Origin of the sequence: Pseudomonas sp. Irchel s3f10 (genome assembly GCF_900187515.1) — a bacterium.
Taxonomy (GTDB): Bacteria; Pseudomonadota; Gammaproteobacteria; order Pseudomonadales; family Pseudomonadaceae; genus Aquipseudomonas; species Aquipseudomonas tensinigenes.
On the sequence record NZ_FYDZ01000015.1, the window covers coordinates 1 to 57,671 of the forward strand.

At 59.3% G+C, this 57,671-nt stretch carries 48 protein-coding genes (1 of these 48 running past the window's edge); 23 read left to right on the forward strand and 25 right to left on the reverse strand.

Annotated features, from left to right (window positions below; all coding sequences use genetic code 11):
- Positions 1-316 precede the first annotated feature (316 nt).
- The 4 genes from tauA (at position 317) to tauD (ending at position 3,922) form a co-directional block, all read left to right on the forward strand.
- Positions 317-1,294, forward strand: a complete 978-nt coding sequence (tauA, locus tag CKW17_RS24460; protein ID WP_095122224.1) for a taurine ABC transporter substrate-binding protein — start codon at positions 317-319, stop codon at positions 1,292-1,294.
- Between the two features lie 16 nt (positions 1,295-1,310).
- Positions 1,311-2,105 carry a taurine ABC transporter ATP-binding subunit gene (gene tauB / locus CKW17_RS24465; RefSeq protein ID WP_095122225.1) on the forward strand — a complete coding sequence of 265 codons (795 nt, stop codon included), beginning with the start codon at positions 1,311-1,313 and terminating at the stop codon, positions 2,103-2,105.
- Positions 2,102-2,941 carry a taurine ABC transporter permease TauC gene (tauC, locus tag CKW17_RS24470; protein WP_095122226.1) on the forward strand — a complete coding sequence of 280 codons (840 nt, stop codon included), beginning with the start codon at positions 2,102-2,104 and terminating at the stop codon, positions 2,939-2,941. The genes tauB and tauC overlap by 4 nt, the downstream gene beginning before the upstream one ends.
- A 138-nt stretch (positions 2,942-3,079) precedes the next feature.
- Positions 3,080-3,922, forward strand: coding sequence for a taurine dioxygenase (tauD, locus tag CKW17_RS24475; RefSeq protein WP_095122227.1), 843 nt, complete (start codon positions 3,080-3,082; stop codon positions 3,920-3,922).
- A gap of 209 nt (positions 3,923-4,131) precedes the next feature.
- Here the strand turns inward: tauD and mgrA are convergent, their stop codons facing one another.
- The 3 genes from mgrA to CKW17_RS24490 all read right to left on the reverse strand — a co-directional run bounded on the left by mgrA (position 4,132) and on the right by CKW17_RS24490 (position 8,825).
- Positions 4,132-5,169 carry an L-glyceraldehyde 3-phosphate reductase gene (gene mgrA / locus CKW17_RS24480; RefSeq protein ID WP_007917913.1) on the reverse strand — a complete coding sequence of 346 codons (1,038 nt, stop codon included), beginning with the start codon at positions 5,167-5,169 and terminating at the stop codon, positions 4,132-4,134.
- A 109-nt stretch (positions 5,170-5,278) separates the two neighbouring features.
- On the reverse strand, positions 5,279-6,598 hold the full coding sequence (locus CKW17_RS24485; RefSeq protein ID WP_095122228.1) for an LLM class flavin-dependent oxidoreductase: 1,320 nt from the start codon (positions 6,596-6,598) through the stop codon (positions 5,279-5,281).
- 1 nt (position 6,599) lies between these two features.
- Positions 6,600-8,825, reverse strand: coding sequence for a TonB-dependent receptor (locus CKW17_RS24490; RefSeq protein WP_095122230.1), 2,226 nt, complete (start codon positions 8,823-8,825; stop codon positions 6,600-6,602).
- Positions 8,826-9,030: 205 nt separating this feature from the next.
- On the opposite strand from CKW17_RS24490, the gene CKW17_RS24495 reads away from it, so the two are divergent.
- Both CKW17_RS24495 and CKW17_RS24500 read left to right on the forward strand, forming a co-directional pair.
- The gene (locus CKW17_RS24495; protein WP_095122231.1) at positions 9,031-10,068 is read left to right on the forward strand and encodes a LacI family DNA-binding transcriptional regulator; all 1,038 of its coding nucleotides are present in this window, start codon (positions 9,031-9,033) and stop codon (positions 10,066-10,068) included.
- A 189-nt stretch (positions 10,069-10,257) separates the two neighbouring features.
- On the forward strand, positions 10,258-10,518 hold the full coding sequence (locus CKW17_RS24500; RefSeq protein ID WP_095122232.1) for a hypothetical protein: 261 nt from the start codon (positions 10,258-10,260) through the stop codon (positions 10,516-10,518).
- A 24-nt stretch (positions 10,519-10,542) separates the two neighbouring features.
- Here CKW17_RS24500 and betT read toward each other — a convergent pair whose 3' ends face one another.
- Both betT and epsC read right to left on the reverse strand, forming a co-directional pair.
- Positions 10,543-12,504 carry a choline transporter BetT gene (gene betT / locus CKW17_RS24505; RefSeq protein ID WP_176470116.1) on the reverse strand — a complete coding sequence of 654 codons (1,962 nt, stop codon included), beginning with the start codon at positions 12,502-12,504 and terminating at the stop codon, positions 10,543-10,545.
- A 467-nt stretch (positions 12,505-12,971) separates the two neighbouring features.
- On the reverse strand, positions 12,972-13,898 hold the full coding sequence (gene epsC / locus CKW17_RS24510) for a serine O-acetyltransferase EpsC (RefSeq protein ID WP_095122234.1): 927 nt from the start codon (positions 13,896-13,898) through the stop codon (positions 12,972-12,974).
- A 190-nt stretch (positions 13,899-14,088) separates the two neighbouring features.
- On the opposite strand from epsC, the gene CKW17_RS24515 reads away from it, so the two are divergent.
- The 11 genes from CKW17_RS24515 to CKW17_RS24565 all read left to right on the forward strand — a co-directional run bounded on the left by CKW17_RS24515 (position 14,089) and on the right by CKW17_RS24565 (position 25,597).
- Positions 14,089-15,081, forward strand: a complete 993-nt coding sequence (locus tag CKW17_RS24515) for a D-cysteine desulfhydrase (RefSeq protein ID WP_095122235.1) — start codon at positions 14,089-14,091, stop codon at positions 15,079-15,081.
- A 285-nt stretch (positions 15,082-15,366) separates the two neighbouring features.
- On the forward strand, positions 15,367-16,167 hold the full coding sequence (gene tcyJ, locus CKW17_RS24520; RefSeq protein WP_095122237.1) for a cystine ABC transporter substrate-binding protein: 801 nt from the start codon (positions 15,367-15,369) through the stop codon (positions 16,165-16,167).
- Complete coding sequence (gene tcyL, locus CKW17_RS24525) at positions 16,167-16,832, forward strand: cystine ABC transporter permease (RefSeq protein WP_007918741.1); 666 nt, start codon at positions 16,167-16,169, stop codon at positions 16,830-16,832. The genes tcyJ and tcyL overlap by 1 nt, the downstream gene beginning before the upstream one ends.
- A gap of 4 nt (positions 16,833-16,836) precedes the next feature.
- On the forward strand, positions 16,837-17,586 hold the full coding sequence (tcyN, locus tag CKW17_RS24530; protein ID WP_095122238.1) for an L-cystine ABC transporter ATP-binding protein TcyN: 750 nt from the start codon (positions 16,837-16,839) through the stop codon (positions 17,584-17,586).
- A gap of 473 nt (positions 17,587-18,059) precedes the next feature.
- Positions 18,060-18,824 carry a hypothetical protein gene (locus tag CKW17_RS24535; protein ID WP_095122239.1) on the forward strand — a complete coding sequence of 255 codons (765 nt, stop codon included), beginning with the start codon at positions 18,060-18,062 and terminating at the stop codon, positions 18,822-18,824.
- Positions 18,825-19,092: 268 nt separating this feature from the next.
- On the forward strand, positions 19,093-20,334 hold the full coding sequence (locus CKW17_RS24540; protein WP_007918734.1) for an SfnB family sulfur acquisition oxidoreductase: 1,242 nt from the start codon (positions 19,093-19,095) through the stop codon (positions 20,332-20,334).
- A 23-nt stretch (positions 20,335-20,357) separates the two neighbouring features.
- Entirely contained in the window at positions 20,358-21,551 is a 1,194-nt protein-coding gene (locus CKW17_RS24545) for an SfnB family sulfur acquisition oxidoreductase (protein WP_095122240.1), read from the forward strand.
- Positions 21,551-22,909: an LLM class flavin-dependent oxidoreductase gene (locus CKW17_RS24550; protein WP_095122241.1), complete on the forward strand. Its 1,359-nt coding sequence runs from the start codon at positions 21,551-21,553 to the stop codon at positions 22,907-22,909. The genes CKW17_RS24545 and CKW17_RS24550 overlap by 1 nt, the downstream gene beginning before the upstream one ends.
- A 120-nt stretch (positions 22,910-23,029) precedes the next feature.
- The gene (locus CKW17_RS24555) at positions 23,030-23,839 is read left to right on the forward strand and encodes a MetQ/NlpA family ABC transporter substrate-binding protein (protein ID WP_095122243.1); all 810 of its coding nucleotides are present in this window, start codon (positions 23,030-23,032) and stop codon (positions 23,837-23,839) included.
- 2 nt (positions 23,840-23,841) lie between these two features.
- On the forward strand, positions 23,842-24,963 hold the full coding sequence (locus CKW17_RS24560; protein ID WP_095122244.1) for a methionine ABC transporter ATP-binding protein: 1,122 nt from the start codon (positions 23,842-23,844) through the stop codon (positions 24,961-24,963).
- On the forward strand, positions 24,953-25,597 hold the full coding sequence (locus CKW17_RS24565) for a methionine ABC transporter permease (RefSeq protein ID WP_034151854.1): 645 nt from the start codon (positions 24,953-24,955) through the stop codon (positions 25,595-25,597). Before CKW17_RS24560 ends, CKW17_RS24565 begins: the two co-directional genes overlap by 11 nt.
- Before the next feature lie 264 nt (positions 25,598-25,861).
- On the opposite strand, the gene CKW17_RS24570 is transcribed toward CKW17_RS24565, so the two are convergent.
- Positions 25,862-27,259, reverse strand: coding sequence for a hypothetical protein (locus CKW17_RS24570; protein ID WP_256586293.1), 1,398 nt, complete (start codon positions 27,257-27,259; stop codon positions 25,862-25,864).
- Positions 27,260-27,502: 243 nt separating this feature from the next.
- On the opposite strand from CKW17_RS24570, the gene CKW17_RS24575 reads away from it, so the two are divergent.
- Positions 27,503-28,129: a bifunctional 2-polyprenyl-6-hydroxyphenol methylase/3-demethylubiquinol 3-O-methyltransferase UbiG gene (locus CKW17_RS24575; protein ID WP_095122245.1), complete on the forward strand. Its 627-nt coding sequence runs from the start codon at positions 27,503-27,505 to the stop codon at positions 28,127-28,129.
- Between the two features lies 1 nt (position 28,130).
- Here CKW17_RS24575 and CKW17_RS24580 read toward each other — a convergent pair whose 3' ends face one another.
- The 4 genes from CKW17_RS24580 to CKW17_RS24595 form a co-directional block, all read right to left on the reverse strand.
- A complete protein-coding gene (locus CKW17_RS24580; protein ID WP_095122246.1) occupies positions 28,131-30,383 on the reverse strand; it encodes a glycoside hydrolase in 2,253 nt (750 codons plus the stop codon).
- 90 nt (positions 30,384-30,473) lie between these two features.
- Positions 30,474-33,539, reverse strand: coding sequence for an efflux RND transporter permease subunit (locus CKW17_RS24585; protein WP_095122247.1), 3,066 nt, complete (start codon positions 33,537-33,539; stop codon positions 30,474-30,476).
- Positions 33,536-34,600, reverse strand: a complete 1,065-nt coding sequence (locus CKW17_RS24590; protein ID WP_095122249.1) for an efflux RND transporter periplasmic adaptor subunit — start codon at positions 34,598-34,600, stop codon at positions 33,536-33,538. Before CKW17_RS24590 ends, CKW17_RS24585 begins: the two co-directional genes overlap by 4 nt.
- Positions 34,597-35,700: an efflux RND transporter periplasmic adaptor subunit gene (locus CKW17_RS24595; protein WP_095122250.1), complete on the reverse strand. Its 1,104-nt coding sequence runs from the start codon at positions 35,698-35,700 to the stop codon at positions 34,597-34,599. Before CKW17_RS24595 ends, CKW17_RS24590 begins: the two co-directional genes overlap by 4 nt.
- Positions 35,701-35,900: 200 nt before the next feature.
- Between CKW17_RS24595 and CKW17_RS24600 the strand changes: the two genes are divergently transcribed.
- A complete protein-coding gene (locus CKW17_RS24600) occupies positions 35,901-37,097 on the forward strand; it encodes an AAA family ATPase (RefSeq protein WP_095122251.1) in 1,197 nt (398 codons plus the stop codon).
- A 324-nt stretch (positions 37,098-37,421) separates the two neighbouring features.
- Here the strand turns inward: CKW17_RS24600 and CKW17_RS24605 are convergent, their stop codons facing one another.
- The 10 genes from CKW17_RS24605 to CKW17_RS24650 form a co-directional block, all read right to left on the reverse strand.
- Complete coding sequence (locus CKW17_RS24605; protein WP_095122253.1) at positions 37,422-38,294, reverse strand: transporter substrate-binding domain-containing protein; 873 nt, start codon at positions 38,292-38,294, stop codon at positions 37,422-37,424.
- Entirely contained in the window at positions 38,291-39,073 is a 783-nt protein-coding gene (locus tag CKW17_RS24610; protein WP_095122254.1) for an amino acid ABC transporter ATP-binding protein, read from the reverse strand. The genes CKW17_RS24605 and CKW17_RS24610 overlap by 4 nt, the downstream gene beginning before the upstream one ends.
- Positions 39,070-39,729 carry an amino acid ABC transporter permease gene (locus CKW17_RS24615; RefSeq protein ID WP_007918714.1) on the reverse strand — a complete coding sequence of 220 codons (660 nt, stop codon included), beginning with the start codon at positions 39,727-39,729 and terminating at the stop codon, positions 39,070-39,072. Before CKW17_RS24615 ends, CKW17_RS24610 begins: the two co-directional genes overlap by 4 nt.
- Positions 39,710-40,375: an amino acid ABC transporter permease gene (locus CKW17_RS24620; protein ID WP_008083580.1), complete on the reverse strand. Its 666-nt coding sequence runs from the start codon at positions 40,373-40,375 to the stop codon at positions 39,710-39,712. Before CKW17_RS24620 ends, CKW17_RS24615 begins: the two co-directional genes overlap by 20 nt.
- Before the next feature lie 1,437 nt (positions 40,376-41,812).
- Positions 41,813-42,610 (reverse strand): MetQ/NlpA family ABC transporter substrate-binding protein, encoded by a 798-nt coding sequence (locus CKW17_RS24625; protein WP_095122255.1) that lies wholly within the window; start codon positions 42,608-42,610, stop codon positions 41,813-41,815.
- 166 nt (positions 42,611-42,776) lie between these two features.
- Positions 42,777-43,709: a sigma 54-interacting transcriptional regulator gene (locus CKW17_RS24630; RefSeq protein ID WP_077570158.1), complete on the reverse strand. Its 933-nt coding sequence runs from the start codon at positions 43,707-43,709 to the stop codon at positions 42,777-42,779.
- A gap of 54 nt (positions 43,710-43,763) precedes the next feature.
- The gene (locus CKW17_RS24635) at positions 43,764-44,345 is read right to left on the reverse strand and encodes an alpha/beta hydrolase (RefSeq protein ID WP_077570156.1); all 582 of its coding nucleotides are present in this window, start codon (positions 44,343-44,345) and stop codon (positions 43,764-43,766) included.
- A gap of 368 nt (positions 44,346-44,713) precedes the next feature.
- A complete protein-coding gene (locus CKW17_RS24640) occupies positions 44,714-45,115 on the reverse strand; it encodes a biopolymer transporter ExbD (RefSeq protein ID WP_003220570.1) in 402 nt (133 codons plus the stop codon).
- 1 nt (position 45,116) lies between these two features.
- On the reverse strand, positions 45,117-45,842 hold the full coding sequence (locus CKW17_RS24645) for a MotA/TolQ/ExbB proton channel family protein (RefSeq protein WP_095122256.1): 726 nt from the start codon (positions 45,840-45,842) through the stop codon (positions 45,117-45,119).
- 45 nt (positions 45,843-45,887) lie between these two features.
- Entirely contained in the window at positions 45,888-46,697 is an 810-nt protein-coding gene (locus tag CKW17_RS24650; RefSeq protein WP_095122257.1) for an energy transducer TonB, read from the reverse strand.
- 358 nt (positions 46,698-47,055) lie between these two features.
- Between CKW17_RS24650 and CKW17_RS24655 the strand changes: the two genes are divergently transcribed.
- Positions 47,056-47,367 (forward strand): hypothetical protein, encoded by a 312-nt coding sequence (locus CKW17_RS24655; protein WP_141234593.1) that lies wholly within the window; start codon positions 47,056-47,058, stop codon positions 47,365-47,367.
- A gap of 90 nt (positions 47,368-47,457) precedes the next feature.
- Here the strand turns inward: CKW17_RS24655 and CKW17_RS24660 are convergent, their stop codons facing one another.
- From CKW17_RS24660 to CKW17_RS24670, 3 genes are all read right to left on the reverse strand, one after another.
- Entirely contained in the window at positions 47,458-47,784 is a 327-nt protein-coding gene (locus CKW17_RS24660; protein WP_034151843.1) for a hypothetical protein, read from the reverse strand.
- Between the two features lie 189 nt (positions 47,785-47,973).
- Positions 47,974-49,317, reverse strand: coding sequence for an aryl-sulfate sulfotransferase (locus CKW17_RS24665; protein ID WP_095122258.1), 1,344 nt, complete (start codon positions 49,315-49,317; stop codon positions 47,974-47,976).
- A gap of 23 nt (positions 49,318-49,340) precedes the next feature.
- A complete protein-coding gene (locus CKW17_RS24670; protein ID WP_095122260.1) occupies positions 49,341-51,701 on the reverse strand; it encodes a TonB-dependent receptor in 2,361 nt (786 codons plus the stop codon).
- A gap of 165 nt (positions 51,702-51,866) precedes the next feature.
- On the opposite strand from CKW17_RS24670, the gene CKW17_RS24675 reads away from it, so the two are divergent.
- Entirely contained in the window at positions 51,867-52,811 is a 945-nt protein-coding gene (locus CKW17_RS24675; RefSeq protein ID WP_095122261.1) for a LysR family transcriptional regulator, read from the forward strand.
- Positions 52,812-53,001: 190 nt separating this feature from the next.
- A complete protein-coding gene (locus CKW17_RS24680) occupies positions 53,002-54,618 on the forward strand; it encodes an alkaline phosphatase family protein (RefSeq protein WP_095122262.1) in 1,617 nt (538 codons plus the stop codon).
- A gap of 198 nt (positions 54,619-54,816) precedes the next feature.
- Here CKW17_RS24680 and CKW17_RS24685 read toward each other — a convergent pair whose 3' ends face one another.
- Positions 54,817-55,725 carry a TauD/TfdA family dioxygenase gene (locus tag CKW17_RS24685; RefSeq protein ID WP_095122264.1) on the reverse strand — a complete coding sequence of 303 codons (909 nt, stop codon included), beginning with the start codon at positions 55,723-55,725 and terminating at the stop codon, positions 54,817-54,819.
- 180 nt (positions 55,726-55,905) lie between these two features.
- Here CKW17_RS24685 and CKW17_RS24690 point away from each other — a divergent pair, with 180 nt between their 5' ends.
- Positions 55,906-56,826, forward strand: a complete 921-nt coding sequence (locus CKW17_RS24690; protein WP_064117472.1) for a LysR family transcriptional regulator — start codon at positions 55,906-55,908, stop codon at positions 56,824-56,826.
- Positions 56,827-56,948: 122 nt separating this feature from the next.
- On the opposite strand, the gene CKW17_RS24695 is transcribed toward CKW17_RS24690, so the two are convergent.
- A protein-coding gene (locus CKW17_RS24695; protein ID WP_095122266.1) for an ABC transporter substrate-binding protein crosses the window boundary here: on the reverse strand, positions 56,949-57,671 show its 3' portion. 291 nt of this gene lie beyond the right edge of the window; 723 of the gene's 1,014 nt are visible here — the last part of the coding sequence; its start codon lies beyond the right edge, outside the window; its stop codon occupies positions 56,949-56,951.

Consider the following 57,671-nt stretch of genomic DNA (forward strand, 5'->3'; position numbering starts at 1 on the left):
ATCCAAAACCAGGCAAGCCGCATCCCGTTTGAAATCTGTCGAAAAATATCGTCTGGTCAAATCACACCTCGTCGTTGGGCGTAGATTAACGCCCTTTAGGGGTGTCCAGAATCATTAAGCCAGATCAGTTTCGGGAGGGCTGGGGTGAGGGGGCAAAGATCTAACGTCGAACGCAAGATCCGAAATATCCACAATCCCCCGCGCCTTAGATTTTTCCGCTCATAAGCTCATTCTAAAAAGTTATTTATTTACCGATTCTTAGATCATTTAGTCTCCTTTCACGCCGACGCTCGGTCGCCTGATATGGAGCTCTTCAATGAAACTGAATTTCCCGCTTCGCCTGCTCGCCGTGGCCTCCCTGGCTGCCGCGAGTTTTCTGGCTCAGGCCGCCGACCTCACCGTCGCCTACCAAACCACCGTTGACCCAGCGAAAGTCGCTCAGGCCGACGGCGCTTATGAAAAAGCCACCAAGGCCGACATCAACTGGCGCAAATTCGACAACGGCGCCGACATCATCGCCGCCATCGCCTCCGGTGATGTGCAGATCGGCTACCTCGGTTCGAGCCCGCTGACCGCCGCGATCACCCGCAAAGTCCCGGTCGAAACTTTCCTCATCGCCACGCAGATCGGCGCCGCTGAAGCACTGGTCGCCCGTGACGGTTCCGGCATCAAGACCCCGCAGGATCTGATCGGCAAGAAAATCGCCGTGCCGTTCGTATCGACCGGTCACTACAGCCTGCTCGCGGCGCTGAAGCACTGGAACATCGCCCCATCGAAAGTCACCGTGCTCAACCTCGCGCCGCCAGCGATCATCGCCGCGTGGAAACGCGGTGACATCGACGCCACTTACGTGTGGGATCCGGCACTCGGTGTCGCCAAAGAAAACGGCAAAGTGCTGATCACTTCCGGCGAGCTGGCCAAGTTCGGCGCGCCGACCTTCGATGCGTGGATCGTGCGCAAAGACTTCGCCGAGAAGCACCCGGAAATCGTCACCGCGTTCGCCAAGGTCACCCTCGACGCCTACGCCGATTACCGCAAAGACCCGAAAGCCTGGCTCGCCGATCAGTCCAACGTCGACAAGCTGGTGAAACTCTCCGGTGCCAAGGCCAGCGACATCCCATTGCTGCTGCAGGGCAACGTCTACCCGCTGGCGGCTGATCAGGTCGTCAGCCTCGGCGCGCCGACCACCAAAGCCATCACCGACACCGCCGCGTTCCTCAAGGAGCAAGGCAAGGTCGAAGCCGTTCTGCCGGACTACGCGCCGTACGTCAGCGCCAAATTCATCACCAACTGATCGGGAGTTAACTGCGATGGCCTTGCTACAGCTGGAGCGCATCAGCGCACAGTACCCGGGCAGCCCGGAACCGGTGCTGGCGGATATTTCTCTGACCCTGGGGCCTCAGCAATTGCTGGTCGCCCTCGGCCCGTCCGGCAGTGGCAAGACTTCGCTGTTGAACCTGATTGCCGGTTTCGTCGAACCGAGCGCCGGGCGCATCACCCTCGACGGCGTGCCGGTCAAAGGCCCGAGCGCCGAACGTGGCGTGGTGTTCCAGGATGACGCGTTACTGCCTTGGCAGGATGTGTTGGCCAACGTCGGTTTCGGTCTCGAACTGGCCGGGGTCGCCAAGGACAAACGCGAAAAAATCGCCCGTGAAATGCTCGCGCTGGTCGATCTTTCCGGTTTCGAAAGCCGTCGTATCTGGCAACTCTCCGGTGGTCAGAAGCAGCGTGTCGGCCTCGCCCGCGCCCTCGCCGCTGATCCGCGTGTATTGCTGATGGACGAGCCCTTCGGCGCGCTCGACGCGTTCACCCGCGAACAGATGCAGGAGCTGTTGCTGCAAGTCTGGCAGCGCACGGCCAAGCCGGTTTTCCTGATTACCCACGACATTGAAGAAGCGGTGTTCCTCGCCACTGACCTGATTCTGCTCGCGCCGAATCCGGGGCAGATCGTTGAGCGCCTGCATCTGGACTTCGGTCAGCGTTACGCCGCCGGTGAGTCCGCCCGCGCGATCAAATCCGATCCGCGTTTTATCGAAACCCGCGAACACGTGCTGAGCAAAGTGTTCTCGCAACGCGGTGCAATTCAACGGCAGGAGCGCGCATGAGTAGTTACGACGTTTCTTCGGCTGCGGTAAAACCGGTCAGCGCTTCGGCGGCGATTCCCGTACGCCGCAGCCTCAGCACACGCTGGATCAGCTTGCTGACGCTGCTTGCCTTGTTGGCGATCTGGTGGGCAGTGACCGCCACCGGTTTGATCGAACCGCTGTTCCTGCCGCCACCGTCCGCCGTGCTGCAAAAGGGCTGGTTGCTGGCGACTACCGGGTACATGGATTCGACGCTGTGGCAGCACCTCGGCGCAAGCCTTAGCCGCATCGGTCTGGGCCTCGGTTTTGCGATTCTGACCGCCGTACCGGTGGGCATTGCCATCGGCGCCAACCGCATCGCCCGTGGCGTGCTCGATCCGCTGATCGAGTTCTACCGCCCGATTCCACCGCTGGCTTATCTGCCGTTGATCGTGATCTGGTGCGGCATCGGTGAGTTGTCGAAAGTGCTGCTGATTTATCTGGCGATTTTCGCGCCGATTGCCATCGCTACCGCCACCGGTGTGCGCACGGTTGATCCTGCGAAATTGCGTGCCGCGCAGTCGCTCGGCGCGACTCGCGTGCAGCTGATTCGTCATGTGATTTTGCCGAGCGCGTTGCCGGACATTTTGACGGGCGTGCGCATTGGTCTGGGGGTTGGCTGGTCGACGCTGGTTGCGGCCGAACTGATTGCTGCCACCAGTGGCTTGGGCTTCATGGTGCAGTCGGCCGCGCAATTCCTGGTCACCGATGTGGTGGTGCTGGGGATTCTGGTCATCGCCCTGATCGCCTTCGCCATGGAAATGGGCCTGCGCGCCCTGCAACGCAAACTGGTGCCATGGCACGGCCAGGCCCACTAAAGCATTTTTTGAATCCCCCTGTAGGAGCTGCCGAAGGCTGCGATCTTTTGATCTTGTTTTTAAAAAGATCAAGATCAAAAGATCGCAGCCTTCGGCAGCTCCTACATAGGGTGATGACCGCAATTGAAGAGAAAGACCATGAGCAGCCTCAACATCACCCCATTAAGCTCGGCCCTCGGCGCGCAGATCAGCGGCGTCGACATCAGTCAGCCGCTGAGCCTGGAACACCGCGACGCCATCGAACAGGCGCTGCTCAAGTATCAAGTACTGTTCTTCCGCAACCAGCCAATCGAGCCGTCACAACAGGCACGTTTCGCTGCGTATTTCGGTGATCTGCACATCCACCCGATCTACCCGAACGTACCGGAACAACCGGAAGTGCTGATCCTCGACACCGCCGTCACCGACGTGCGTGACAACGCGATCTGGCACACCGACGTGACCTTCCTGCCGACCCCTGCGATGGGCGCGGTGCTCAGCGCCAAGTTGCTGCCGGAGTTTGGTGGCGACACGCTGTGGGCCAGCGGCATTGCCGCGTATGAAGCGCTGTCGGCGCCGCTGAAAGGTTTGCTTGAAGGGCTGACTGCGACCCACGATTTCACTCGCTCGTTTCCGCTGGAGCGCTATGGCAACACGCCTGAAGCATTGGCGCAGTGGGAAGAGGCACGACGCAAGAATCCACCGCTGTCGCACCCGGTGATTCGTACGCACCCGGTCAGCGGGCGGCGGTCGTTGTTCGTCAATGAAGGCTTCACGTCGAAGATCAATGAGCTGTCGGAAACCGAGAGCGAGGCGATTCTGAAGTTTCTCTTCGCTCATGCGACGCGGCCGGAATTCACCATTCGCTGGCGCTGGCAGCCGGACGATATTGCGTTCTGGGATAACCGCGTGACACAGCATTACGCAGTGGATGATTACCGCCCGGCGCGACGGGTGATGCAGCGGGCGACGGTGTTGGGGGATGTGCCGTTTTTTCGTTGAGCCTTGAACAGCAAAAGCCCCTCACCCTAACCCTCTCCCCGAGGGAGAGGGGACTGACCGAGGTGTTTGTACGAGCTACATCGACCTGAAATGTCGGGTTGAATTCAAGTTTTGAAAAGCATGAAGATCTGCTCCCTTTCCCCCTCGCCCCCCTGGGGGAGAGGGCTGGGGTGAGGGGGTTGGATCTTGCTGACCCAACCCAATCTTCATCACTCCGCCGTCGAGGGCTTCTCCCAAAGATTGATCCCGCCCTCTTGGGCAAACCGGTCAATCTCCGCCAGCTCTTCCGCGCTGAAACTCAAATTTTTCAACGCCCCTACGTTCTCGATAATCTGCTCCGGCCGGCTCGCACCAATCAGCGCCGAAGTCACCCGCGGATCGCGCAGCGTCCACGCCAGCGCCAGTTGCGCCAGGCTCTGACCGCGACGCTTGGCAATTTCATTCAACGCCCGCACATGAGCAATGTTGGCCTCGGACAAGTGCGAAGCCTGCAACGAACCACCGCCAGGACGATTGACCCGCGCATCCGCCGGCACGCCGTTGAGGTATTTGTCGGTGAGCAGACCTTGCGCCAGCGGCGTGAAAGCGATCACGCCAGTACCGAGTTCATCGGTGGTATCGAGCAGGTCTTTTTCCACCCAGCGATTGAGCAAGTTGTAGGCCGGCTGATGAATCAGCAACGGCACTTTCCACTCTTTGAGCAGCGCAGCGATCTCGCGGGTTTTCACCCCGGAATACGACGAGATACCGATGTACAACGCCTTGCCCTGTTGCACCGCAGTGGCGAGGGCGCTGGCGGTTTCTTCCAATGGGGTGTCCGGGTCGAAGCGGTGCGAATAGAAGATATCCACATAGTCGAGACCCAGGCGTTGCAGGCTCTGGTCGAGGCTGGCCAACACGTATTTGCGCGAGCCGCCGCCCTGACCGTAAGGGCCGGGCCACATGTCCCAACCGGCCTTGCTGGAGATGATCAGCTCATCGCGGTATTGCTTGAAGTCTTCGCGCAGCAGACGGCCGAAATTGATCTCGGCACTGCCGTACGGCGGGCCGTAGTTGTTGGCCAGGTCGAAGTGGTTGATGCCCAGATCGAACGCGGTGCGCAGCAAGGCGCGCTGGGTGTCGATCGGCGTGCTGTCGCCGAAGTTGTGCCACAGGCCCAGCGACAGCGCCGGCAGCACCAGACCGCTGCGCCCGACGCGGCGGTAAGGGATGGAGTCGTAGCGGTTTTCGGCAGCGGTGTAAGTCATCGAATCCTCTCTTGTCTGTCTTGAAATGGGTGTCGACTGCTTCGCGAGCAAGCTCGCTCCCACATTGGAATGCAGCCTCCTGTGGGAGCGAGCTTGCTCGCGAAGGGTGTTACGCAAATCGATTGCCGGGTCGAGCCAGGCCCAGGTTCTCACGCAAGGTACGGCCCTCATACTCCGTTCTGAACAACCCACGCCGTTGCAGTTCCGGGACCACGCCATTGGCGAAGTCTTCGAGCCCGCCCGGCAGGTGCGGCACCAGCACGTTGAAGCCGTCAGCCGCGCCCTGTTCGAACCATTCCTGCAAGCGATCAGTGATCTGCTCCGGTGTACCGACCAGGCTGTAATGCCCGCGTCCACCAGCAATCTTGCGACCCAATTGCGCAAGGCTCAGGTTTTCCCGGCCTGCCAATTCAGTCAGCAGTTTCTGCCGGCTCTGCTGGCCGCTTTCGGTTAGCGGCAACTCCGGCAACGGCCCGTCCAGCGGGTACTTCGACAAATCGAAGTTGCCCAGCATACGCCCAAGCAAGGCGACGCCAACCTCGGGTTCGACTAATTGCTGAAACGTTTCATACTTTTCCTGCGCTTCAGCTTCGGTGCCGCCGACGACGACAAAAACCCCGGGCATGATTTTCAACGAATCGGCGCTGCGACCGTGCTGGGGCAAACGCCCTTTGAGGTCGGCGTAAAACGCCTGGGCATTGGCTAAGGAGGTCTGAGCGGTGAACACCACTTCAGCCGTCTGCGCCGCCAACTCACGCCCGGTTTCCGAAGAACCAGCCTGAACGATCACCGGTTGTCCCTGCGGCGAGCGCGCAACGTTCAGCGGGCCTTTGATCCGGAAGTGTTCGCCGACGTGATCCAGCACGTGCAGTTTCGCAGGGTCGTAATACACCCCACTGGCCTTGTCGCGCGCAAACGCATCATCCTCCCAACTGTCCCAAAGCCCGGTGACCACCTGATGAAACTCGCGGGCGCGGCTATAGCGTTCGGCATGGCCAATGTGTTCATCACGACCGAAATTCAGCGCTTCGGCAGCATTGTCCGAGGTCACCAGATTCCACCCCGCACGGCCACCTGACAGGTGATCGAGCGAAGCGAATTTGCGCGCCACGTGATACGGCTCGTTGTAACTGGTGGTCGCCGTGACGATCAGGCCGATGTGCTCGGTCACCGCACTCAGCGCCGAGAGCAGTGTCAGCGGTTCGAAGTGATCAGAGCGCGCCATGCGGCTGGCGATGTCCTGAGTCGGCGCGGCAACACTGTCAGCAACAAACAAGGCATCGAACTTCGCCGCCTCGGCAATCTGCGCCAGCTGTTTGTAATGGGCGAAATCCAGACCCGCATTGGCCGGCACATCAGGATGGCGCCACGCCGCCACGTGGTGCCCGGTGGCCATGAGGAATGCGCCGAGTTTCAACTGTCTGCTCATCTCAGAAGTCCTTGCGCAGTTGCACGCCGAAGTAGCGCTCGTCATCCCGTGGCACGGCGCGATAAATGTAGTTGCCGCCGCTGGCGAGCAATGGCGAATAGGATTTGTCGGTGAGATTCTTGCCCAGCAGCGCCACACGCCAGCCATTGCTGTAATCGGCCAGGGCGACACTGGCGTTCCACAGGCCGTAAGCACCTTGTTTGGTGTCGGGGTTCTGGCTGATGTCGTACTGCACTTCGCTCTGCCAGCTGTAATCGGTGCCCAGTTCGATATCCAGACCGTTATCCAGCGGGATGCTGTAGTCGGCGCGCACGTAGCTTTTCCAGTCAGGGCTGAACGGCAGCGGTTTGCCGTTGACGTTGCACGACGCCGCCGCACCCGCCGGGCAGGCGAATTCGTCGATGCGCGCGCGGGTATAGGCCAGTGCGCCGGACAGTTTCAATTGCTGGGTGGCCTGCAAGGCGTAATCGAGCTCGACACCTTCGGTGCTGACGCTGCCAGCGTTGATCAAACGTGTCACAACCTGGCCGGCGACGGTGTCGAAGAAGTTCGCCTGATAGTTGTCGTACTCGCTGTGGAACACCGCGAGGTTGGTGGTCAGGCGATTGTTCCAGCTCGTCGCTTTGATCCCCGCCTCCCAGGTGTTGGAAGTTTCCGGCTTGAGTGCTTCGGTGTCGCGCGGCTGCATGTTGAAGAACACGTTGTAGGCCGGGCCTTTGTAGCCGCGCGAGTAGGTCAGGTAAGTGGTGACCGTATCACTCAGGTCGTACTGCACGCCGAGGCGACCGGACCAACCGTCTTCGTCCACCGAACCGGAGCTGCTGGTGGCCGGTTGAATGCCGCTGACCGTGGTCGCCGAGGTCGAGACGCGGCGATGATCGTATTCGAGATCATCGTGGGTGTAGCGCAGGCCGGCGATGCCGCGAAAGTCCGAGGTGAAGTTGAGCGTGCTCTCACCGAACACCGCATAGCTGTCGCTGGTGGTGCTGTAATCGGCGACGCCACGGTCGGTGCGCGTGGTGGTGGTCAGCGTGCGCTGATAGGTCTCGTCGTCCTTGCCGTGCATGTAGAACAGGCCGCCGACGTACTCGAGAAATTCACCCTTCGGCGAAGCCAGACGCAGCTCTTGCGAGTATTGATCGAAAGCCAGATCGCCCTTGTCCGCCGTGCCGGGAAACGCTGCGGTCACTGTGCCGAGACGGTCGCCGTCCTGATATTGGGTGTTGTCCCAGCCGCGCCATGCGGTGATCGACGTCAGGGTGTAATCGCCCAGTTGCCAATCGAGTTGGCCGGACAGACCTTTGTTGATGTCCTCGACATGGCTGCGGGTGTCGGTGTTGATATCGCGGTTGTGGCTGCTTGCATTGACCGGACTCAGCGCATTGGTGAAGGCCGGCGTCAGCGACTTGCTGACCACGCCATTGGGGCCGTCGTCGTGGGACTGCATGTAGTCGGCAATCAGGGTGAAAGTGACGTCGTCATTCGGGGTGAATTCGAGTTTGCCGCGCACGCCGCGATGGTTGTAGCCGTTGACCTCCTGACCGTTGTGTTTGTTGTCGACATTGCCGTCGTAGCTGCCGAACAGCGTGCTGATCGAGCCTTTCAACGTGTCCGGAATCAGGCTGCCGCCGATGCCGAATCGGGTGCGACTTTCGTTGCCGCTGTAGTACGACTGATCGATGTAACCGTGGGTCTCGGCGGTGGGTGCCTTGCTGGTGATGTTGAGCACGCCGGCCGAGGCGTTCTTGCCAAACAGCGTGCCTTGCGGCCCGCGCAATACTTCGACGCGTTCCAGATCCAGTAAGTCGAGAGTGGATTGGCCGGGACGCGCGTAGACCACACCATCGATCACCGTCGCCACGGTCGGTTCGACGCCCGGCGAGGTGGAAATCGTGCCGACGCCGCGCACGAACAACGAGGTGTCCTTGTTCGACGCGCCGGTACGGAAATTCAGCGACGGCACTTGCTGCACGATACTGGCCACGCCGTTGCGGTTGTCACGCTCGAGCTGCTCGCCATCGATCACCGAGACCGCCACCGGCACTTTTTGCAGGGACTCTTCGCGGCGTGTGGCAGTGACGGTCACGGATTTGAGTGTTGGCTCCTGATCACTGCTCTCGGCTGCGAATGCGTTAGGCAGCGGCAGTGCCGCCAACCCTGTGAATAACCAGCCCGCCGCACGGATCGATTGCGTCAGTTTGTGTGTCGCCCCAGGAATGTTGTGCATGTTTGCCCGCTCGAAATTGGCCCTTAACCGCTGCCGTTCTGCGACGACAGCGCCTGAATCGGTGTCTTGGGCATTCGCTCGAGCGAGTAGCAGACAGCGCGCTTTGTTAGCGCTACCATCGACAATATTGGCAAGCCGCACATAGAGCGTCCAATACTGAAAAATTACTTTTATATGCGATTTGGTTTTTAAGAAGGATCGAGCCTTGAGCGAAGAAAAACCCCGCAAGCGTCGTGGCGCCGGCCGTGTGACCCTGAATGCCGTGGCGCGTGAGGCCGGGGTTTCGGCGATTACCGTGTCGCGCTATTTCAATCAGCCCGAGCAAGTTTCACCCGAACGCCGCGAGCGGATTGCGGCGGTGGTAGCTGAGTTGGGTTACGTACCGAATCTGGTGGCCGGCGGGCTGGCCTCGGCACGGGGGAAAATCGTCGGGATGGTGATCCCGAACATCTCCGGGCCGATCTTCGCCAATACCATTCAAGGCTTCAGCGACACGCTCAGCCGTCACGGTTATCAACTGTTGCTGGCGTCGAGTTACTTCAGCACCGAGCAGGAAGAAAACGCCGTGCGCGCGTTTCTTGGCTGGTCGCCCGCGGCGCTGGTGCTCACCAGTCACTTTCACAGTGCCGGCACGGAAAAGATGATCGCCGAGGCGGATATTCCAGTGATTGAGACCTGGGATTACCAACCGGATCGTGAGCCGATGCAGATCGGTTTTTCGCATTTTGAAGTGGGCGTGACGGCGGCAAAACATCTGCTGGGAAAAGGCTACCGACGTATCGCCTTCGTGCAGAACAGCGCGCCGGGGGACTTCAGCGCACTGGAGCGCCGCGACGGTTACGCGGCGACCTTGCGCGAATCCGGCCTGGATCCTTGGGTCTATGCCCCTGACGCTGATCGCGCACCATTCGAGGCCGGCAAACAGGCGATGGACGCCCTGATGAACACCACACCGCGCCCCGACGCGATCATCTTCGCCAACGACAACCTCGCCGCCGGCGGCCTGCTCGCCGGGCAACGCGCGGGTTTGAAAATCCCCGAAGACTGCGCCGTTATCGGCTTCGGCGATTACCCGTTCGCCGAGATGCTCCTGCCGAGCCTCAGCACCATCAAACCACCGGCGCTGGAGATCGGTGTACTCGCCGCAACACGCGTGCTGGAAAGCCTTGGCGTGTTGCCGAGCGACGAGGTGCAGCGGCTGAACCTGCTGCAGTGCCAAGTCATCGAACGGGAAAGTACCTGATAAATATGGCGGGGGCTGGATTGGCTATGCTCTAAAGAACACCGAGGTGGCCCCTTCGCGAGCAGGCTCGCTCCCACAAGGATTTCCTGTGTACATGAAATTTATGTCCAGCCGGGATCCATTGTGGGAGCGAGCCTGCTCGCGAAAGCGATCCTTCAGGCAATGCACCTCCACCAGGCAGAACCCGCCATGCACACCGCCATCATCATTTTCTTCGGTCTGATCCTGCTCGCCCTGATGCTCTACATCGGCGAGCGCATCGGCTTTAGCCGCCAGACCATGGCCTACGGCTTCGCCGCGCTGTGGTTGGCGTTAACGGTGATCAATGGTGCGGTGGGGGTGGTGCATGCCGGCCAGTCCGTGGGATCGGAAATAGCCATTGGCAGTGCAGTGTTCGGGGTGCCGGTGGCGGCGATGGTGTTGTTCATGGTGCTGAGCGCCGAGTCGTAAAACGTCCCGGCGCTCAACTGCCAATCAACGCACCAGATGCAGGAACTGCATGTGGCGTTCGTACTGGTCGAGGATGTCGTTGATGATCTGCTCTTTGGTGTAGCCGACCAGATCGTAGTCCTGACTGCCCTCGCTCAGGTGCACTTCGGCGCGGTAGTAGCGACGATTGTTGAGCTGCTTGGAACCCATGCCGCCACGCGCAAACGACGGCGTGAAGTAGCCGCGCATCTGCACCTGATAGATGAACGGATGCGCATCACCATGGCCGATTTCGAGGCTGACGCTGTCATTCGCCGGATCCGGCTGCGTGACCACGTTGAGGCCTTTTTCAACGAACACCGCCGTCACTTCTTCAATTGCCGGGCGTACCGTGGTGTCCATGAAGCGGTACACCTCGTCCCGCGACGGGAAATGCACAGCCTGACTCAAGCGCTGTCGCCAGCCGCCCGTGCCACGCCGCGAACCGGAGACTGGTGCCAGCGAGTGCAGTTGCGCGATCTGCTTCTGCGACTCCAGATAGAACGCCTTGTGCAGGCCCCACATCATCAGCAACAGAATCAGCGAGAACGGCAACGACGTCAGCACCACCGCCGATTTCAGCGCATCAATGCTGCCGGAGAACAACAGCGCACTGGTAATCAGCGCGGTCATCGCGCCCCAGAACACCCGCAGCCATTTCGGCCCGTCTTCGTCCGGGCTACCGCCCTTGGCCGACAACGTCGAGAGCACCACGGTGCCGGAGTCGGCAGACGTGACGAAGAACACAAAGCTGATAAACACCGTCACAGCGATGACGGTTTTGCTCCATGGGTAGGTTTCCAGCAGCAGGTAAATACTCATCGACGGATTGTCGATGGCCGACATGCCCAGCGCGCTCATGCCGTGGTTGAGCACTTGATCGATTGCGCTGTTGCCGAAAATCGACATCCACGCGAGGGTGAAACCGAGCGGAATCAGCAGCACGCCGAAGACGAATTCACGGATGGTCCTGCCACGGGAAATCCGTGCGATGAACAGGCCCACAAACGGCGACCATGCGATCCACCAAGCCCAGTAGAACACTGTCCAGCCACCGAGCCAGTCGCTCGGTTTGTCGTAGGCGTAGAGGTCAAAACTCTTCATCGGCAGGGCGCCGAGGTAGTCGCCAAGGTTCTGGATCAGGGTGTTGAGCAGGTGCTGGGTGGGACCGGCGAACAACACGAACAGCAGCAGCGCACAGGCCAGCAGCATGTTGATGTCGGACATCACCCGCACGCCTTTATCGACGCCGGAGACGGCCACGATGATCGCCGCGCCCATCATCAGCGTAATCAGGCCGACCTGAATCCACTGGGTGTGAGCGATGCCGAACAGGTAGTCGAGACCGGAGTTGAGGTGCAGCACCCCAAAGCCCATGTCGGCACCCAGACCGAACACCGTGGCGATGATCCCGAAGCCGTCCACCGCGTAACCGATCGGGCCGTTGATGCGTTTGCCGATCAGCGGGTACAGCGCCGAGCGCAGGGCCAGTGGCAGATTGTGACGGTAGGCAAAATACGCCAGCGCCATGCCGACGAAAGCGAACACGCCCCAGCCATGCAGGCCCCAGTGCAGAAACAGAATCTGCATCGCCTGACGTGCCGCATCCGCGGTGCCGGCCTCGCCTTGCGGCGGCTGGAGCATATGGGTCAGCGGTTCAGAGACGCAGAAGAAAAACAGCGTGATGCTGATCCCGGCGGCGAACAGCATGCCGGCCCAGGACAGGTAACTGAATTCGGGCTCGTCGTGGTCGGCACCGAGTTTTATCTTGCCGTAGCCGGATAAGGCGGTGACCACCACGAAGACCAGATACAGGGTCATCGCGAGCATGTAGTACCAGCCGACCGTATTGGCCGCCCAGTTTTGCGCTTCCAGCAGCCAGGCACCTGCCTGCTCCGGCATGGCGATGACAACGAGACCAAACAGCAGAATGACCGTCGCGGCGAAGTAGAACACCGGCGGATTCATGCGTACCAGACCGCTGGCGGGGGTAGACGATGCACTCATGAAACGTGCACCTCGAGGGGTTGAAACGTGGCTGAAATGATCGGACTCAGCAAAGGCAAGCCTCCTGTTGTGAGCGGGCAGCGAACCACCGGTTTAACTTGAATGAACGTTCAAGTTAAACATGGATGGGGTGGTAAGGACTAATCGTACGGCTAGGCGGTAGTTTTCCTACGCTAGCTCAAGGATGGGTATGACGCGGGTTTGGGGGGATTCGTTCAACATCCCCTCACCCTAACCCTCTCCCAAAGGGAGAGGGGACTGATTGGGGGATATTTGAGAACTACGCCGACGTGACCCTGCTGTACCGAATCCAGAATCGCCCCGGTGTTTCAGGTCGATGGATAACCCAAAACACCTCGGTCGGCCCCCTCTCCCTCGGGGAGAGGGCTGGGCGGGCGGCGTTCCGATGAGGGTCAGCTTTTAAAGCCCTACTTCTGCGTCCCGTCATCATGCTGCAAATTCGCCTGGGTCAAATTGCACCCCGCCGGCACGCTGCGCGTCAGCCACACATTGCCGCCAATGGTCGAACCCTTGCCAATGGTGATCCGCCCGAGAATCGTCGCCCCGGCATAAATCACCACGTCATCTTCAACGATCGGATGACGCGGATGGCCCTTCTGCAACTGCCCGTCCTCATCCGCCGGGAAGCGTTTGGCACCCAACGTCACCGCCTGATAAATCCGCACGCGCTCACCAATGATCGCGGTCTCGCCGATCACCACGCCCGTGCCGTGATCGATAAAGAAGCTACGGCCGATCTGCGCACCCGGATGGATATCGATACCGGTCGCCGAATGAGCGATTTCCGCGCTGATCCGCGCCAACAACGGCAGCCCGGCGCGATACAAATGGTGCGCCAGGCGATGGTGAATCACCGCCAGAATCCCCGGATAGCACAACAGCACTTCATCAACACTGCGGGCCGCCGGATCACCGTGATAAGCGGCCAGCACATCGGTGTCGAGCAGCGTGCGCAGGCCCGGCAAGGCCAGGGCAAAGTCCTGAATAATCTGAATCGCACGGGCCTCGACTTCGGTGTCAGCCGAAGCGCTGTGGCGGGCGACGTAACGCAGCTCCAGGCGGGTCTGCGCCAACAAGGCATTCAGTGCGACATCAAGGGTATGACCAACGTAGAAATCTTCACTCTCTTCACGCAGATCGACCGGCCCCAAACGCATTGGAAACAGCGCGCCACACAACGCTTCAAGAATCTCCGCCATCGCCGCCCGCGACGGCAACTCGCGACCACCCTGCTCGCCGGACGCCCGGCCGTTCTGTGCCCGCCACTGATCCCGCGCGCTGCGCAGTTGACTGACGATGGTCTGCAATTGCCAATGGCTGGAACGCTCGCTCACGGTAAAGACTCCTCACGGGCGGCCGGACTGTCTGGCCGCGTCAACGGCGACTACTTTACGGCATGGTCACGAGAGCGAATTAAGAACCGATAGTGCTGGCGTCAGTTCATTTGGCTATAAGCGATTGGCGGTTGCCCCTGTAAAAGCGCGTGCCTATAGTCCTTTCATCTTCCTCCGCCAGTACGGACTCATGATCAAACAACAGCTGGACCGCTTTAACCGTCTCGACCTGCTCGGCCACCCGACGCCACTGGAAAAACTCGAACGCCTGTCCGCATGGCTCGGCCGCGAGGTGTACATCAAGCGCGATGACCTGACGCCGCTGGCCATGGGCGGCAACAAACTGCGCAAACTCGAATACCTCGCTGCCGACGCCTTGGCGCAAGGCGCCGACACGCTGATCACCGCCGGTGCGCTGCAGTCGAACCACGTTCGCCAGACCGCCGCACTCGCCGCCAAATTGGGCCTGGGTTGCGTGGCGCTGCTGGAAAACCCATTGGGCACCGACAACAGCAACTACACCGGCAACGGCAACCGCCTGCTGCTGGATCTGTTCGACACCAAAGTCGAACTGGTCGACAACCTCGACAACGCCGACGACCAATTGGCCGCCCTCGCCACACGCCTGCGCAGCAACGGCAAGAAGCCGTATCTGGTGCCGATCGGTGGCTCCAATGCGCTCGGTGCGTTGGGTTATGTGCGCGCCGGTCTGGAGCTGGCCGAGCAGATCAAGGACACCGGCCTGAATTTCGCCGCTGTAGTGTTGGCCTCGGGCAGTGCCGGAACGCACAGCGGTCTGGCATTGGCGTTGAGCGAAGTGTTGCCGCAATTGCCGGTGATTGGCGTGACCGTTTCGCGCAGTGAAGAAGACCAGCGGCCGAAGGTTCAGGGACTTGCCGAGCGTACGGCGGACCTGCTCGGCGTCGAGCTCCCGACCAGTTTCAAGGTTGAGCTGTGGGATGAATATTTTGGCCCGCGTTATGGCGAGCCGAATGCCGGGACGTTGGCGGCAGTGAAATTGCTGGCGAGCCAGGAAGCGCTGTTGCTGGATCCGGTGTACACCGGCAAGGCCATGGCGGGCCTGCTCGATGGCATCGGCCGTCAGCGCTTCAATGAAGGCCCGATCATCTTCCTGCACACCGGTGGGGCGCCAGCGTTGTTCGCCTACAAGGATTTCCTGTAACAGAAGATCAAAAGATCGCAGCCTTCGGCAGCTCCTACAAGTGATCACATGTAGGAGCTGCCGAAGGCTGCGATCTTTTTCCACAGACAATTCATATTCCAATAAAGAATAACATTTCACTTATTAAGTATTTTCAAGTCTAACGCAGACACCTTATAGTCTCGCCGCAGGCGAATTTCGCGAGAGACGCATAAGCTGCTTTAAGGCAGGATAGCGCTGTCGTCGAAATCATAAATTCGCCAACTTTCCTTAAGCGTCTTCCATAAGAAAACACAGGGGCTTGTCATGAATTTTTCCGCACTACGTCGCAATCTGCTGGTGGGTTCGCTGGGCCTGGCGCTGAGCGCCGGTCTGATCGGCCAGGCAGTGGCCGGTGAGCAGTTGCAACAGATCAAGGACAAAGGCGTTATCAACGTCGGCCTGGAAGGCACTTATCCACCGTTCAGCTTCGTCGATGCCGACGGCAAACTGTCCGGTTTCGAAGTCGAGCTTTCCGAAGCCCTGGCACAAAAACTCGGCGTCAAAGCCAAGGTTCAGCCAACCAAGTGGGACGGTATCCTCGCCGCGCTGGAATCCAAGCGTCTGGACGTTGTAGTCAACCAGGTGACCATCTCCGACGAGCGCAAGAAGAAGTATGACTTCTCCGAGCCGTACACCGTTTCCGGGATTCAGGCACTGGTGCTGAAGAGCAAGGAAGCCGCGCTGAACATCAAGACCGCCGCAGACCTGTCCGGCAAGAAAGTCGGCGTAGGCCTGGGCACCAACTACGAACAATGGGTCCGCGCCAACGTGCCGGGTGCCGACGTACGTACTTATGACGATGATCCGACCAAGTTCGCCGACCTGAACAACGGCCGCACCGACGCCATTCTGATCGACCGTCTGGCCGCTCTGGAATACGCCAAGAAAGCGCCGAAAACCGTGGCCGCCGGCGAAGCCTTCTCCCGTCAGGAAGCCGGTATCGCCCTGCGCAAAGGCGAGCCTGAACTGCTGGCTGCCGTGAACAAGGCCCTCGACGAACTGCGTGCCGACGGCACCCTGAAGAAGCTGTCCGAGAAGTACTTCAACGCTGACGTCACTCAATAATGGAAGAAGCTTTCCAACTCGCACTGGACTCCGCGCCCTTCCTGCTCAAGGGCGCGTACTACACGGTAGTCCTCAGCCTCGGCGGCATGTTCTTCGGCTTGCTGCTGGGCTTCGGCCTGGCATTGATGCGCCTGTCGCGTTTCAAATCGGTCAGTTGGCTGGCACGCATCTACGTGTCGTTCTTTCGCGGCACGCCGCTGCTGGTGCAACTGTTCGTGATCTATTACGGCTTGCCGCAATTGGGTCTCGAACTGGATCCGCTGCCAGCGGCGCTGATCGGCTTCTCGCTGAACATGGCTGCTTACGCCTGTGAAATCCTCCGCGCCGCGATCGGCTCGATCGAGCGTGGTCAGTGGGAAGCGGCTGCGAGCATTGGCATGACCCGCGCGCAAACCCTGCGCCGGGCCATCCTGCCGCAAGCGATGCGCACGGCATTGCCGCCGCTGGGCAACAGCTTCATTTCACTGGTCAAAGACACCGCTCTGGCAGCCACCATTCAAGTACCGGAACTGTTCCGTCAGGCGCAGTTGATTACCGCCCGGACTTTCGAAGTCTTCACCATGTATCTTGCCGCCGCGCTGATCTACTGGATTCTGGCCACAGTGCTTTCGCACTTCCAGAACAAGTTGGAAGAGCGGGTCAATCGGCATGACCAGGAGTCCTGACCTGATGATTGTCGTGGAAAAACTGACCAAGCAATTCAAGGGTCAAGTCGTGCTCAACGGCATCGACCTCGAGGTCAAGGAAGGCGAGGTGGTCGCGATCATCGGCCCCAGCGGCTCGGGGAAAACGACGTTCCTGCGTTGCCTGAATTTCCTTGAACAACCCACCAGCGGCCGGATCAAGGTCGGCGATATCGAAATCGATACCAGCCGCCCGCTGAACCAGCAGCAAAGCCTGGTGCGCAATCTGCGCCAGCACGTGGGTTTCGTGTTTCAGAACTTCAACCTGTTCCCGCATCGCACCGCTTTGGAGAACGTCATCGAAGGCCCGATCGTGGTCAAGAAGATGCCGCGCGACGAGGCTGTTGGCCTGGGCAAGAAGCTGCTGGCCAAGGTCGGTCTTGCCGGTAAGGAGGACGCCTATCCGCGTCGCCTGTCCGGAGGTCAGCAACAGCGCGTAGCGATTGCCCGAGCGCTGGCGATGGAGCCGGAAGTGATCCTGTTCGACGAGCCGACTTCGGCTCTCGATCCGGAACTGGTCGGTGAAGTGCTGGCGACCATTCGAGGCCTGGCGGAAGAGAAACGCACCATGGTGATTGTCACTCACGAAATGGGTTTTGCTCGCGATGTGGCCAACCGTGTAGTGTTCTTTGACAAAGGTGTGATCGTCGAACAAGGCGACGCCAAGGCATTGTTTGCCAATCCGAAAGAACAACGCACTAAACAGTTTCTCAGCAAGTTTCTGAATCACGCCTGAAAACTTTCATTGCACCATCGAAAACTTCCACGGATGGAAGTTATCCCTATACAACTTCAGCATCAACCAACACCCTACCTGAACAAAACTTATCAGAAGCGCTACATATATATGTTCTGCAACAGATAATACCCGCCTGTCTTCCTCTCCGACCGACCTGCCCGTGCTCGAATAAACCTTGCGCAAAAACCGGCAAAAAGCCCGAGGCACCGTGGCTTATTTCACTTATAGGTCTAGGCAAGAAGTCATAGTTACGTAGGAAACTTCTGATTAATTCGTAATCCACGAATTAACTAATATCGTCTATTGACAGCTTATCCCGCGCACTCTTATCTAGTCGGCAACCGGCACCACTTAGTTCAAACAACCCGTATTCAACTTGAATAAAAGTTCAAAGCTTTATTGCCAGTTTATTCATGTCTTTTGTTCTTCCAGAAACGGACTTCGCTGCAAGGCTTCAAGGAGAGAAATCGATGACCCGCACTTCGCATACCCCCGAACTGGCAGCGCCGATCCTGGCGCCTGCGCAAAAAACCGGCATCAATCTGAGCGCCGCCGCACATTTTCTGGTCGAGGTCTCGCCCTACCCCGATATGGACAGCGGAGACCTCATCGAGCTGTTCTGGAACAAATGCTATGTCGCCTCCAGGGTGCTGACGGCCGATGACGTCGGCACAGCGGTACGCCTGCGGGTGCCGGAGAGTTTCATCGTCAGCGGCACCGCGCGCATTCACTATCGGGTGATGCAGGTCGGTCAGGGTCCGGCGCTGTCGGCAGCGACGCGCGTGCAGGTCAAACTGGACTGCCCCGGAGGGCAACCCTCGGCGCTGAGCGCAGACGAAAACCAGCAATTGGCCCCCGTGACCATTCCCGACGCTATTCGCCGCCAGGGCGTGAATCCGAACCAGATCAAACGCGGCGTGCCGCTGACTATCGAGCCGTACCTGAACATGGCTGAAGACGACGCCATCACCTTGCGCTGGGGTGATGTGCGCATGGATCTGGCGCCGATCACTGTCGCGGATATCGGCTTGCCGATTCAGGTCTGGGTACCGCCAGCGGTGATTGTCGAAGCGGGTGAGGATCTGCGGCTGGACGTGACTTATTGCGTCATTGACCGAGTCGGCAATAACTCGCGTTGGGCACCGCCCCGCACCTTGAAGATCGGCTGTGTAAATCCTTATCTGAAGGTCCCTCTGAGGCAGGATCTCAAGGCGGCCGAATCGCGCAAAGTCTGATGCGCTTTGGTGGTGGCGGGGGCTCAGCCCCCTCTCCTGAAAATTCTTAACCAGCCCGACCATCACCCCTTCTATACATATTCCTAAAAGTTAGTTTATTTAATATTTATACACGCTTAGGGTATATGAACCGGACCACCGGACATTCTTTCGTTCGCCGCACTCTTGCGGCGTTTTTCATGAGATGTGAGGTAGGTAGTATGGTCCGGAACACAATCACCCCAGTGCAGATCGCCAGGGCATTGCGTGCAGCCAAGGAGCGGCACTGATGTCCAGTCTGGCAGACGCAAACGTCCAGTCGGATCTGGACATCGCCCCACTGTTGTTGCCCGCGCAGGTCTTGCGCAACGACGCCCAAGCCATCAAGGCTGCCCATGAGCTGGCGCAAGTCGCCCGCGTGCAGGCCGCCAAACGCGACCGCCAGCGCAAGTTGCCGTGGTCGGAAATCGAGCAGTTCACCCGCAGCGGATTAGGCAGCATCGCCATCCCGCGCGAATACGGTGGCCCGCAGGTTTCCTTTGTCACTTTGGCCGAAGTGTTCGCGATCATTTCCGCCGCCGACCCGGCGCTGGGGCAGATCCCGCAGAACCAGTTCGGCATCATCAATCTGGTGCTCGGTAGCGCCACCGAGGAGCAGAAAAAGCAGCTGTTCCAAAGTGTTCTGGAAGGCTGGCGCATCGGCAATGCCGGCCCGGAACGTGGCACCAAAAACACGTTGGAGCTGAAAGCGCGAATCACCGCCGACGGCGACGATTACGTGATCAATGGCCAGAAGTTCTACTCCACCGGCGCGCTGTTTGCGCACTGGGTCGCGGTCAAGGCACTCAACGATGACGGCAAGCAAGTGCTGGCCTTCGTTCGTCGCGGCACGCCGGGCCTGCGCATCGTTGATGACTGGTCAGGCTTCGGTCAGCGCACCACCGCCAGCGGCACGATTCTGCTGAACAACGTGCGCGTCGAGTCGAGCCTGGTCGTCGACAACTGGAAGATCAACGAAACCCCGAACACCCAAGGCGCGGTGTCGCAGCTGATTCAAGCCGCGATCGACGCTGGTATCGCCCGTGGCGCCATTGACGACGCCATCGAGTTCGTCAAAACCCGCGCACGGCCATGGATCGACGCCAAGGTTGATCGCGCCAGCGATGACCTCTATGTGATCGCTGACATCGGCAAACTGAAAATCGAACTGCACGCCGCCGAAGCACTGTTGCGCAAGGCCGGCAAGGTGCTCGATCAAGTGCACGCCGCGCCGCTCACCGCCGAGTCCGCCGCCCGCGCTTCGATCGCCGTGGCCGAGGCGAAAGTGCTGACCACCGAGATCTCGCTGCTGGCCAGCGAAAAGCTTTTCGAACTGGCCGGCAGCCGCGCGACCCTCGCCGAATTCAACCTCGACCGTCACTGGCGCAACGCCCGGGTGCATACCCTGCACGACCCGGTGCGCTGGAAGTATCACGCGGTCGGCGCCTATCGCCTCAACGGCACTTTACCTGCTCGCCATTCCTGGATCTGACGACCAGACATCTGGAGAAACCTATGACTTTTTCCCATCACGTCGCGGTCATCACCAGCGATGAGCAAGCGCTGATCGTCGCCAGCGATCTGGCCGAAGATTTCAAACGCGACAGCGCCCTGCGCGACCGTGAACGTCGCTTGCCACTGCCGGAACTCGATGTATTTTCCCGCTCCGGCCTATGGGGCATCAGCGTGCCCAAGGAATACGGCGGCGCTGGCGTGTCCAACGTCACCCTGGCCAAAGTCATTGCGCTGATCGCCCAGGCTGACGGCTCGCTCGGGCAGATTCCGCAGAACCATTTCTACGCACTGGAAGTGCTGCGGGTGAATGGCAGCCAAGCGCAGAAACAACGGCTCTACGCCGAGGTTCTCGCCGGCCAACGGTTCGGCAATGCCTTGGCAGAACTGGGCACCAAAACCGCCCACGACCGCGTCACCAGCCTCAAGCGCGAAGGTGATGGGTATCGCATCAACGGCCGCAAGTTTTATTCAACCGGTGCGATCTACGCGCAACGCATTCCGACTTCGGTTGTCGATGAAAACGGTGTGCAGCAACTGGCCTTCGTCCCGCGTGACAGCAAAGGCCTGACGGTGATCGACGACTGGAGCGGCTTCGGTCAGCGCACCACCGGCAGCGGCTCCGTAGTGTTCGAAGACGTGTATGTAGCCACCGAAGACGTTTTGCCGTTTCAAAGCGCTTTCGAACGCCCGACCACTGTCGGCCCGTTGGCGCAGATACTTCACGCCGCCATCGACACCGGCATCGCCCGCGCCGCCTACGAAGATGCCCTGCACTTTGTGCGCAGCAAGACCCGGCCATGGATCGATTCCGGCAACGACAAAGCCACCGAAGATCCACTGACACTGAAAAGCTTCGGCCACTTGAGTATCCGCCTGCATGCCACCGAAGCCTTGCTTGAACGGGCCGGCGAATTCCTTGATGCCGCGCAGGCTGAAACCAACGCTGACACGGTTGCGGCGGCCTCGATTGCCGTAGCCGAAGCACGGGCGATCAGCACTGAAATTTCCCTCGCCGCCGGTAGCACCTTGTTCGAACTGGCTGGCAGCCAGGCCACGCTGATTGAACATGGCCTCGACCGTCACTGGCGCAACGCGCGCGTGCACACCCTGCACGACCCGGTGCGCTGGAAGTATCACGCGGTGGGCAATTACTACCTCAATGATGAAAACCCTCCGTTGCGAGGGACGATCTGATGAGCGCCGCGAAAAAGAAGATCCTGCTCAACGCGTTCAACATGAACTGCATCGGCCACATCAACCATGGCCTGTGGACGCATCCGCGTGACACCTCGACGCGCTACAACACCCTCGAATACTGGACGGAACTGGCGCAATTGCTGGAGCGCGGGCTGTTCGACGGCTTGTTCATCGCCGACATCGTTGGTGTGTACGACGTCTATCAGAACTCAGTCGACGTCCCGCTGAAAGAGTCGATCCAGTTGCCGGTCAACGATCCGCTGCTGCTGGTTTCAGCGATGGCTGCCGTGACCAAAAATCTTGGTTTCGGTCTGACCGCGAATCTCACTTATGAGCCGCCGTATCTGTTCGCCCGGCGCATGTCCACGCTCGATCATCTGAGCCGTGGTCGCGTCGGCTGGAACATCGTCACTGGTTACCTCGACAGCGCCGCCAAAGCCATGGGCCTGCGCGAACAAGTCGAGCATGACCGTCGTTACGATCAGGCCGATGAATACCTCGAAGTGCTCTACAAACTCTGGGAAGGCAGTTGGGAAAACGGCGCAGTGCTCAATGACCGCGAGCAGCGCATCTACGCCCAACCGGAAAAGGTCCACAAGGTCGAGCACAAAGGCGAGTTCTATCAGGTCGAGGGTTATCACCTCTGCGAGCCGTCGCCGCAGCGCACGCCTGTGCTGTTTCAGGCCGGCAGCTCCGATCGCGGTTTGCTCTTCGCCGGTCGTCATGCCGAGTGTGTGTTCATCAGCGGCCAGAACAAACCGTCGACCAAGGTTCAAGTCGACAAGGTCCGCGCCAGTGCCGTCGAAGCGGGACGCAACCCTGAAGACATCAAGGTGTTCATGGGCCTGAATGTGATTGTCGGCCCGACCGAAGAGGCTGCATGGGCCAAGCACGCCGAATACCTGAGCTACGCCAGCGCCGAAGCCGGTGTGGCGCATTTTTCCGCCTCCACCGGCATCGATTTTTCCCAGTACGAGATCGACGAACCGATCCAGTACGTGAAGAGCAACGCGATTCAGTCAGCGACGAAAAATCTGCAGAACAACGACTGGACCCGACGCAAGTTGCTTGATCAGCACGCCCTCGGTGGTCGCTACATCACTGTGGTCGGCTCACCTGAGCAAGTCGCGGATGAGCTGGAATCATGGATCGCCGAGACCGGTCTTGATGGGTTCAATTTGACGCGGATTGTTACGCCGGAAAGCTATGTCGATTTCATTGAACTGGTGATTCCCGAGTTGCAGCGGCGCGGGTCGTACAAGACCGCGTACGACAGTGGCAGCCTGCGCGAGAAGCTGTTTCACGGTGCGGCGCAATTGCCCGAGCAACACACAGGCTCCGCGTTTCGCCGCTAAAAGCATCGCGAGCAGGCTCACTCCTACAGGGGAACGCATTCCAAATGTAGGAGTGAGCCTGCTCGCGATGAGGCCATAACAAACACCACAAATTTCATGCACTGACTGGAAAAACCCATCATGACCCAGAAAATCCTGTCCCACCCAGTCAAAGCACTGGCCCTGGCCCTCGGCCTGTTCAGCTCGGCCATCTTCGCCGCCGACGCCCCGTTGAAAATCGGCACCACCGCCGCCTTCGCCATCCCGCTGGAAGCTGCTGTCGAAGAAGCCTCCAAACAGGGCCTCAAAGTTGAGTTAGTGGAGTTCACTGACTGGATCGCACCGAACGTCAGCCTCGCCGCCGGCGACATCGACGTGAACTACTTCCAGCACATTCCGTTCCTCGAAAACGCCAAAGCCGCCGCGGGTTTTGATCTGGTGCCGTTCGCCCCGGGGATCATCAACAACGTCGGCCTCTACTCGAAAAAATACAAAAGCTTCGACGAGTTGCCCGAAGGCGCCAGCGTCGCCATCGCCAACGATCCGATCAACAGCGGTCGCGGCCTGCAACTGCTGGCCAAGGCCGGCTTGATCACACTGAAACCGGGCGTCGGCTACAAAGCCACCGAAGATGACATTGTCGCCAACCCGAAGAAGATCAAAATCCTCCAGGTCGAAGCCGTGCAATTGGTACGCGCCTATGACGACGCCGATCTGGTCCAGGGCTACCCGGCCTACATTCGTCTGGCGAAGACTTTCGATGCCGGTTCGGCGCTGCTGTTCGACGGCCTCGACCACAAGGAATACGTGATCCAGTTCGTCATCCAGCCGAAGAGCAAAACCGATCCGCGCCTGGTCAAGTTCGTCGACATCTACCAGCACTCACCAGCCGTTCGCGCGGCACTGGATAAGGCCCACGGCAAGCTGTATCAAGCCGGGTGGGAAAGCTGAGCATGACGGCCGCGATCCAACGGCGACTGGAAATTCCAGAGCCACACAATGCTGAAAAAACCGAGCTGCACCCGGAGCTGAATCGCGCCCACGTACGCTTCATCGGTCTGGGCAAAACCTACAACGGCCGGCAAGGCCCGGTCGCGGCTTTGCAGGGCATTGATCTGGCGATTCAGCGTGGCGAAGTGTTCGGCATCATCGGCCGCAGCGGTGCCGGCAAGTCGTCGCTGATCCGCACGATCAATCGTCTGGAACAACCGACCTCGGGGCGGGTGTTGATCGATCAGGTCGACATTGGCGAGTTCGATGAAGACCGTCTCGTCGCTTTGCGCCGACGCATCGGCATGATCTTTCAGCACTTCAATCTGATGTCGGCCAAGACCGTGTGGCAGAACGTCGAACTGCCGCTGAAAGTCGCCGGCGTGCCGAAAGAACAACGCGAAAAAAAGGTGCGCGAACTGCTCGAACTGGTTGGCCTGCAGGAAAAGCACAAAGCCTATCCGGCGCAACTTTCCGGTGGGCAGAAACAGCGTGTCGGCATCGCCCGCGCGCTGGTGCATGACCCGGATATTCTGCTCTGCGACGAAGCCACTTCGGCGCTCGATCCAGAGACCACCCAATCGATCCTCGGCCTGCTGCGCGAAATCAATAAACGCCTGGGCCTGACCATCGTTCTGATCACTCACGAGATGGCAGTGATCCGCGAAATCTGCGACCGCGTTGTCGTGCTTGAGCACGGGCGGGTTGTCGAACAAGGCCCGGTATGGGAAGTGTTCGGTAATCCGCAGCACGAAGTCAGCCAAACCTTGCTGGCGCCGCTGCAACACGCGTTGCCGGAAGAATTGCAAAGCCGTTTGCAGACGCAGCCGCCCTCCTCCGACGCCGCTGTGGTGCTGCGCTTGCAGTTCACCGGCAGCGCCAGTGATGAACCGGATCTGGCCGCGCTGTTCACAGCGCTCGGCGGTCGGGTGAAGTTGCTTCAGGGCGGCGTTGAGCGGATTCAGGGGCATGCGCTGGGGCAACTGTTGTTGGCCGTCAGCGGTACATCGTTCAGCGCCGAGCAATTGTGTGAGCGCGCCGCGCAATGGGCGCAACGCGTGGAGGTAGTGGGTTATGTGGTTTGATCGCTTGTTGCAGGGTTTTATCGACACCTTCCTGATGGTCGGTGTGTCATCACTGATCGCGCTGCTGGTGGGGATTCCCATGGCGGTGATTCTGGTCACCAGCGACAAGGGCGGGATCTACGAAGCGCCAGTGTTGAACCGTGCGTTGGGGGCGTTCGTGAACCTGTTCCGCTCGATCCCGTTTCTGATTCTGATGGTCGCGCTGATTCCGTTTACCCGCTTGATTGTCGGCACTACGTACGGTGTCTGGGCTGCCGTGGTGCCACTGACGATTGCCGCTACGCCATTCTTTGCGCGGATTGCCGAAGTGAGTTTGCGTGAGGTTGATCATGGCTTGATCGAAGCGGCGCAGGCGATGGGTTGCCGGCGCTGGCACATTGTCTGGCATGTGTTGCTGCCAGAGGCGCTGCCGGGGATTGTCGGCGGTTTCACCATTACGCTGGTGACGATGATCAACTCGTCGGCCATGGCCGGGGCGATTGGCGCGGGCGGGTTGGGGGATATCGCCTATCGCTATGGGTATCAGCGCTTTGACAGCCAGATCATGCTGACGGTGATTGTGTTGCTGGTGGCTCTGGTGGCGGTGATTCAGTTGGGTGGGGACCGGTTGGCGCGGGGTCTCAACAAGCGCTGAAAAAAAGAAGGTTGGTTTTTTGGGAATCGGGATAAATCTGACCGACTGCGGCGGCGCTATTTCTTCAATCAGAGCATCGACATCACTGCGGATCATCAGCGAACGTGGCTCAATGATCCGACAGTGGCGGCGGCATGGTGAACATTCATGGTCACAAGCGTCCTTTCTCACCTTAGCGTGGAGAATGAGCGCTTTGACGGTGTTCCGAAACTGTAAGAACTAGCAGGTACACACTCAAACAACTGAATTGAAGGGGCGCCGGTCTTAATCTTCAATCAGGCTGTCCAGCCACGAATATTCACTTTTGTTTTGATGCAGCACTTGCAGAGCTTTTGCCGCACAAATCAGGCTGTCAGCGTTGTTCACCGCCAACTGCGCACGCAACGGCGGACTGGCGTTGAACGCGTCAACCGCCGCCTGAAGTTGCAGATCGTCGCCGATACCCAGGTAATCACTGACAGCGAACAGGAAGGCATCGTGATCGTGTGAAAACGCGTTCAGATAGTCGACCGTCAAACCGCCACGCATGATTGCCTCGGAGACGCCGCGCTCGGGAACGTCGTACATGGCTAGCGAATCCCAGATCAGCAAACGACCCAGTCGGCCGTCCAGATAGAAATAGTCTGCGGCGTTGGGCCCGATGGCCTGGAACCGGTCGATTCTGTTGGTGTGCAACATTTCATGGCCCAACGACAGGCTCAATGTACCGCGCTGCATGTACTTGCGATTGATGAACAGCCGGCCGTGGAAATCGCTTTTGTACATCCACGCCGCGCTATTGCTGTGCGCATCGACGCCGAGGATTTTCTCGGCGCCCCAAACCCCCTGGTATTCCCTGGAAACCGCCAGACCGCGCGCGACAGAATCGGAGAATCGCTGCGCAACATTGAGGTGCCCGGTGCCGAAGAAGCTGTCGTAAACGGCATCCGCCTCCCGGTATTTCAGACCAATGGCGTGGCTGGCATCAGCGAAGATGTTCTCAACCGCTTTCAGTTCTGAGCGAATGATCGCCACCTGTTCCGGCGAGAACTGCTTCAAGCCGCGGGCGACCAGCGCGCCCTCCTGTGCCGCCGTGTACTCAAACGAGTCATCGCTACCGGTATGAACCCGGTTTTTTTGCGCATGCTCCCTTCTGACCTCGCCAATGAGCTCATCAATGTCGATGTCAATCACTTTGCCTGGACCGGTTAACGGTTGAGGCCGTTCGAGTGTCCAGATCTTGCTGCGCGGATCAAGAAACAAGGCCGGGCCCAACGCCGCCGATTCAGAGACCAGCGATGCCCGATATTCACCGACTGTGCCGGTTTCCCGAACCAGGACGATCTCGCCGGGGGCGATATCAACATATTTTCGGTTCTTGTACACGCGCAGGCCTTGAGCATTGGCGGCAGGCAAGTTGGCTGGCGCGCGCAAGCTGTAGCGTTCAAGGGTTTTGACTTGCGCAGACACCGGCCGGATCTGGGCAGAGTGCAACGGCGCAATCGTAACGGCGGGGAAATGCACCCCCGCCTCCTGGTTAGCTGGATCCGTATCAGAACGGTAAATCTTCACGGGAGTCCCGTCGCCGGATGGCGAACTGCCGGATCTTTTCCGCAGTGGTGTGGCGTTCACCGGGTTACGGTTGGTTGGCGAGGTAGTGCCAGGTTTGCGAACAATGCTCATGAACATCCTTTTCCTGAGTGATTCCCCCCGATAAAAAAACAGGGCAGACATCGCGACAGTGGTCTATCGCGCAGGCGTCATTACATTCCGCAGCGCGCTACTGCGTGCGGTACATATGTATTGCACAGGCGCCGGGGTTTTGTGCTTTCTGGAGAATGAAGATCCAAGGCCCGCAGGCTGCGATCTTTTAAAGCGCGAAAGCGCTTATAGTCTGCCCATCGTCCTTGCCACCACGAACCGACCATGAAGCAGACTCCGACCGACCTGGAACAGATCACCGCCACCACCCTTGGCCACTACAACTCAGTGGCCGAAGACTTCCGTGAGGGCACCCGCGATCACGATGTCAGCCAGAACATCGAGGCGCTGTTGCGGCACATTCAGGGCGTAGCGCCGTTAGCGATTCTTGATTTTGGCTGTGGACCGGGACGGGATCTGCAGACGTTTACACGCATGGGGCACGTCGCGGTCGGTCTCGACGGCTCACCCGAGTTTGCGCGGATGGCCCGTGAGGACAGTGGCTGTGAAGTGTGGTGCCAGGATTTCCTCAAGCTTGATTTACCCGCCGAACGCTTCGACGGAATCTTCGCCAACGCGGTGCTGTTTCATGTGCCATTGCAGGAATTGCCACGGGTTTTGCAAGAGCTGCGCGATACCTTGAAACCGGGCGGTGTGCTGTTCAGCTCTAACCCGCGCGGGGATAACCGCGAGGGCTGGAACGGGCCGCGCTATGGCTCGTATCACGATCTGGAGGCTTGGCGCGGGCTGCTTGCCCGCGCCGGATTCGTCGAACTGGAACACTACTTCCGTCCCGCCGGCCTGCCGCGCGAGCAGCAGCCGTGGTTGGCCAGCGTCTGGCGCAAAGGCTGAGTCAGGGAGTTGCCTGCACCCGGTAGTGGCTGACGGTACCTTCCGGCAGCAGCAGCGTGACGCTCTCGCCGGGCAGGGTCCGACCGTCCACTTCACGCGGGGCTGGAGCGAAGTTGGCCAGCAGCCGAGTGCCGTCTTCAAATGAAGTCTGCTGCACCTGCCGATCTTCGCTCAGCCATTGGAAACCAGTCAGCGCCTGCGTCGCCAGGCGCTCATGCAGCGGACGGAAGAATGCATCCTGGCGGGCCATCAGCGGCAATCGCTGCGCCAGCGTCGCCGCACTCAGGTGGTACAGCGGCGGCACGTTGTAAAGCAATTGCGTCAGTTCGTTTTCCACCCTTGCGTTGCTCAATTTAAGGCTGTCGAACAACCAGTGATGGGTGGTGATGAGCGAGCCGTGGAACACCGCTTGATACAGCGGCAAACGGCTGGCCGGGTCAAAGTGAATGCGCCGCAACGGATCCTTTATTGGCACGGATTTGAAAAACACGGCCGGTTGCTCCGGCGGAAACCACTTACCGACAAAGTATTCGGAATCCGGGTTTTTACTCATGTCGGCATCACCCCAACCGATCACCGGTGTCTGCATGCCATGGGCGAACAGCACGCCTTGAGCCGTGGTCGCATTGCCATCCTCGGAGCCGCTGGGCAATTGCAGCGTTTCGTTGATCCAGCGCGACGCCGCGACGTTGCCCTCGGCATTCTGCGCCTGCGTCATGGGGGCGTCCGCGCGGTAGCTATCGAACAACATGCCAGTGGCGTAGGCATCGAGAAACCAGCTGTTGAAACCGGCGGCGACGCTGACCGCTTTGACTCGTTTCTCCAGCAAAGGGCGCACGCAACGTGGGTCGGTGTAGTGACCTGATTGCTGAAAGCCGCTTTTCAGCGTGCGATTTTCCAGCACGATGGCGCACTCGCGGTAAGCCGTGTCACCCAGATGCGCGGTGGTCCAGTCCGGGTTCTCATCCCGACTCAGCGCCGTCTCGTAAGAATCATACGGTGCCAGCAGATACCCGGCCTGCACGCCTGCTCGAACCGCCTCGGGATGCCAGAGCCCGCCCTCCCAGCCCTCGCCAAGACCCAGCCACAAGCGCGACAGCCCGGCGTTTTGCAATTGCTCAATGGAGTCCAGCGACAGGGTGCTGCCCCATTGCTCGGGCCTGGCTGTCACGGCACCGGCGAATTCGCGGGCCAGTTGGCCACGCAGGGCAGCGTAACCGTTGACCAGTGCTTGCATGTCCGGCACCGCGCGGGCCTGCCAGGTTTTGCGCGCCTGAGTGTTCAGCGCCCGATTGAGGCTGCGCAGCAGAATGCTTTGCTGATAACGATTGAGCACGGTCTGCGTGGCGAGCAGCTGCAAGGCTTCAGTATCCATGCCGTCGCGCAACGCACCGGCAAGGTAGGTCTGGCCGCGCAACTTGCCAAGCAACGCCGGCCAGTCACGCACATCCTTTTGCCCCAGCAGATCGTTACCCCACAGGTAGACATGACTGGCGCCCAACAGCTTTCGCGATGTCGGTGTTTTCTCAAGCTTGCTGCTCAGGCTTTCGTGACGGCCGGTGTCGATCCGCCATTGTCGGTAGCGCTTGGCACCGGCCAGCGGCTCGGCGTCACCCAGAAACAGGCTGAACGTCAGCGCTGTCGACGGTTTGAGTGAGGTGAATTGATGCCGCACCGACAACGCGAGCGCATCGCCCTCAGCGCTGAACAGCAGTTGCTTGTTGTAGGGGTTGGTCAGCAACCAGTTGAGACTGAATCCCTCATGCTCGACGCCCCAGATCGGCAGACTCATATCCTGAGTGGCATTGAGCACCCCTTGACTCACCAGAAACGCCTGCCACACCGGATCGCCGCGCGGCACATAATGGCCCTCGGCCAAGGGCCAGATCAGGCCCTTGCCCATGGCATTGCCGGGCTGGCGCAAGAACTCAAGTTCAGCCGGGGCGCGTGCGGTGATCGAGAAGTTCAGGTCACGTTGATCGAGATCAACGCTGATTGACCAGGCGCCATCGTCCCATTGCCAGTCGACACGATTGTCACGTTGCACCAGGTTGCTGATCCTGTGCGCAGCGACGCCCGTCGATGCCTGCACAGTCGCGCCGTTGGCCGGGGTGACTCGCACGGCGAGGGTTGCGGGGTCGAGCTGTACGCGCCACAGCGGGTTCACCAAAAGGATGTCGGCCAGCGATGAGGGCGACAGGCACAGGCCGGCCACTAACAGCAGTTGGCGCAACCAGCAAGTGACAGTCGACATCAGGCGTCCCTCCTCCAAATGGAGGAAGGACGGTAACGCAAGGCATCACAGTTGTAAGTCAGACCTTTCCCAAAGGTGTAACAAACACACTCAGTGGGTCGATGACGAAGCGTCCTTCTTCGGTTCGCGAATCTTGTACCAGGCCACATACAGCGCCGGCAGGAACAGCAGCGTCAGCAACGTCGCGACCACAATCCCGCCAATCATCGCGTACGCCATCGGCCCCCAGAACACTTCGCGGGCAATCGGGATCATGCCCATGCTTGCCGCAGCGGCGGTCAGCAGGATCGGTCGGCGCCGATGCTCAGTCGCCTCGACTACCGCATCCCACGGCGCATAGCCCTTCTTCTCGAACTCATCGATCTGCGTCACCAGAATCACCGAGTTACGAATGATGATGCCGATCAGCGCCAGAATCCCCAGAATCGCCACGAAGCCCATCGGTGTGCCGGTCGGCACCAGCGCCAGCACCACGCCGATCAGTCCCAGCGGCGCGACACTGGCGACGAGGAACATCTTCTGCACGCTGTGCAACTGGATCATCAGGAAGGTCGCCATCAAAAACAGCATCAACGGCAAGACCTTGGCGATCGGTCCCTGGGCCTTGCCGCTTTCCTCGACCGTACCGCCGGTGGCGACCTTGTAGCCCACTGGCAGTTTGTCAGCGAAGGCGTCAATCGACGGCTTGAGCAGTTTCACCAGATCGGTCGGCTGGATCTCGTCGCGCACCGAGGCCTTGATGGTGATGGTCGGCAAGCGGTCGCGACGCCACACCAGCGGCTGTTCCAGCTCATAGCGCACAGTGGCGAACGCCAGTAACGGAATCGATGTGCCGTTGGGCGTAACGATCTGCAGATTCTGCAGGGTTTCCGGCGTACCACGCTCCGAACTCACCGCCCGGCCGACCACATTGATCAGGTAGATGTCGTCGTTGACCTGGGTCAGAGGCGCGCCGCTGACGATGCTGTTCATCAGGTTCGCCACGTCTTCGGACGACAGCCCGAGCTGCCGCGCCTTGTCTTGGGCGATGTCGATGCGCAGGACTTTGCCCGGCTCGTTCCAGTCGTAAATGATCTCGCCGATGTGCGAGTTCTTGTCCAGTTCGGTGGCCAGATCGATGGCGTGCTTGCGCACCTGATCAATGTCCTTGCCGCTAATCCGGTACTGAATCGGACGCCCGACCGGCGGGCCCATTTCCAGCGCCTGGACGTAACTGCCGATGCCGACGAAGTCCTTGTGCAAGCGCTCGCGCAGACGCTGACTCAATGCCTCGCGGGCCTCGAAGTCTTTGCTGACGATCACCAGTTGTGCGTAGTACGGGTTTTGCAATTGCTGGTCGAGGGGCAGATAGAAACGGATCGCGCCCTGACCGATGTAGGTGCTCCAGCGCACAATGTCCGGGTCGCCTTTAAGGGTTTCTTCCAGCTTGTCGACGGCCTTGCGTGTTTCGTCGATGGAGGCGTTCTGCGGCAGGTTAAGGTCGACGAGAATTTCCGGGCGGTCCGACGCCGGAAAGAACTGGTTCTGCACAAAGCGCATGCAAAAAATCGACAGGACAAACAGCAGCACGGTGATGCCGATCGCCCACCAGCGATTGCGCATCGCCCACAACAGACCGCCATTGAACGCACGCCCGACGCGGCCCGGCTCGGCGTCATGGGGCTTCACGTTGGCGCTGAGAATGTGCACGCCGATCACCGGAGCGAAGAACACCGCGACAATCCACGACACAATCATGGCCACGGCAATCACCGCAAACAGCGTGTAGGTGTACTCACCGGCGGAACTGGCGTTGAGGCCGATGGGCACGAAACCGGCGACCGTCACCAGCGTCCCGGTGAGCATCGGGAACGCCGTCGAGGTGTAGGCGTACGTCGCGGCCTCCTCCTTGCTCTCGCCCATTTCCAGGCGCGTGACCATCATCTCCACGGTGATCATCGCGTCGTCCACCAACAGGCCGAGGGCGATGATCAGTGCACCGAGAGAAATCCGCTGCATGGTGATGCCACTGTATTCCATGAACACAAACACCATCGCCAGCACCAGCGGAATCGAGCACGCCACCACCAGGCCGGCGCGCACGCCGAGGCTGATGAAACTGACCACCAGCACGATGATCACCGCCTCGAACAGGGCACTGGTAAAGCCACCGACCGCTTCTTCCACCACCACCGCCTGATCGGACACAGTGTGCACACCCACGCCAACCGGCAAGTCTGCGGTCAGTTCATCGATGCGCTGGTGCAACGCCTTGCCGAACTCCTGAACGTTGCCGCCCTTCTGCATGGCAATCGCCAGACCGATGGCCGGTTTGCCGTCGAAGCGGAATTCCGGGGTAGCCGGATCGGTGTAACCGCGAGTGATGTCGGCGATGTCAGCCAAACGATAGAAACGGTCGTTGAGCTTGAGATTGACCTCGGCGAGATCTTTTTCCGAGGCGAACTGCCCCGAAGTGCGCACGGAAATCCGCTCGGGGCCGGCCTCGATCACACCGGCCGGGGTTACGGCGTTCTGCGATTGCAGGCTCTGCACAACCTGACGCTGATCGATCCCCAACGCCGCCAGTTTGCGGGTAGAGAAGTTCAGATAAATCACTTCGTCCTGCTGGCCGATCATTTCGATCTTGCCCAGCCCCGGTACATTGCGGATCTCGGCCCGCGCCTGTTCCACGTAATCGCGCAACTGGCGCATGGTCAAGCCGTCGGCGGTGAAGGCGTAGACCGAGCCGAACACATCACCGAACTCGTCGTTGAACCCGGGGCCTTGAATACCTTGGGGGAACTGCCCGCGAATGTCGTCGATCTTCTTGCGCACCTGGTACCAGATTTCCGGGATGTCCTTGGCGCTGGTGGTGTCGCGCAGGTACACGTACACCGTCGATTCGCCGGGGCGCGTGTAGCTTTTCACGTAGTCGAGAGAATCGAGTTCTTCGAGTTTTTTCTCGATGCGGTCGGTGACCTGCGCGAGGGTTTCTTCCTGGGTCGCGCCCGGCCATTTGGTCTGGATCACCATGGTTTTGATGGTGAACGACGGGTCTTCTTCGCGGCCCAGATTGAAATATGAGAACACGCCCATCAGCAACGCGACGAACATCAGGTACCAGACGAATGACTGATGCTTGAGGGCCCATTCGGAGAGGTTGAAAGAGCCTTTCATTGACTGTCCTCGTCAAGTTTTACCGATTGTCCGGGTTTGAGGCTGTTGACGCCGGCGCTGACCACGCGCTCGCCATTCTTCACGCCGCCCGCGAGCACCACGCTGCTGTCGGTGCGGCTGATCACGCTGACGTCGCGGGGGCTGACGGTTTTGCTCTGGGTGTCGATGACCCAGATCCGTGGTTTGCCGTCGACCTCCTGCACAGCGGTAGCCGGCAATTCGATGCGCGGTTTGATCGCCGAACTGAGGGTCACGCTGATCGCCGTGCCGAGGCGGAACCCGTCCGGTGTCTCGGCCAGCGTCAGGCGTGCGCGACGAGTACGCGTGGCGCTTTGCGCCTGCGGTTCGATCTCGCGAAGGGTCGCCGTGGTGTTGATGCTCGGGTCGAGTTGCCCAGCTACCAGAAACACCACGTCGGAGGGAATCTGATCGACCAGGGTGTCCGGCAGATCGATCACCGCTTCCTTGATGTCCGGTTGCGCCAGGGTCACGACCTGCTGGCCCGCCGTCACCACTTGCCCGGCTTCGGCGTTCCACGCGGTGACCACGGCTTTATGATCGGAACGCAGTTCGGTGTAGCCGAGCTGGTCCTTGCTTTGATTGACCGCCGCCCGTGCCTGGTCCAGCGAGGCCTGGGTGGTTTTCAAGTCCGTGGTGGCGATGTCCAGTTGTGCCTGCGCTCCTACGCCACGATCGAACAGCGCCTGCTGACGGCGGGCATTGGCCTGGGCATTGATCAGTTGCGCCTGAACCTTGGCCAGGTCGCCCTGGGCCGAACGCAATTGGTTCTGCTGATCAGACGGATCGAGGGTGGCGAGCAGCGTGCCCTTTTGCACTTCGGTTCCGACATCGACGTTGCGGCTGGCGATGCGGCCACCGACGCGGAAACCGGTGTTGCTTTCATAACGCGCCTGGATGCTGCCGGCGAAACGCCCGAGGCTTTCCTCGCTCAATGTTTGAACCTTGACCGATAACACCGGACGTACCGGCTCCGGAGGTGGCTCGCTTTTCGAGCAGGCCGCCAGCAACACACCCACGGATAACAGCCCCAGACGCTTCATGGCTGTGCTCCCGGTTGCAGACCCTTGTAGGTGTTTTCAGCGATTTCGACTTTCATGCCGGGATGCAGCAACTGCCCACCGGCGACAATGACTTTCTCCCCGCCCTTGAGGCCTTCGCTGATGATGACCTTGCCGATCAGGTAGCGGCCGACGGTCACGTTGTGCAGCTGCGCTTCACCTTTATCGTCGACCATCCACACCGCCGGATCACTGATGTTTTTCGTCAGCGCTGACCATGGCAATTCGACTGCCGACTTGCCGCTGCCCTTGGCGGTGGCGCTGACCACCGAGCCCAGCTGCATCCCTTGTGGCAGGCTGTCGAGACTGACTTTGACTTGCACCGTGCCGGACTGCGCCGACACCGCCGGGGTGATTTCACGCACCGTACCGGTGGTTTTGATGGCAGGGTTATCGAGCAGGCTGACGACGATCGACGGATCCGCAGGACGCTCGGCCAGCAGCGATTCGTAGACGTTGAACACCGCGTCACGGTCGCCGTCGCGGGCCAACGAAAAAATCGGCGCCGTGGCCTGCACGACCTGGCCGACTTCGGCCTGGCGCTCGGTGATCACCCCCGGTGCATCGGCAATCAGCGCGGTGTAGCTGAGCTGGTCCTTGGCGTTGGCCAATTGCGCCTGCGCCGCGCTCAAGGCGCTCTGGCTGCTGCGCAACGCGGCTTGGGCGGAATCGTATTCGCTTTGGCTGGTGTAGCCCTTGGGCAGGAGTTTTTGCTGGCGCACGAACGCCGCGGCACTCTGTTTCACCCGGGCTTGTTCAGCAACGACCTGGGCTTGAGCCGAATCGACGTTGGTCTGCAAATCCTTGGGGTCGAGTTTGGCCAGCACTTGTTTGGCGGTGACGCGATCGCCGACATCGACCATGCGCTGGATGATCTTGCCGCCGACGCGGAACGACAGTTCGGTCTGCACGCGCGCCTGCACGTCCCCGGTCAATGTCACCGAAGCCGCGTAATCCGTGGGCTTGACCTCTTGTACAAAAACCCGTGGCAGGTACTCAGCGGGGGCTTTTTTCTCGCCGCAAGCGGTCACCAAGGTGAGCAGACTCAGCACGACCGCTGTTTTCAAACCGGGACTCGCCATGCAGACTCCTTCCTGTGTACGAACGTGCAAGTGACGATACGACTGTGAGCTTAGAACAGGGTTCAACGTTCGCCCGTTCGTCCCCCATATTTCCTCTAGGAGTTGCCGGAGGCTGCGATCTTTTGATCTTTTAAAAACAACATCAAAAGATCGCAATCTTCGGCAGCTCCTACAATAGGCGCCTGAAGAGAAGGAATTCCATGCTCAACACTCTGGCAGTGGCCAATTACCGCTCAATCAATAAACTGGTGATCCCGCTCGGCCGGCTGAACCTGATCACCGGCCCCAACGGCAGCGGCAAGTCCAACCTCTACCGGGCCTTGCGCCTGCTGGCGGAAACCGCTCAGGGCGGCGTGGTCAATGCGCTGGCCCTTGAGGGTGGGCTGGAGTCGACCTTCTGGGCCGGGCCGGAAACCATCAGCCGGCGTATGCGCAACGGCGAAGTGCCCATTCAGTCGACGGTGCGTCAGGGTGTGAAGCGATTGCGTCTGGGGTTCGCCGGGGAAGATTTCAGTTATTCGATCAGCCTCGGGCTGCCCGATTCCAACGGGCACTTCATGTTGCCCGAACATTCACGGCCGATCCCCTCGCGTTTCAGCCTCGACCCGCAGATCAAGCGCGAATGCATCTGGGCCGGCACGCTTTACCGCCCCGCCAGCCTGCTGGTGGATCGCGACGGCCCGATGATTCGCGCACGCGCCGAGCGCCAATGGGATGTGCTGGCACAGCACACGCCGAACTTTGACAGCCTGTTCGATCAGGTCGGCAGCCTGCGCAGCTCACCGGAAGTGTTCCAGATACGAGAGTTCATTCGTCGCTGGCGCTTTTACGATCACTTTCGCAGCGATGCCGATGCACCGGTGCGCCAACCACAATTGGGCACACGCACGCCGGTGCTGCATCACGACGGCCGGGATCTGGCGGCGGCGTTGCAGACCATCATCGAGATTGGTGACGGCGACGCCATGCGTGCGGCGATTACCGATGCGTTTCCGGGCGCACGGGTGCATATCGAAGCGCAGGCCGGTGGACGGTTTGCCATCGAGTTTTATCAGGAAGGTTTATTGCGGCCGTTGTCGGCGGCGGAACTGTCGGACGGGACGTTGCGCTATCTGCTGCTGGTCGCAGCGCTGCTGACGCCGCGACCGCCGTCGCTGATGGTGCTGAACGAACCGGAAACCAGTCTGCACCCGGATCTGTTGCCGGCGTTGGCGCGGTTGATTATCCGTGCGTCCGAGCAGTGTCAGGTGTGGGTGGTGTCGCATGCGCGGCGGTTGATTTCGGCGTTGCAGGAGGATCCGGAATGCAATTGCATCGTGCTGGAGAAAACCCTGGGGCAGACCGGGATTGTCGGGCAGGGGGTGCTGGATGAGCCGGCGTGGAATTGGCCGGATTGAGTGATTCAGGCAAAAAGCCCCTCACCCTAGCCCTCTCCCAGAGGGAGAGGGGACTGACCGAGTTGTTCTTTCGAACTACGCCGACATGAAAGTCTCGAGTTGAACTCAGGTTTTGAAAAGCCCAGAGATCGGCTCCCTCTCTACGGGGAGAGGGGCCTGACCGCGGATGTTCGGGAATCACGCCGACCTGAAAATGCTGTTGTGAATCCATAATCGACTCGGTTTTTCAGGTCGATGTATGACGCAGGACACCTCGGTCGGCTCCCTCTCCTTCGGGAGAGGGCTGGGGTGAGGGGCAGGCCTCACCACCGATTCAACAGGCAATCACCCCTGCCACTTGCCACCCTCGACAATCACGCTCTCAGGCTTGGTGTCATCGCTCAGCTCTTTACGCACATATTGGTCGTACAGCTTGAGCAGATACTTCTCCTCACCCAGCTTGGCCAGTTCTGTATTCACCCAGTCACGCAGCTCGATATTGCCCTTCTTCACCGCCGGCGCAATCGGCGCTTCGGCACCGAGCTTTTCATCCAGCACGCGATAGCCCGGGTTCTGCTTGGCCCAGCTGAACAGCACCAGGTTGTCCTGCGCATAGGCATCGCCACGGCCATTGGCCAAGGCTTGCAGTGATTCGGAGTTTTTCTCGAACTTGAGCAGTTTCCAGTCCGGATGATTCTTGGTCAGCCAGATATCCGCAGTGGTACCGGTGGTGACGATAGTGGTGCGGGTCGCCAGATCATCAAGGTTTTTCACTGAGCTGCTTTGCGGCACCAACGCCTGCACCGCAACCTTGAGGTTCGGGTTGGTGAATTCCACTGCTTCCTTGCGCTCCGGGGTGACGGTCATGTTGGCGAGGATCAGGTCGACCTTGTCGCTTTGCAGAAATGGAATACGGCTTGCCGGCTCGACGGCAACGAATTCGACCTTGTTTTCATCGCCGAGCAGATCCTTGGCGAAACGCCGGCCGATATCAGTATCGAAGCCGACGTAGCGCCCCGCTTCATCGACAAAACCGAACGGCGGTTTATCGGTAAATACGCCGACGATCAGTTTGTCGCGAGCCTTGATCTTGTCCAGATAACCAGCCGGCGCAGTGCTTTCGCTGGCGACTTTCGGCTTCGGCGGTTCTTCGGTCTTGCTGCAACCGGCAAGCAACGCGAGGCTGAGCAGGGGCAGTAAAAAAGCGGCAGTTTTCATAACAGTTCCAGTTCCTTTGTCGGATTCGTTTTTGGCAGTGTTGCAACGAAGGAGAACTTCTCCAGAAACTGCTGCGCGCGTGCGGTTTGCGGGTTCGTAAAGAAAATCTCGGGCGGGTTCTGTTCAAGGATGCGCCCGGCATCCATGAACACGATGCGGTCGGCCACCGCACGGGCGAAGGCCATTTCGTGGGTGACGATCAGCAGGGTCATGCCTTCGCGGGCGAGGCCCTGAATGACCTGCAAAACTTCCTTGACCATCTCCGGGTCGAGGGCGGCGGTGACTTCGTCGAAGAGCATGACCCGTGGGTTCATGCACAACGAGCGGACGATGGCGATGCGTTGCTGCTGGCCGCCGGAGAGCTGACGCGGGAAGGCGTCGCGCTTGTCGGCCAAGCCAACGCGTTCGAGCAGCGCTTCGGCTTGCTGCTGCGCCTCGCGGTGCTGACGTTTTTGCACCTTCAGCGGCCCAAGCAGCAGGTTGTCGAGCACGCTCATGTGCGGAAACAGGTGATAACTCTGGAACACCATACCGATCTGCTGACGGATCTCGCGCCAGTCAGTGGCCTTGTCCAGCAGCTCACGGCCGACAAATTTCAGGCTGCCGCTGTGGGCTTCTTCCAGGCCATTGAGGCAACGCAACAAGGTGCTTTTGCCGCAGCCGCTGGGGCCGAGGATGACGATCACTTCGCCGCTCTGCACCTGCAGATCGATGCCGTTAAGCACCTGCTGCTCACCATAGAATTTGTTGAAGCCGTGAAACTCGATCAATGCACTCATGCTTGCGTCCAGCGCCGCTCCAGCACGCGCGAAGCGGCCGACAGCGGGTAGCAGATGAAAAAGAAAAACAGAAACAGCGCGCCGTAGATCAGCACCGATTCGTAAGTACGCTCGATGATTTGCTGGCCGACTTTAATCACGTCGACCACACCGATGAGCACCGCCAGCGAGCTGGTCTTGATGATCCGCGTGTAGACGTTGATGGTCGGCGGCGTCATGCGTTTCAGCGCTTGCGGCAGCAGCACGTAGCCGTAGAGTTGCGCGGCGTTCAGACCGATCGACAGCCCCGCTTCACGCTGCCCGCGTGGCAACGAATGCAGCGCACCGCGCGCCACCTCGCCGACCTCGCTGGCGCCCCACAGCGACAGCACCAGCACCGCGCACCAAAAGCTGGGAATGCTCAGGCCGAAGAAAATCGGCAGACCGAAGAACAACAGATACAACCAGACCAGCACCGGGATCGCCCGGAACAGCTCCAGATAGACCCGCAAAATCGCGTTCAGCCACGTCACGTTGAGCGTGCGCAACACGCCGTAAAGCACGCCGCCGACAGTGCTGATGGCAATGCTCAGAAAAGATATCGACAGGGTTTGTCCGGCGCCTTTGGCCAATTGCGGCAACGACACCCAGAGCAGTTCAAGACCCGAACTGGCCATGCTGGAGCCTCCTTTCCAGTCGGCTGAGCAATAGCGACAGCGGCAAGAACAGCAGCACGCAGATCAGCGTCAGCACGGCGAGCATTTCGTAGGTTTTGTAATAGAGCGCGATGTAGCTCTTGGTGGTGTAGAGGATTTCCGGCACCGCCACCGCCGAGACCACGGTGGTTTCCTTGAGCAGGAAAATGAAATTGGCGAACAGCGACGGCAGGCTGAGAATCCCCGCTTGCGGCAGGATCACGTAGCGCAGCAACTGGCCATGGGACAGGCCGATTGAGCGCCCTGATTCCAGTTGCGCCTGCGGTACGGCATCGACGCCGGCACGCAGCACTTCGGTGAGATAGGCGCCGCCGAGGAAGGTCATGGTGATGATCGCGGCGGTGAAACCGGAAACCTGAATCCCCACAGCTGGCAAGGCGAAGTAGACGAAGAACAACTGGATCAGCAGCGGCGTGTTGCGCGCCAGTTCCACGTACAGGCCGACCAGTTTTTGCAGGTACGGCGTGCGGAACACCAGAATCGTCGCGTTGAGCAGCGCCACCAGCAATGAGGTGCCAATGGCGATAAAACCGACCTGCAGCGTCACGCCCACGGCTTTGAGAAACGCCGGCAGGGTGCTGAGGATAAATGCGTAATCAAAGGTCATGAAGCGTCCTGGACGCCGCTCGGTAAGCGACGGTGGTGCAGTCCATGGGCAGCGGATGGCTGTCCGGCAAGCACCGACTTTATAGGTATAAAAACAAGAATTTAAATACCGTTAAAGCATATTGATATCACCCAAAAAACTATCTTGTGGGTTTGCCGGGAAGGAATAAGAAGGCTATTTTCCTTTGCGCTGTAGGACGGATCTTTTTTTCACGAAAGCCCTCCAAGGATGAACAGCTTTTGGCCAGACTCCCCCCGGCCAATTACATAACAAGGAAGAGAACATGGACGTAAAAGTGCCGCAGCGACTGGATCCGCAGGAGATTGTGAAATTGCTAATGGCGCTACGCCGAGCGCTGAAGGCCCAGGTTGCCTGAGAATCAAGAGCACCCTCACCCCAGCCCTCTCCCCGAGGGAGAGGGAGCCTACCGAGGTGTCTTACGTCAAACATCGACCTGAAAGACCGAGTCGATTATGGATTCGGCGGAGATATTTCACATCGGCGTACCTCTACAGCATCCCCCAATCAGTCCCCGCTCCCTCTGGGAGAGGGAGCCTACCGAGGTGTCTTACGTCAAACATCGACCTGAAAGATCGAGTCGATTATGGATTCAGCAGAAATCTTTCAAGTCGGTGTACTTCTACAGCGTCCCCCAATCAGTCCCCCTCTCCCTCCGGGAGAGGGAGCCGACCGAGGTGTCTTGCGTCAAACATCGACCTGAAAGATCGAGTCGATTATGGATTCGGCAGAAATCTTTCACGTCGGCGTACCTCTACAGCATCCCCCAATCAGTCCCCGCTCCCTCTGGGAGAGGGAGCCGACCGAGGTGTCTTGCGTCAAACATCGACCTGAAAGACCGAGTCGATTATGGATTCGGCGGAGATCTTTCACATCGGCGTACCTCTACAGCATCCCCCAATCAGTCCCCTCTCCCTCTGGGAGAGGGAGCCTACCGAGGTGTCTTACGTCAAACATCGACCTGAAAGACCGAGTCGATTATGGATTCGGCAGAAATCTTTCAAGTCGGTGTACCTCTACAGCATCCCCCAATCAGTCCCCCTCTCCCTCCGGGAGAGGGAGCCGACCGAGGTGTCTTGCGTCAAACATCGACCTGAAAGACCGAGTCGATTATGGATTCGGCGGAGATCTTTCACATCGGCGTACCTCTACAGCATCCCCCAATCAGTCCCCGCTCCCTCTGGGAGAGGGAGCCTACCGAGGTGTCTTACGTCAAACATCGACCTGAAAGATCGAGTCGATTATGGATTCAGCAGAAATCTTTCAAGTCGGTGTACTTCTACAGCGTCCCCCAATCAGTCCCCTCTCCCTCCGGGAGAGGGCTAGGGTGAGGGGCTTTTCAACGCACACAAAAACGCCGATGACCATCGCTGGCCATCGGCGTTTTCATACCTTGAAGGGGTTCACTCAAGCGTCAGATCAGAACGCCGGCAGTACCGCGCCGTTGTACTTTTTCTCGATGAACGCTTTGACTTCCGGGCTGGTCAGGGCTTTGGCCAGTTTCTGGATCGCGTCGCTGTTCTTGTTGTCCTCACGGGCCACCAGGAAGTTCACGTACGGCGAGTCAGCGCCTTCAATCACCAGCGCATCTTTCTGCGGGTTCAGCTTGGCTTCCAGGGCGTAGTTAGTGTTGATCATGTCCAGATCAACTTCTTTCAGAACGCGTGGCAGCAGGGCCGATTCCAGTTCCTTGAACTTGAAGTTGTGCGGGTTCTTGGCGATGTCTTTTGGCGTTGCCAGAGCGTTTTTCGGGTCTTTCAGCTCGATCAGGCCAGCCTTCTGCAGCAGGATCAGTGCGCGGCCGCTGTTGCTGCCTTCGTTCGGGATCGCGATGGTCGCGCCGTCCGGCAGTTCAGCCAGGGTTTTGTACTTGCTCGAGTAGCCACCGAACGGTTCAACGTGCACGCCCTGCACGGTCACCAGGTACTTGGACTTGTCGTCCTTGTATTTGCCCTTGTTGAAGCTGTTCAGGTACGGCAGGGTCTGGAAGTAGTTGGCGTCCAGACGCTTCTCGCCAACCTGTACGTTCGGCTGAACGTAGTCGGTGAAGACTTTGATTTCCAGATCCACGCCTTCTTTGGCGAGGGTCGGTTTGATCAGCTCAAGGATTTCAGCGTGCGGCACCGGGGTCGCAGCAACCACCAGTTTCTCCCCGGCGTTGGCCAGGGAAGCAGTCAAAGCAGCCGCCAATGCGGTAAACAACAGAACCTTTTTCATGCAGTGTCCTTATCGAAAATCACGGTCGTCATCGACGACGGCATTAATACGTGTGCCAGTGAAGTGATATCGCTGGCGTGGGGCGGACAATACCGGGATTTTTTATTCCCGGACAATAACGTTTATTCAGCTTCATATTCCATTTTGTTCATGTTGAACGAAACGGTTACAACGCCTCACCCAAACGAATCAGCAAATCTTTCAAGGCCTTACGCTCATCGACGCTGCCGCCGATGTTGATTTGTGCAACCAGCCGTTCGATCTGAAGCTGCGGCCCAGACACCTCGGGCAGATTCAGGTGCTCCGGCAGAATCTCGTCGCCAGTACTCACCAGCAAGGCAAAATGAATGACGTTTTCCAGCTCTCGAGTGTTACCCGGCCAGCTGTGTTGTTCGAGCACGTGTTGCGCTGCTTCGCTGATCAGCGGCACGGGCAGGTCGAGGCGCTGGCTATAGATGCCAAGGAAGTACTCGGCCAGCGAAAGAATGTCGCCGATGCGTGCGCGCAAGGCGGGCAGTTCCAGTTGCCCTTCGCTGAGGTAGTGATAAAGCCGCTCGTGGAATTTCCCGGCGTCCACTGCTTGCGCCAGATCGATGCTGGTCGCCGCGACCAGGCGCACATCCACCGGACTCGGCTGATGCGCACCGACACGGGTGACTTCGTGGTTCTCCAGGGCGGCGAGCAGTTTGATCTGGATTGGCAGCGGCAAGTCGCCGATTTCATCCAGATACAAGGTGCCGCCATTCGCCGAACCGAACCATCCGGCACGGCTGCTGGCCGAGCCGCTGTAACTGCCGGCGGCATAGCCGAACAGTTCGGCATCGGCGTAGGTCGGGCTGATCGCACCGCAATTGACCGAAACGAACAGACCGCTGCGGTCACTGGCGCGATGGATGTGCCGGGCGAGCAATTCTTTACCCGTACCAGTCTCGCCACGGATCAATACCGAGGTCGAGCGCGGCGCCAATTGCTCGAGCTCTTCGCGCAATTGACGCGAGCGCGGATCGACGAACACCAGCGCCTTGGCGCGAATGCTCAGGGGGCTTTTTTCCGCGTCAGGAAAGGTCAGCAATGGCTGACCGAAGGTTTCGAAACTCATGGCAGACTCCCGCCCAAAACCGCCGGGAGACGGGGGCGTTGAAAGAAATAAAAATCAGGCGCGGCGGCGAGCGTGGTGTTCCATGCGGTTTTGCAGGCGATAGAGATAAGCAAAACCCTGCTCCCAACGCTGATGCCCGGACTTGACGTTGATGTGCCCGGCACCGGCGAGAATCCCCGCCTCGGCGCCCCAGTTGCGCGCCAGCTCAAGCGCTCGCGGTGCACTGACGGCAGCATCGTTATCGGAGCTGACCACCTGGCTCGGAAACGGCAGCAGGTCAGTCGGAATCGGGGCGAAGTTACGCAGCGCCGGCGCGCAGGCCGGGCGCTCGACATCGGCCGGTGCGACCAGCAAGGCGCCGCGCACCTGACGCAGGTATTGCAGCGGCGCAGTGGCTGCCCAATGGGCAACCGTGACGCAGCCCAGGCTGTGGGCGATAAGGATCACCGGCGTGCTGTCGGCGGCAATCGCCTCGGCCAGTGCCGCGACCCAGTCTTCACGACGCGGCGTCAGCCAATCGGCCTGCTCGACCCGCGCGCTATTCGGCAGGCTGTTCTGCCAGTGGCTTTGCCAATGATCTTCTGGCGATCCTTGCCAGCCCGGCACAATCAGGTAGCGGATTGATTCGTTGCGCATGGGGAGCTCTCCTGCGTCGTGTCTGTTCCTGAACGAGTATAGGGAGGGGATTTATATTCGTTAAGGAATAAGAAGCTATTTATTAAGATCTGAATTGAATATGAGATTTATGCATGGCTTGAAATCTTTTTCCCCCTCACCCCAGCCCTCTCCCCCAAGGGGGTGAGGGGGAAAGGGAGCCGATCACCTAGCCTTTCCAATCCGGAGTTCGACTGGATATTTCAGGTCGGCGTACCTTGAAAAATCACCACGGTCGGTCCCCTCTCCCTCTGGGAGAGGGCTAGGGTGAGGACTTTGCTTCTAATGCCAGAAATAAAAAAAGGGCCGCACCCTGCCAAGGAGACGGCCCCGGAAAAACGTTGAATCTGTTACCGCGCAGTAATCACCGACAACTTGGTAATCCCCGCCCGTTCAATCGAAGCCATCGCCCGCGCCACTTCGCCGTAATTCACCCCGTCATCGGCCTGCAATTGCACGCGCACTTCCGGGTCCTTGGCCTTGGCCGACTTCAGGTTGAATTCCAGCAAGTCCGGCTGAATCTCATCCTTGTTGATAAACAGTTTGCCCGCACCATCGATGCTCACCACCAGCGGGTCCTTCTGCTCGACCGGCGCCACCGCTTCGGTCTTCGGCAGGTTGATCGGGATCGCATTGGTCAGCAGCGGCGCGGTGACGATAAACACCACCAGCAGCACCAGCATCACATCCACCAGCGGCGTCACGTTGATCTCGCTGAGTACCTCGTCACTGTCTTGCGTGGAGAAGGCCATATCAGGACGCCTCCTTCACTTTTGCCGAATTGCCGGTTGCTGCAACCTTGTGCGCGGTCGGATGAATCAGCACACGGAACGCACTCTTCTGCGCCAGGCTGTAGAAGTCGTGGGCGAAGTCATCGAGATCCGCCGCCGTCAGTTTCAACCGACGCAAAAAGTAGTTGTAAACCAGCACTGCCGGCACCGCGACGGCGATCCCCACACCCGTGGCGACCAGTGCCGCACCGATCGGCCCGGCCACCGTTTCCAGGCTCGCCGAACCGGCCGCGCTGATGCCTTTCAACGCTTCCATGATTCCCCACACCGTGCCGAACAAACCAATGAACGGCGAGGTGCTGCCAATACTGGCGACCACTGCCAGGCCTGTTTCCAGCGAACGGCGTTCGCGGACAATTTGCTGACGCAAGGCGCGCTCCAGTCGATCCTGATGGTTGATCGCCTGGCTCAAATCATTGGCCTGTGGCGCCTCGCCCACTTGAATCGCTGCGTAACCGGCCTGCGCTACTCGTGCGGCGGCGCCGGGTTGGGTTTCGCTCAATTCAGCGGCGGAATCGAGACTAGACGCCGCCCAGAAACGTTTATGAAAGCGCCGATCCTGCGCCTTCAGACGCCCGAACTGCACAGCCTTGAGCAATGCCAGGCCCCAAGTGGCGACGGAAAAAACCACCAACAGCCAGATCACCGCGCTTTCGATGGATTCCAGTGGAGATGCCAGTAACGTCATGATGTATTCCCTCGTGTAAACGTTTCGCGCGAATTTGGTTTCGGTTTAATGAATCTTGAAATCGATGGGCACGCTGACCCAACCGTTCTGGGCGACATCACCCTGCTTGGCCGGGACGAAACTCCAACGTTTGACGGCGTTCAGCGCCGCGTCGTCGAGCTGTTGCCGGCCGCTGCTTTTGGCTATCTGGATCTCACCCGGTTTGCCGCTGGCCAACACATGCACGCGCAGCAACACCGTGCCTTCCCAACCGCGACGCTGAGCCAGCGACGGGTATTCCGGCGCCGGGTTTTTCAGGTACGCGGCATTCGCTGAGGCCGGGGTTACCGGTGCCGGCGCGGGAGGCGCAGGTGGCGCTGGCGCTGCAACCGGGGCAGCCGGTTGTGGCGGCGCCGGTGGTTGCTCGACCGCTTTCGGTGCTGGTTTGGGTGCCTGTTTAACCACCGGTTTGGGTTTCGGAACCGGTTTGGGCGGCGGCGGTTTTACCGCCAGTTCGTCTTCCACCGGCGGTGGTGGTTCTACCACTGGTGCAGGTGGCGGCGGCTCGACAACCGGTGGCGCTGGTGGCGCCGGGCGCGAGAATTCGATAGTCATCGGCGGAATTTCCGGCGGCACGATCGGCAGCACCGGCGTCGGCTTCTGGCTGATCCAATAGATCACCGCGCCATGCACCACCAGCGCGAGCACGCCGAGCAGAATTGTTTCGCGCCGACTCAGAATGCCCTTGGGCGCACGCTGCAAACGCAACTGCCCCAACGGCACACGATGCGGCCGGCCGAGATCGACCAACTCGCCACCCGGCGTCTGACGCCACAGCAATTCCTCTGCGCTGGCGGCGGTCTGGACATTGCCCATTGATTCACTCCCTGCGGTCTTTTTGCGTTCTCTACAAAAACTGCCGATCAACCGTTTTGTTGAATCCCCCACGGTGGATCGATGGGTGAATCATTGGGCTTGAGACTTATCTCCGAAAGTAATCTTTCAAGTTATGGATAGAACATTTGGATATATTAAAACTGATCACTTCTCGCAAAGCCACGCCAATCAAGGGCCGCAGCCCAGCGTCCAAAACGCCATGCTTTTCAAGCATTAAAAGTATTCGCTGAAGGTATGGGGCAGCCCTACATTCCTGCTTACAACAATCGAGTTGATTGACATGCCGTGGGGGCATTAGATGTCAGCGCATTTTAAAATCGACTCAGGAAGAGTAATGATGCAATTAACCAAACGGACAATGATTTACATGGCGCTACTACTGGCGCCCTTATCGGTGGCATCGGCCGCGACGAAGATCACACTGCCTGCGCAACTGGAGATCAGCAACAAAACCAGCTTCCCCCTTTATGTATTTCAAAACGAGTGGCGCAAAGTTGTGTTGCCGGGCGAACGTATTCAGACCAAGGACTACAAAGAGTCAGCTGTGACAGTCGCGACATCGACACCCGAGGCGGCGATCAAATTTGTGACGCTTAGTCACGCAAAAGGCTGCAAAGCGCAAACCTGTGTATTAATTACGGGCAATTAATTAATCGCCGTTATCGTAGCCGCGATTTTCTCGAGGGGTATAAAAAAGCCGCCACGCCCGATAAAGGCATGGCGGCTTCTTTAGCCACTGTTACTGTTTGACGAACTCCCCTGCCACGCCAACAACATCACCATCAAAGTTTGTGCGCGAACCAACCGCACGAACTTTTGAATAATTGTGATCCGGCGAGAACAATGTCCAGGACTGATAACCAGTGCCGTCATTCAGAGCCGTGAACGTGATGATCGTAGGCTGCCCGGTGCTGTTCTGGAAATGGTAGTGCCCGTAAGCAATGTCGTAATTCACGCCGTTCTGACTGAATTTACCACTGAAGGTGCCGTTGGAATCGTTGCCATCGGTAATCGTCAGTTTGGCGCCAGCGTTAGCGTTTACATAATTGCCATTAATGCTCGACATAACGAGATTTCCTTTATCGTTGGATAAGTGTCTTCCGATGAGAGCAAGTTTCCTCCTGGAAACTCACGACAGTCAGGATGGTTGGACATTCAATTATTGTCCACGCGAGTTACTAACGAAATTGCAATAAGCACTGTTCAACCCGGTCATAACTTATCGCGGTTCGTTCGAGCACTAATTCCATTTCAACTAACGACTGGCATTGGTTTGCTGCACACCGACAACTGGAGCATTAACCGCTGTCTCGGAGCGCGGCGTGCCCGTTGGCACCCAGTCATAACTCACAGGCAGCGCCCGATACACCCAGTTGCTGATCGCGTCGCTGCCCGGCGCCTTGCCGAGATAGGGACTGACGTATTCCCAGACGTTTTCACCGCTGGCTGTCACTTGGAAAAACCGTCCGTTCATGCCTTCGTCGATCAGCGTGTTGCCGTTGGGCAAGCGTCGCGCACTGCTGATAAACGAGCTGTAGAACGCCCACCCCGGCTGCTTCGAATTCGCCGCGCTGTACTGCCAGACGATTTCGTTTTTCACCGGGTCGATTTCCAATACCCGCGAACCGGAAATCAGCCCAAGGGTGACGTTCGGGTAACCCGCCGAACCCTGGTTATCGAACACCAGCACGTTGCCGGCTCCAGGCAACCCGGCCGGAATGATGTGCGCATCATGCTGACCGACAAACTGATCCACCGGACGCGGCAATTTCTGCGCGGTTTTCGGGTTGATCAGTGGCAAATTCGGACCCAGACGCCAGACCACTTTGCCGCTGTTCTTGTCGATGATCGCGATGAAGTTGGCGTTGCGTGAATCGATCAGCAGATTGTCCGGATTGAAGCGCTTGTCACCGGCATCGAACCACTTGTTCGGCCCTACCAGGCTGAGGTTGTTGATGTGCAGGTAGTCCGGATTCTCACTGGCACGGACCAGCTTCAACTGCTCGGCGGTGAAGCCGAACTCATTCAGATGCTCCGAGGCCAACCACTGCCATTTCACCGCGCCGTCGGGGCTGACTTCATAGATCGCATCGTCGATCACCTCGGGCACTTTGAAGCCTTTGACCGTGTGCACCTTGTTCGCCAGCACCACGGTGTTGCCGTTGCTCAAACGGCGCTGATCATGGTGCTGTTGCGCGGCGCCACCGGGCGCCTTGTCGCCCCACTGCCAGACGACTTTGCCGCTCCAGTCCAGCTCGCCGACGCTCTGATTGCCCAGACCGTTGCCGGCCGAACCGAGTTTGCCGGGATCCTTTTCACTCAGTTGCAGCAACACATGCCCGCGCTCGCCGCCGACCAGTTTTGGATCGATGATCGCCGACGGGAAACCTGCCTGTGGCCAGGTTTTCACCTCGTTGCCGTTCATGTCGATCAGGTGCGTCTGCTTGTCGGCGCCGCTGAAAATCACGTACTGATTGAAAGCCTTGTTCGGGTCATAACGGGTCACGCCGGTCGGGTAAACACTCAGTGCGGCGAATGCGCCGGCACTGAGCACTGCGCCGGACAGCAACACCGGCAAAGCGGTTTTGATACGCAACATGATGCAGCTCCTTGAGTGACGAATCAGAAGTCGTAGCGACCGGTGACGCCTAGCGTGCGCGGTGTGCCGAGCAGGCCTTCATAGCCGCCGTTGCCGCCCGTCCACAGGGTTGTGTAGTAGGTTTTGTCGAAGGCGTTTTTCAGCCACAGCGACACGTCCCACTGACCTTGGTTGAAGTCGCCGCGCAGGCCGGTGGAGAAGTTGACCACGGCGTAACTCGGGATCTGGCCGTAGTCGGAATCCTCGACCGTGCCGACGGCTTTCGAACGGAATGCATAGCTCGCGGTGACGTAAGGTTCGAAGCCGTTATCCAGATTCCATTTGTATTCGCCGTTGGCGTTGCCGATCCACTTCGAGGCGCCGACCACTTGATGGCCGCTGAGGTCGCAAGACGCTGGAGCACCCGGCGCCTGGCTGACTTCCGGCGGGCATGGGGCGTCTTTGTACGACAGGTAGCTGACGTCGTTGTAGGAGCCGTTGATGTTCAGGGTCAGGCCGCGCAACGGGATCACCGTACTTTCGAACTCGACGCCGCGCGAACGCACGGAACCGGCGTTGGTCAGGTACTGCACGCGATTTTCCGCGTCGTAGGCGTTGGTCTGGTAAGCGTTGACCTGGGTCCAGAACACGTTGGCATTGAGTTGCAGACGGTGATCCCACAGCGTGCTCTTAAAGCCGAGTTCGGCGTTGTTCGCGCGTTCGGTGCCGATCAGTAGCGAATCGGCGCCGGCCACCGGCGCAGAACCGACGGCGAGGTTAACCCCGCCGGATTTCTCGCCGTGGGACAACGTGGCGTAGCCCAGAACATCATCGGTGATGCGATAGCTGAGATTGAGCAGCCCGGAGGGACTGGAGCTGTACTGATTCAAGTCGCCGGAATCGTAAGCGCCGGTACGACCACGCCGTGCGGTGGCCGCCGCGCCTGTTACAGCAGCGCCACCAATCGGCGCATCCCTCGTGACCCAAGCGGATTTTTCTTCATAAGTGCCACGCACCCCGGCGGTGAAATCCAGTCGCTCGCTGAGGTGCCAGGTGCCTTGGGCGAACAGCGCAAAGCTGTCGGTCTTGATATGGCCGTTACCAACACTGGTGACGTTGGCCAGCGCACCGCGCGCGGTGCCGTTCCAGATATCGGCTTGTGGGCCGTAATAAGCGAAGGATTTATTGTCCAGATCCGAACCGAAGTAGTAGGCGCCGACCACGTAATCGAAGAACTCACCCTTGGGCGAGGCCAGGCGAAATTCCTGCGAATACTGTTTGTCTTCCACCGACACCCCGGCGTTGTAACTCGCCGGCACGTTGAGGCCGTCGTCGTTGCGCGGGGTGAAATTCCAGAAGCGATAGGAACTGATCGAGGTCAGCGTGAAATCGCTCGGCAGCGTCCAGTTGGCCTCCACCGAGGTGCCGCCCTGATGCACGGTGACATGTTGGTCGTTGTCCAGATTGACCTTGCGGTGCGAACCGTTAACCAGGGTTGCGCCGGCCGCGTTGGCGCGCGATTGGTACAGGTTGACGCCGTTGATGGTCGGCCCAGTGTTGTACAGCACGCGGGTGCCGGCGCTGGAGTCCTCTTCGTTGTAGTCGCCGATCCAGCGCAGGTTGAAATCTTCGTTGGGCTTGAACAGCAGTTGCGCGCGGAAGCCCTCGCGCGAGCCGCCGTTGAGATCATGGCCGTCGTATTCGTTTTTGATGTCACCGTCGCTGCGAGTGCGGTACGCCGAAAATCGTCCGGCCAGTTGATCGTTGAGCGGGCCGGAAATAGTGCCCTTGGTCTGGAAATAACCGTCCTCGCCGACCGAAGTTTCGATGCTGCGCTCAGGGGTGAACGTCGGAGCACGGGTACTGATGTTGATCACCCCGGCGGTGGTGTTTTTGCCGAACAGCGTGCCCTGCGGCCCACGCAAGACTTCGAGCTGTTCGATGTCCATCAAATCAAACACCGCCATCCCCGGACGACCCAGGTAGACGTTGTCGATGTACAGACCAACGCTGCCTTCAAGACCATCGCTCGCAGGGTTGTTGCCAAGGCCGCGGATCGACACGCTGGACTGGCGTGCGTGCATGTAGGCGACGTTGACGCTGGGCACCAATTGCTGCAAATCCTGAATCCGGTAGACCCGCTGCGTCTCCAGATTCTGCCCGCTGACCACGCTCATTGGCGTCGGTACATCCTGCGAACTTTCCTCGCGGCGGCGGGTGGTGACGGTCACGGTTTCCAGTTGCGAACTGTTGGCGGCAGGCTTGCCAGCCGGTGCCGGTGCTGGGGTTTCAGAATCGGCGGCATAGCCGTGAGTCCAGCTCGCGCTCCCTGCCAGCAACAGGGCCAGAGGCAGGCGTTTGAGCCGTCGTGGCGTTAGGGGTGAGGCAAGGTTCAACGGACTCATGGCGCGGCTCCTGGTCAAAAAACACACAGACATCTTTAGCGCTGCATATTCTTTTAAGTTATTTATTTATGGATTTACAAATATTTACTGCATAAGAGATTGCCTTTATAAGGAGTCGACCTAATGCATATCCAATGCATTTCCCGGATATTTTTTATGTGAAAAATGCATATCGACTTGCGTCAACTTCGTCACTTCATCGCCTTGGCTGAACAACGCAGCTTCGTCGCCGGCGCGCAGGCGGTGAACCTGTCGCAGTCAGCGTTCAGCCGCAGCATTCAGGCGCTCGAGCACAGCGTCGGCTGTCAGTTGGTTGATCGCGGGCGCAAGGAATTACCGCCGACCAAACAAGGCCAGGTGCTGCTCGAGCACGCGCGGCGACTGGTCAGTGGCGCGCAGCAGATGGCCAACGAGATCAGCCAGTTCAACGGGCTTGAGGCTGGGGAATTGCGCTTCGGTTGTGGGCCAGCGCCGGCGGCGGGTTTGATTCCTCGGGCGATTGGCAGCTTCATCGGCCGCTATCCGAAAGCGCGGGTGCAGTTTCAGGTCGATGACTGGCAGAGCCTGAGCAAGCGACTGATGAGCGAGGAATTCGAATTCTTTGTCGCCGATACACGCTACTTCGAGGCGGATCCGGATTATCTGACGCACCGGTTGCGGCCGCGTAAATGGCATTTCTGTTGCCGCGCAGGGCATCCGCTGGCGGCTTTCGATAAGGTCAGCGCCGAGCAATTGATGAGCTATCCACTGGCGGTAAGCATTCGTCCGCCGAACTTGCGAAAAGTCATTGTCGATCTCAGTGGGCGGCCGGATTTCACCCCGAATGTGGAATGTGAAAACAGCTCGAGTCTGCTCAGTGTGGTGCTGCGCTCGGATGCGATCGGGATTGTCGGGGCGTATTCGGATGCGCTGCACCAGGCCAAGGGTGAATTGGTGTGTTTGCGGATTGAAGGGTTGGCCGATGATCTTGAGGAGCTGTATACGCGTTATGGGATTGTCAGCCGGGCGGGGTATCGGTTGTCGCCGTTGGCGGAGGCGATGATTGAGCAGATCAAGGCGATTGATGCGGTGGATGAGGAGGTGTGTTCGCTGGATAGACTTGCCGTCTGATCGACCACTATCGCGAGCAGGCTCACTCCTACATTTGAAATGCATTCCCCTATAGGAGTGAGCCTGCTCGCGATAGCGCCAGTACAGGCACCCATGCATTTCCTGCATAAAACCCATTCCCCAAATGCACTTGCCGAACACCCCCACTGAAAGCGAAATACCTCGCCTGTCCCATTGACCGGTGAACCCCATGCCCACCCCGCCAAACCCCGTGCGCAACGTGCTGTACATCATGTGCGATCAACTGCGCCGCGATTACCTGTCCTGCTACGGCCACCCGCACCTGCACACACCCAACATCGATCGACTCGCTGCGGCCGGTGTGCGTTTCAGCCGCGCCTACACCCAAGGCACGATCTGCGGGCCGTCGCGGATGTCGGCCTACACCGGACGCTATGTCAGCAGCCATCAAGTGGCGTGGAACGCCGTGCCATTGCCGCTGGAAGAACTGACTATCGGCGACTATCTGCGACCCCACGGCATCCGTACCGCCTTGGTCGGCAAGACCCACGCGACGGCGAATATCGATGCCTTGCAACGCCTGGCGATCAATCCCGATAGCGAACAAGCCGAAATCCTCAACGAAGTCGGCTTTGAACCCTACATGCGCCACGACGGCATCTATCCCGACGATCCGCTGTTCGACGACAAGCGCGAATCCGCACCCTATAACCATTACCTGCGTGAACACGGCTTCGACGGCAAAAACCCCTGGCACGACTGGGCCAACGCCGCCGAAGGCGAGAACGGTGAAATCCTCAGCGGCTGGCAAATGCGTCATGCGAATTTGCCAGCACGAATTCCCGAGCAACACTCAGAGACTGTCTACACTACAAATCGAGCCATCGACTTCATCACCGAGCAAGGCGAGAAATCGTGGTGTTTACACCTTTCCTATATCAAACCGCACTGGCCCTACATCGTACCAGCGCCGTACCACGCCTTGTACAGTACGAAATCGATTCTCGAAGCGGTCCGCGCGACGCCCTCCGAAGCCAGCAAACACCCCGTATACACTGCCTTTCGCCAGCATGAGGAAAGCCTCAACTTTTCCCGCGATTCAGTACGACTGACTGTAATCCCTACGTACATGGGTCTGATCAAGCAGGTGGATGATCAACTCGGACGGCTGTTCGATTTTTTACAGAGCAACGGTCGCTGGGATGACACATTGATCGTGTTCACCAGCGATCACGGCGACTTTCTGGGCGATCACTGGCTCGGTGAGAAGGAGTTTTTGCTGGAGCAGGCGGTGGGGGTGCCGTTGATCGTGCGCGATCCTCGGGCGGCGGCGGATGTCACGCGCGGAACGGTGGATGATCGACTGGCGGAAACCATCGATGCGTTGCCGACGTTTCTTCAGGCATTGGGATTGCCGGGGGCAGAGCATCGGCTTGAAGGGCGTTCGTTGATCCCGCTACTGCACGGTGAAAATCCGGACTGGCGCCGCTATGCAATCAGCGAATACGACTACGCCTTCCAGGCGCCGGCGCGGGAGCGTCTGGGCCAGCCGATTGATCGTTGCCGGATGACCATGGTGCGCAGCGAGCGCTGGAAATACCTGGCGTACGACGGCTTTCGGCCGCAGTTGTTTGATCTGCTCAATGATCCGCAGGAGCTGCGCGACCTGGGGGATGACCCGGCGTATGCGGCGGTGCGCGAGGAGCATGTGGGGTATTTGTTTGAGTGGGTGCGGGGGTTGAAGCGGCGTACGACCATCAGTCATCAGGAGATAGATTTGCGCGGGCAGCGGTTTCGTTATGGTGAGCCGGAAGCCGAGAAGGTTGTGCAGATTGGGGTTTGGTAGCTTTAAGAGCCCCTCACCCTAACCCTCTCCCAGAGGGAGAGGGGACTGAATGGGGGATATTTCAGAGGTACACCAACCTGATCGTGCTTCACCGAATCCATAATCGATAAAGATCTTTCAGGCCTATGCATAACGGGAGACAACTCGGTCGGCTCCCTCTCCCTCTGGGAGAGGGCTGGGGTGAGGGGATGTTGATCTTCAGTCACGACCTTTGATGGTCTGACTACGCTGCCCATTCGCGCCCACCGGCACTTCCCCCTTGAGCGTCACCCGACGCACCACCCGATCCTGAGTCCCGTAATCATCAATCGCATAGTGCTGCGTCGAGCGGTTATCCCAGATCGCCACATCACCGGCCTGCCAGCGCCAGCGCACGGTGTTTTCCTGACGAATCACATGGCTCTGCAACAGCCCGAACAAATGCGCCGAATCCGCCTGCGAATAACCCTTGATGCGTTTGACGAAATGCCCCAGCAGCAAGCTCTTCTCGCCGCTGATGGGGTGTACGCGCACCACCGGGTGCTCGGTCTCGTAAACGGTGGAGGTGAAGACCTTGCGATAGCGCTCCAGCTTCTCCGCGGAGACGTCCGGCTTGGCGCTGGCATAGTCGTATTCGTTGCTGTGCACGGCGACCAGTTTATCGGCCAGCTCACGCAGCTCGGTCGGCAAGCCGTTGTACGCGGTGGCGGTGTTGGCCCACAGGGTATCGCCACCGAATGCCGGAGCTACCACCGAACGCAGGATCGACGCTTTCGGGTAGGCGTCAACGAAGGTCACGTCGGTGTGCCAGGAGTTGGCGCGCTGGCCTTCAGCGCCGTCCAGTTCGAGCAGATAACGCGTGCCTTCACGCGACGGCACGGTCGGGTGAGCGACAGGCTCGCCGAGCAAATGAGCAAAGGCTTCCTGACGCTGATCGTCGAGCTGAGTCTGCTCACGGAAGAATACGACTTTGTACTGAACCAGTGCCTGTTGAATCGCTTCAATCGTGGCGGTGTCCAGCTCACCGGACAAATGCACACCACGAATCTCGGCGCCAATACGACCGGCCACCGGATGAATTTCCAGCGCGTGGACAGCGGGTTTTACGGCGAGTGCGGCATTGCTCATGGGTAGACCCTCATCAACTGCTTACGGTTGGCGGCAGCGAAACAACGCTCTATCTATATTCCATTTACATCTAATAGATATTCACATGCTTCGTTGACGGAATAAGAGCTTGCATTTAAAACCTCTAGCAACCCTCGTCGCAAATGCCTTCGAGCTATTTTTAGGATGCCGGAAAAGCATATGGATCTTCGCCAGTTGCGTTACTTCATCGCCCTCAACGAACACCGCAGTTTTGTCCGTGCGGCGGACGCGATGGGCATCACTCAACCGGCGTTCAGCCGCAGCATTCAGGGGCTTGAGCAAGAGTTCGGCTGCGTGCTGGTGGATCGCGGCAACAAGGATTTGCGCCCCACGCCCGAAGGCCAGGTGGTGCTGCAACACGCCCTGAGCCTGGTGCAAGGCGCCGCGCTGCTCAGCGCCGAAGTGACGCAGATGACCAAGCTCGATGCCGGCGAAGTGCACTTCGGTTGCGGCCCGGCGCCGGCGGTGAAACTGGTCCCGGACGCGGTGGCGCAATTCATCAATGCGCACCCGAAAGTGCGCACCTGTTTTCAGGTGGATAACTGGGAAAAGCTCAGCCGCGCGCTGAGCCGTGAAGAGATCGAATTCTTCATCGCCGACATCCGTCATTTCGAGTCCGATCCGAACTTCCAGACCCAGGCACTGACACCCAAACGCGGGGTGTTTTTCTGCCGGCCGGGGCATCCGTTGCTGGCCAAGGAAAGCCTGTCGACCAACGACATGTTCGACTACCCGTTGGCGACCACGCTGATCCCGCCGGGCATTCGCAAATTGTTGGCGAACCTCAGCGGCCGCATCGATTTTTCCCCGACCATCGAGACCGAGCACTTTCCGGCGCTGGTGAAAGTGGTGCTGCAATCGAATGCGATTGGCGTGGGCACGGAAGAAGCGTTTGTCGAGGACATTGCCAAGGGGTCGCTGGTGTTGCTGCACTGGCGCAATCTGCCGCAGAACCTGGAGAGCATGAATGCGCGCTGCGGGATTGTCAGTCGCACCGGGTTTCGCCTGTCGCCGGCGGCGCGGGCGCTGATCGAGACGTTGGTGGCGGTGGATCGGCAGGAAGTCAGCGTCGCTGTTTAGGGCCCTTTCGCGAGCAGGCTCGCTCCCACAGTGGTTCAGTGGCGAATGCAGAATCTGTGTTCACCTAAGAACCCTGTGGGAGCGAGCCTGCTCGCGAAGAGGCCAGAGCAGGCGCTAAAGATTCAGAGTTTGGCCGCCGCCAACTCAGGCGCCACCCAATCATTGACCTTGAACGGCTTGCGAATCAGCTTCTGCTGCGCCGCCAGATCCACTTTTTCCTGCAAGCTGCCGAGGAACACCGGATCCAGCGTTGAAGGGAATACTTCGCTCAACTTCTGATCCTGCAGATCCTGCGTCAGGATCACCGGTGGATAACTGGCCAAACCCGAGACCAGTTGCACGTAAGCCGCCTTGTTGCTGTCCTCGGTCAGCCACTCAACCGCCTGCTGCTGCGCCTTGAGCAATTTCGCCACCGCTTCCGGGTGCGCGTCGACAAATTTGCCCGTGCCGACCAATACCGACTGCACACTACCCGCACCGCCGAGATCCTTGGTGTTGAGCGGCAGTTCGGCCAGCCCTTTGGCCTGCAATGCGGTCAACCCGGAACTGCCCCAGGACGCATCGATCTGCTTGGCTGCCAACGCCGCGACCGCTGCGTTGAAGTCCAGATTGATGACCTTCAGATCCTTCTCACTCAAGCCCTGACTGGCCAGCGCCGCATCAAACGACAACTGCGTCGCGGTACCGCGGAAAATCGCCACACGCTTGCCTTTGAGATCCTGGAGCGTCTTGATCCCCGACCCCGGCACGACGCCCAGATACTGCTTAACCCCACGGGCACTGGCGCTGAGCAACCGCGTATCGAGGCCATTGGACTTGCCGATGATTGCCGCCAGATCGCCCAG

Coding starts and splice junctions, on each gene's coding strand:
- betT (WP_176470116.1), bottom strand. CDS start 12,504: ATGAATCCGCCGGTGTTCTACTTCGCCGCGACGGTCATTCTGCTGTTT.
- CKW17_RS24675 (WP_095122261.1), top strand. CDS start 51,867: ATGCATATCGACTTGCGTCAACTTCGTCACTTCATCGCCTTGGCTGAA.
- CKW17_RS24490 (WP_095122230.1), bottom strand. CDS start 8,825: ATGCACAACATTCCTGGGGCGACACACAAACTGACGCAATCGATCCGT.
- CKW17_RS24690 (WP_064117472.1), top strand. CDS start 55,906: ATGGATCTTCGCCAGTTGCGTTACTTCATCGCCCTCAACGAACACCGC.
- tauA (WP_095122224.1), top strand. CDS start 317: ATGAAACTGAATTTCCCGCTTCGCCTGCTCGCCGTGGCCTCCCTGGCT.
- CKW17_RS24655 (WP_141234593.1), top strand. CDS start 47,056: ATGCAATTAACCAAACGGACAATGATTTACATGGCGCTACTACTGGCG.
- mgrA (WP_007917913.1), bottom strand. CDS start 5,169: ATGACTTACACCGCTGCCGAAAACCGCTACGACTCCATCCCTTACCGC.
- CKW17_RS24585 (WP_095122247.1), bottom strand. CDS start 33,539: ATGAAAGGCTCTTTCAACCTCTCCGAATGGGCCCTCAAGCATCAGTCA.
- CKW17_RS24595 (WP_095122250.1), bottom strand. CDS start 35,700: ATGGCGAGTCCCGGTTTGAAAACAGCGGTCGTGCTGAGTCTGCTCACC.
- CKW17_RS24545 (WP_095122240.1), top strand. CDS start 20,358: ATGACTTTTTCCCATCACGTCGCGGTCATCACCAGCGATGAGCAAGCG.
- CKW17_RS24640 (WP_003220570.1), bottom strand. CDS start 45,115: ATGGCCTTCTCCACGCAAGACAGTGACGAGGTACTCAGCGAGATCAAC.
- CKW17_RS24645 (WP_095122256.1), bottom strand. CDS start 45,842: ATGACGTTACTGGCATCTCCACTGGAATCCATCGAAAGCGCGGTGATC.
- CKW17_RS24500 (WP_095122232.1), top strand. CDS start 10,258: ATGCACACCGCCATCATCATTTTCTTCGGTCTGATCCTGCTCGCCCTG.
- CKW17_RS24570 (WP_256586293.1), bottom strand. CDS start 27,259: ATGAGCATTGTTCGCAAACCTGGCACTACCTCGCCAACCAACCGTAAC.
- CKW17_RS24555 (WP_095122243.1), top strand. CDS start 23,030: ATGACCCAGAAAATCCTGTCCCACCCAGTCAAAGCACTGGCCCTGGCC.
- CKW17_RS24575 (WP_095122245.1), top strand. CDS start 27,503: ATGAAGCAGACTCCGACCGACCTGGAACAGATCACCGCCACCACCCTT.
- tauC (WP_095122226.1), top strand. CDS start 2,102: ATGAGTAGTTACGACGTTTCTTCGGCTGCGGTAAAACCGGTCAGCGCT.
- CKW17_RS24560 (WP_095122244.1), top strand. CDS start 23,842: ATGACGGCCGCGATCCAACGGCGACTGGAAATTCCAGAGCCACACAAT.
- CKW17_RS24550 (WP_095122241.1), top strand. CDS start 21,551: ATGAGCGCCGCGAAAAAGAAGATCCTGCTCAACGCGTTCAACATGAAC.
- CKW17_RS24625 (WP_095122255.1), bottom strand. CDS start 42,610: ATGAAAAAGGTTCTGTTGTTTACCGCATTGGCGGCTGCTTTGACTGCT.
- tauB (WP_095122225.1), top strand. CDS start 1,311: ATGGCCTTGCTACAGCTGGAGCGCATCAGCGCACAGTACCCGGGCAGC.
- CKW17_RS24620 (WP_008083580.1), bottom strand. CDS start 40,375: ATGACCTTTGATTACGCATTTATCCTCAGCACCCTGCCGGCGTTTCTC.
- CKW17_RS24670 (WP_095122260.1), bottom strand. CDS start 51,701: ATGAGTCCGTTGAACCTTGCCTCACCCCTAACGCCACGACGGCTCAAA.
- CKW17_RS24665 (WP_095122258.1), bottom strand. CDS start 49,317: ATGTTGCGTATCAAAACCGCTTTGCCGGTGTTGCTGTCCGGCGCAGTG.
- CKW17_RS24685 (WP_095122264.1), bottom strand. CDS start 55,725: ATGAGCAATGCCGCACTCGCCGTAAAACCCGCTGTCCACGCGCTGGAA.
- tcyL (WP_007918741.1), top strand. CDS start 16,167: ATGGAAGAAGCTTTCCAACTCGCACTGGACTCCGCGCCCTTCCTGCTC.
- CKW17_RS24660 (WP_034151843.1), bottom strand. CDS start 47,784: ATGTCGAGCATTAATGGCAATTATGTAAACGCTAACGCTGGCGCCAAA.
- tcyN (WP_095122238.1), top strand. CDS start 16,837: ATGATTGTCGTGGAAAAACTGACCAAGCAATTCAAGGGTCAAGTCGTG.
- CKW17_RS24650 (WP_095122257.1), bottom strand. CDS start 46,697: ATGGGCAATGTCCAGACCGCCGCCAGCGCAGAGGAATTGCTGTGGCGT.
- tauD (WP_095122227.1), top strand. CDS start 3,080: ATGAGCAGCCTCAACATCACCCCATTAAGCTCGGCCCTCGGCGCGCAG.
- CKW17_RS24535 (WP_095122239.1), top strand. CDS start 18,060: ATGACCCGCACTTCGCATACCCCCGAACTGGCAGCGCCGATCCTGGCG.
- CKW17_RS24605 (WP_095122253.1), bottom strand. CDS start 38,294: ATGAAAACTGCCGCTTTTTTACTGCCCCTGCTCAGCCTCGCGTTGCTT.
- tcyJ (WP_095122237.1), top strand. CDS start 15,367: ATGAATTTTTCCGCACTACGTCGCAATCTGCTGGTGGGTTCGCTGGGC.
- CKW17_RS24635 (WP_077570156.1), bottom strand. CDS start 44,345: ATGCGCAACGAATCAATCCGCTACCTGATTGTGCCGGGCTGGCAAGGA.
- CKW17_RS24590 (WP_095122249.1), bottom strand. CDS start 34,600: ATGAAGCGTCTGGGGCTGTTATCCGTGGGTGTGTTGCTGGCGGCCTGC.
- CKW17_RS24680 (WP_095122262.1), top strand. CDS start 53,002: ATGCCCACCCCGCCAAACCCCGTGCGCAACGTGCTGTACATCATGTGC.
- CKW17_RS24540 (WP_007918734.1), top strand. CDS start 19,093: ATGTCCAGTCTGGCAGACGCAAACGTCCAGTCGGATCTGGACATCGCC.
- CKW17_RS24610 (WP_095122254.1), bottom strand. CDS start 39,073: ATGAGTGCATTGATCGAGTTTCACGGCTTCAACAAATTCTATGGTGAG.
- CKW17_RS24580 (WP_095122246.1), bottom strand. CDS start 30,383: ATGTCGACTGTCACTTGCTGGTTGCGCCAACTGCTGTTAGTGGCCGGC.
- CKW17_RS24630 (WP_077570158.1), bottom strand. CDS start 43,709: ATGAGTTTCGAAACCTTCGGTCAGCCATTGCTGACCTTTCCTGACGCG.
- CKW17_RS24485 (WP_095122228.1), bottom strand. CDS start 6,598: ATGAGCAGACAGTTGAAACTCGGCGCATTCCTCATGGCCACCGGGCAC.
- CKW17_RS24600 (WP_095122251.1), top strand. CDS start 35,901: ATGCTCAACACTCTGGCAGTGGCCAATTACCGCTCAATCAATAAACTG.
- CKW17_RS24565 (WP_034151854.1), top strand. CDS start 24,953: ATGTGGTTTGATCGCTTGTTGCAGGGTTTTATCGACACCTTCCTGATG.
- CKW17_RS24615 (WP_007918714.1), bottom strand. CDS start 39,729: ATGGCCAGTTCGGGTCTTGAACTGCTCTGGGTGTCGTTGCCGCAATTG.
- CKW17_RS24515 (WP_095122235.1), top strand. CDS start 14,089: ATGATCAAACAACAGCTGGACCGCTTTAACCGTCTCGACCTGCTCGGC.